We start from the raw sequence: 40741 nt of genomic DNA, 5'->3' as shown, positions 1-40741 counted from the left end.
CGCTTTTTTTATGGCGATTTTTAAAATATTTGGTCATTTGTAAATCTCCTGATTCATAATCTCTTCCAATCATTACTTAAAATAGTTACCAAACACCTTTCTTCAATTGCTGTTTAGTATCTTGCCTATTTCTACGATGTTGAGCACGAGGTTTTTCTGTTTCGTGCATACCACCTTTGTGAAGTAGAGGGGATAGGGCCACTTGATTACGGACCTTAATTTTCGGCATTTCTTTAATTTTCATGTCTTAACCTTTAATACATAAAACTTGTTTAAGAGTATGAACGACTTCAATGAGATCTGCCTGATTGGCTATAACCTCATCAATATCTTTATAGGCACTTGGAATTTCATCGACTACACCACTGTCTTTACGGCATTCAATCCCTTGTGTTTGTTCAATCAAGTCCTGCTGATTAAAAAGAACTTTTGCTTTGCTTCGGCTCATTTTGCGGCCAGCTCCATGAGAACAAGAACAAAAAGATTCAGGGTTTGCTTTACCTTTAACAATATACGAGCGTGCTCCCATAGAGCCTGGAATAATTCCTAACTCATCTAAACCTGCTCTAATTGCCCCTTTTCTTGTAACAAAAAGGTTCTCACCAAAGTGTGTTTCTTGACTCACATAGTTATGGTGACAATTGATTGCTTCTTTCGTCATTTGAAAAGAAGGTAGAAGAGGGCGAATTGCTTCTAATATTAATCGCATCATTTCTTTACGATTTTCAAAAGCATATTCTTGAGCCCACTCTACTGCTTCTACATAATCATTAAAGCTTTGCGAGCCTTCAGCAAAATAACTTAAATCTTTATCAGGCACGTGCCCAAAGCGATGTTGTGCCTCTTTCTTGGCTAACTCAATAAAATAAGTACCTATGACGTTACCAAGACCTCGGCTGCCCGAATGGAGCATCACCCATACATCTTGATTTTCATCAATACATAACTCTATAAAGTGATTACCGCCGCCTAAAGTGCCCAACTGTTTTTGCCATGTTGCCTCAAACTGACGAAGCATTCGGACAAGACCCGGATGCTTTTTAATAATAGGTTCTAAGCGTTTTTCAAGTGGAATAATGCTAGAAGCTTTCGCTTTGACTTGTTTATGCAAAGCAAATCCAACCGGCACTTTCCGTTCAATGGCGTCCCGCAAGCGACTTAAGTTATCTGGAAGTTGTGAAGCTTTCAGGCTCAAACGAATAGCATTCATTCCGCAGCCAATATCTACACCTACTGCAGCTGGAATAATGGCATGTTTGGTAGGAATGACGCTGCCTACGGTTGCACCTTTTCCAACATGCACATCAGGCATAATAGCAATATGAGAATATATAAATTGCAGTTGTGCCATTTTCTTGAGTTGCTCAATACTTTCACTATCTATGTCTTGAGTGAAAATTTTAACGGGGACACCATATTGTGCCTCTTCGTTTAATATCTTTTGTATGCCCATAATTATTCTCTTATTTATTGTCCGAATAGGCATAAAAAAACCTAGCGAATGCTAGGTCTTAAATTCGAGCATTCGGACAAGTGAATTAAATTTGTACACTTGTCCGTGAGCTGACATCGTGCCAAATCGTTACTGTGTTTTACCTTGTAGTGTTGGCATGATGTCCTCCTTTTTTAAAAAGTGCCGTTGAAAATCTGAACGGCATTTTACTTGTTTTTAACTAAAGATCAAGTTTTTGACCTTTGATAAGCGCTGATTAATTACTTGAACTCAGTATTAATCTTGCTCTGGTTTTACATCCATTTGATCGTAAGGGATTAATTTAGTTTTATTTTTCCATTTATATCCAAGCCAGATTACTAAGAATAAAGGCAAGCTGATATAAGTAGAAAGTAAGCCAATCCAGTCGATTTTGCCGCCTAAAACCGCTTGGTAGTTTTGTCCTAAAATAATGACAGAACAGAGGATAAAGGCAAACCAAGGTGCGAATGGGAAAAACTTAGCGCGGTATGCAAGATCTTCTAATTTATAACCTTGAGCAATATAGCCTTTACGGAAACGATAATGCGAAATTGCAATACCTAACCAGACAATGAAACCACACATTCCTGACATATTGAGGAGCCAGTTAAAGACTTGCTTTTCTCCGATAAAAGTCGTTAAGAAGCAGAATGCAGCAATGAATGTAGTTGCATATAACGCATTCATTGGAACACCACGATTATCGAGTTTTGCAAACCATTTTGGTGCACGGCCTTGTTGCGCCATATCAAATAACATACGGGTAGAAGAGTACATGCCCGAGTTACCTGCCGACAAAATAGCAGTCAAAATAACTGCATTCATTAAGCTTGCAGCAAAAGCAAAACCTACTTTTTCATAAAGTAAGGTGAAAGGAGAAAGAGCAATATTTTCTGTTGCTGCTGCTTGTAATAAGTTTGGATCATCATAGGCAATAAGGGTGCCGATAATGAAAATACACAAGATATAGAATAATAAAATTCGCCAGAAAATCTGTTTAATTGCAAGCGGAATCGTTTTCTTCGGATCTTTTGATTCACCCGCTGCAACACCTACCATCTCGGTTCCCTGAAATGAGAACCCAGCAATCATGGCTACCCCAATCATGGCTTGTAAACCACCTACGAATGGTGCCTCTTTATAAGTCCAGTTGCCAAAAGTTGCTACTCCTGGTGTCAACATAATCTTAATAATCATGGCGATACCAATAATAATAAAGGCAACAATGGCAATTACTTTAACCATGGAGAACCAGAATTCACTTTCACCAAATCCTTTTACGGTCATCGCATTAATCATAAAGATAATGACGAGAAAGAGGGCGCTCCAATAGAATCCGGGAACATCTGGGAACCAGAATTTCATAATAAACTGTACGGCAACGAGTTCAAACGCAACCGTAATTGCCCAGTTGTACCAGTAGTTCCAGCCTAGAGCGAAACCAAAACCCTCTTCGACATAGCGACTTCCATAGGTAAAGAAAGCACCGGATGTTGGTGTGTGTGTCGCAAGTTCACCTAAACTGGTCATTAAGAAGTAAATCATAATACCAATGAGGGAGTAGGCGAGTAACGCCCCACCTGGACCTGCATTTGCAATGGTTGACCCAGAAGCAAGGAAAAGACCTGTACCAATGGAACCACCAATGGCGATCATATTCAGATGACGAGCCCCAAGCTTACGCTGGAGTTTTTCAGGAGCATGTGTTTCGCTCATGGAGATTCCTTACATAGTTTGTTATGCACAGGCATATAACACCTTAAAGCCTTGAAGATCAGTTTTAATCTCACACTGACCAAAGTGCTTCTCAATTAAGATCGGATAGTTTAAAAAACGGTTCGCTACAATCCATAGCTCACCTGATGCCTTTAAATGTTTTTTAGCGTTCTGGCAGAGTCCTTCACTTGCATCATAGTTGGTATGAATACCCTGATGGAAGGGAGGATTACTGACAATGGCATCAAGTTCTGTTGGGGCGTCTGCAATTCCTGTAACAGGCTGCAATCTCAACTGGTCTGAACCTATTCCATTTCGACTAAAAGTCATTTCCGTTGACTGTAAAGCGAAGGCATCAATATCTAGGGCATGGATAATATTACTTGAATTTGCTTTTGCCAAATAGCAACTGATAATTCCAGCTCCACACCCGAAGTCGGCAATTCTACCTGATTTCACCTGATTTAGATAAGGGAGTAAAACAGCAGTTCCGACATCTAGATGAGTTTGGCTGAAAACGCCGGGTAAGGCACAAATGGTAAGTTCTTGCTCATTTACTTGAACAGTATAGGTTTTTAACCAGCTTTCAAGAGGTTTGATCTTTTCAGTTTTCTCAATTTTTAAATGCCATAACTGACAATGTCGTGCACTATCGAGTTTAAGTATCTGGCCAAAGCTTTGTAGTTGTTTTGCCGCTCTCTCAACACCACCTTTTTTTTCACCTACTAAAAAAACTGATTGGTCAATTTTCAGATGGCTCATCACTACATGCAATATATAGTTTAAAAGCTCTTTTGATTTTGGAACAAAAATTATAGCCTGATCAAATTCTTGTGATGGAAACTCAACCGAGAAATGAGCTGGTGTGCCTGCATTCACAAAACCCTGATATTCAGCATAATTCCAAGTCCACACTGATGCATCAATCTCAGTGGGTAATTGACTGACTAGGGCGTCATTCGGTGCATTAATTAACAAGACCCTACCTTTTAAATAGTTTTGTTGTCTTAATATCACTTCACTTCTAGGGTCCATGTACATCTCTCATGAAGAAGAATGCCCAGTGAAAACTGGGCAGTAATCAAAATTAAAATTGGTTATTTATGTGTTTCTGGGAGTACAACATTTAAAATTAATGCTGCAATACCGCCTGTTGCTACGCCGGAACTAAAAATATTTTTAAATAATTCTGGCAGATGCTCCAAAATTTGTGGCACTTGAGCAACACCCAAACCTAATGCAAGTGAAATTGCAATAATTAAAAGAGCGCGGCGATCTAAATGAATTGATGAAAGAATATTAATACCTGAGGCAGCAACAGCACCGAACATTACCATGACTGCTCCACCTAATACGGCTTGTGGAACAGCTTGTATTACACCAGCTACAGCAGGGAATAGACCTAATAAAATGAGTAAAGCAGCAATCCAGATTCCTACATAACGACTTGCTACGCCAGTTAATTGGATAACACCATTATTTTGGGCAAACACGGAGCTTGGGAAAGTATTGAATAGGCCAGCAAGTAGTGAATTTGCACCATTTACTAACACACCACCTTTAATACGTTGCATCCACTGAGGACCATCTACAGGTTGGTTTGATAGTTTACTGGTTGCCGTTACGTCACCAATTGCTTCTAAAGACGTAACCAAATAAATAAATGCCATTGGAATAAATAAGCCCCATGAGAAGCTTAAGCCAAAATGCATCGGTGTCGGAATTTGAATCACGGGCGCATCTTTTAGACCAGAGAAGTCTAGATATCCCATAAAGCCGGCAAGAATGTAGCCAATCACTAAAGCAATTAAAATAGCTGAACTTTTAATCCAGACAATACGAATACGGTTTAGGACAATAATAATAGCAAGAACCGTACACGACATTATAAGGTTATCAGCACTGGCAAAAGTATGGTCCTGCATGGCTTGATAACCACCGCCCATACTAATCAAACCTTCTTTAATGAGCGTTAGACCAATCAGGAGTACCACAATACCTGTCACAAGGGGAGTAATTAGCTTTTTTACCCATGGGAGAATTTGTGATACGCCCATTTCAATAAATGAACCTGCAATCACAACACCAAAAATAGCAGCCATAACTTGATTGACTGGTGTACCTGCAGCAACCATTGCACTGCCAATACCGATAATCGGGCCAATAAAGTTAAAACTTGTACCTTGAACAATAAGTAAGCCTGCACCAAACGGACCAACTTTTTTACATTGTAAGAAAGTCGCGATTCCTGAAATGACCAAAGACATTGATAAAATCATATTGGTTTCATTTCGTGGAACGCCTAATGCTAAGCAAATTAGAAGCCCGGGAGTAACAATCGGGACAATAATTGCAAGCAAATGTTGAAAAGCTGCCAAAAAAGCCACGAACGGTTTTGGTCGGTCATCTAGCCCATAAACGAGGTCAAGACGGTCTTGTGATGGTTGATTGGACATGGGAGTAAATACGCCGCAATTTCGCAAATTGGCGCTATTCTAATCGAGATACCTATCTTTACAAAACGAAATACAGACTATTGGAAAATTTTTTTGTCAATGTCAATAAACTGTCACTACTCAAGAGTAGTGTTTTTCTGTATAATTTGCCCTCAAATTTTAGGCGTTTCGAATTTTCATGTCAGATATCAAAAATCTCCGTAATATCGCAATTATTGCGCACGTCGACCACGGGAAAACCACACTTGTCGATAAACTACTTCAGCAATCAGGTGCTCTCGGTGACCGAGCAGGCGAGATTGAGCGTGTCATGGACTCGAATGCGCTTGAAAGTGAACGTGGTATTACCATCTTAGCGAAAAACACCGCTATTACTTGGTTAGACAAACGTACAGATACAACTTACCGTATCAACATCGTGGATACCCCGGGACACGCCGACTTCGGCGGTGAAGTAGAACGTGTAATGTCGATGGTTGACTGCGTACTACTTCTTGTTGACTCACAAGAAGGCCCAATGCCACAAACTCGCTTTGTGACTCAAAAAGCCTTTGCCCGTGGTTTAAAACCAATCGTGATTATCAACAAAGTTGACAAGCCAAGTGCGCGTCCAGACTGGGTAATCGATCAAGTATTTGATTTGTTTGATAACCTTGGCGCAACTGATGAGCAACTTGATTTCCCAATCGTTTATGCATCAGGTTTACGTGGTGTAGCGGGTCCTGCTCCTGAAGAGCTTGCAGAAGACATGACTCCGTTGTTCGAAACGATTGTAGACATCGTTGAGCCACCAGCTGTTGATGTTGATGGTCCATTCCAAATGCAGATTTCATCACTTGACTATAACAGCTTCGTAGGTGTTATCGGTGTTGGTCGTATTCAACGTGGTTCTGTAAAACTAAATACTCCTGTTACTGTAATTGACAAAGAAGGCAATACACGTAACGGTCGTATCTTAAAAATCATGGGTTACCATGGTTTAGAGCGTATTGATGTTGATTCTGCATCTGCGGGCGATATCGTATGTATTACTGGTATTGATGCACTTAACATTTCTGACACGATTTGTGATCCGAAAAATGTTGAAGCATTACCACCTTTATCTGTAGATGAACCTACAGTGTCTATGACTTTCCAAGTAAACAACTCTCCGTTTGCTGGTAAAGAAGGTAAATTCGTAACTTCACGTAATATTCGTGAGCGTCTTGACCGCGAATTAATTCACAACGTAGCTTTACGTGTTGAAGATACTGACAGTCCAGACCGTTTCAAAGTATCTGGCCGTGGTGAACTTCACCTTTCAGTTTTAATTGAAAACATGCGTCGTGAAGGCTTCGAATTAGGTGTATCACGTCCGCAAGTAATCATTAAAGAAATTGATGGTGAAAAACAAGAACCTTACGAAAACGTAACGTTTGACGTTGAAGAGCAGCACCAAGGCGCTGTAATGGAACAAATGGGTCACCGTAAAGGTGAAATGACCAATATGGAAGTTGACGGTAAAGGCCGTATCCGTATTGAAGCAACTGTTCCTTCACGTGGCTTAATTGGTTTCCGTTCTGAATTCTTAACCATGACCTCTGGTACTGGTATTATGACTTCAAGCTTCTCTCACTATGGTCCTCTTAAACAAGGTACTGTTGCGAAGCGTCAAAACGGTGTGTTGATTTCTATGGTTCAAGGTACATGCTTGGGCTATGCATTATTCAGCTTACAAGACCGCGGTCGTTTATTCGCTAAACCACAGTTAGAAGTTTACGAAGGTATGATCGTAGGTATTAACTCTCGTTCAGACGATATGGTTGTAAACCCAACTAAAGCGAAACAGTTAACTAACGTTCGTGCGTCTGGTACTGATGATGCCTTAACTTTAACACCTGCAATTGAATTCACGCTTGAACAAGCTCTTGAATTTATTGAAGATGACGAGTTAGTAGAAGTTACTCCAAAATCAATTCGTATCCGTAAGCGTTACTTGACTGAAAACGAACGTAAACGTAACCGTGATAAATAATTTTTCTTAAATGAAAAAGAAAAACCGCTAAATTCGTTTAGCGGTTTTTTATTGCTTACTGGTAAAGCTGAAAGTAAACTTAAAGTCATATTTTTCTTGTAAGCAAATATGTTGTTAAAGTGTGAAATAGCTTTCTTTTTTTGAAAAAAATATTAAATTATCAATATCATGGCGAGTACTATCTAGACGGATAAGAGGCCAGTGAAAAAAGAAAAATATGATGTGTTCCTCCCCCCTACATCTGGAGATGTTTAGATGAGTATTATTCAAGAATTTAAAGAATTTGCCATTAAAGGCAATATGATGGATTTAGCCATTGGTGTAATTATTGGTGGTGCTTTTGGCAAAATCGTAGACTCGTTAGTAAAAGATATCATCATGCCGCTTATCACTGTAATTACTGGTGGTGGTGTTGATTTCTCGCAGAAATTTATCGTGTTAGGTGCAAACCCTAATAACTTACAATCTCTAGATGCCTTACAAAAAGCAGGTATCAATGTATTAACTTATGGTAACTTCCTGACCATTTTAATTAACTTCCTGATTTTGGCTTGGGTTGTGTTCTTAATGGTGAAATTATTAAACAAACTTCGCCGTGATAAGAATGAGCCAGAAGCTCCAGCTGCAACTCCAGAAGATATCCAATTATTACGTGAAATTCGTGATGAGTTGAAAAAACAAGCTTAATAAAAAGAATTTGAGTATAAAAAACGGTACCTAGAGTACCGTTTTTTATTACATAGCATTTTATACTGGACCAGAGATATTGATAAACTTGCTAAATCACAGTTAAGTTTAGCTAAGCAGATAGAACAAGGAACATAAATTAATGAATCAGCTTTTTGTATATGGAACTTTATGCCCTAATAAAGCAAATGCTCATATTTTAGAGCAGATTGGTGGTAACTGGACAAAAGCGAGTGTACGAGGAGTGATTCATATTTTAGATTGGGGACCAGACAAAGGTTTAAAGGCTTTAGAGTTAGATCCAGAAGCAGATTGGGTAGAAGGCTATTTGTTTAGCACAGAAAAGTTAGCAGAAAACTGGCAAATGTTAGATGATTTTGAAGGTTTTCAATACCAACGTGTGACAGCAGATATAAAATTAGAATCGGGTGAGTATGTTAAAGCCTGGACATATCAAGTCAATATGCAGGCTAAAGCTTCTCACAATTACAAGTAAAATGCTGAAATCAACGTAAGCCAGTCATTCTGAATTTAACTTCTAAGAGATGATAGCCAAACTGGCTTTTGATTGGACCTTGTAACACACGTTCAGCAGCTGTAAAAACTACTTTGTCAATGACAGGCACCAATTGCCCTTTTTTGACTTCACCAAGTTCACCACCACGTTTTGCCGAATTACAGGTGGAGTATTGCTTGGCAAGTTTGGCAAAGTCAGCACCACTTTGTAGCTTCTTTTTCAGCTGTTCGGCTAAGTCTTTATCTTTGACTAAAATATGTCGGACAATTGCTGTTTGCATGTTGTCTTCCTCCAAAAAATTAAGGCTTTCTCAGCTTTTTAAGTGGTTGGCACTGTGGGCAAAATACGCTGGCACGCTGACCGAGTTTTAAGTTTTCTAATGTGGTTTCACAGTTAACACACATTTCTCCGGCACGACCATAAGCGAGTAAAGTCTGTTGAAAATAACCATTTTCACCCATGGCATTGCTGTAGTCTCGTAAAGTCGAGCCGCCTAAATCAATTGCTGACTTCAAAATTCGCTTAATCTCAACAACCAGTTTCTCAATCTGTTGCATGGTTAAATCACCAGCGGGCTGTGCTGGATGAATGCCAACATTAAACAAGCTTTCAGTTGCATAGATATTGCCAACACCAACCACTACATGATTATCCATGAGTGCAATTTTTATGCCGACAGATTTATTCTTGAGTTTAGAAGCTAAATATTCTGCATGAAAGTCAGTACTTAAAGGCTCTGGTCCTAAAGTATCGATGAGTTTGCCTTGAGTTTCAGGGTTAAGCCAAAGAATACAGCCAAAACGACGTGGGTCATGGTAACGTAACTGCTGATCTTCAAATTGAATAATGAGATGATCGTGTTTTCTCAATTCATCGTTTGGTTGACACAGGCGAAAGCTACCCGACATTCCTAAATGCCAGAGCATTTGATCTTGTTCAAACTCTGCCAAAATATATTTTGAACGTCGATTTAACCCAATGAGACGTTGTCCAACAAGTTTCTGAACATTATCTGGTATAGGCCAGCGTAAGCTAGGATTGCGTACTTCAACACTTAGAACTTTTTGATTCAATAATGGAAATAAACTGGTTTTGGTGGTTTCGACTTCGGGTAACTCAGGCATGCCAACTCGCGAAATTAACAGATATACTGGATTAATCAAGTATAACGTGTGGTATGTAATATTTCAGAGAATACTATGTCAGATATTTTACCATTAAGCTGGTTTCAACGAGAAACTTCGGAAGTAGCATATGATTTAATCGGCTGCGTATTATGTAAGCGACAGCCGGATGGACAAGTTATCCGCTGTACAATTAGTGAAACAGAAGCTTATTTGGGCGTTCGCGATAAAGCCTGCCATAGCTACAATGACAAACGTACCGCACGGACAGAGGTGATGTATCGCCATGGTGGTACCATTTATGTCTATTTAATTTATGGCATGTATGAAATGCTCAACATTATTACTCAAACAGAAGGTGTACCTGAAGGAGTGATGATTCGATCAGCATTTTTAAATAGTGCTTCAACTAAAAAAGAATATAAGCTTTTGGCTGGACCCGGCAAACTGACACGTTATTTGGGCATTGATCGGACCTTAAAGGGCCAGACTTTAGGTGAAGAATCTGGACTATGGATTGAAGCAGCCACTACACAGCCAGAAGTGGTTTTAACGCCACGTATTGGAATTGATTATGCCGAGGAAGCAAAAGACTGGCCTGAACGGTATTGCTGGAAAGATCATCCATCATTAAGTCGATAATTCTCATTTGGCAAACAAACTTATATGGCAAAACGAGCGTTCCAGATTTACAACAATGTAGACCGAATTCTATATCCAGACAAGACACTGCTTTTTGTTATCATAACTACAATATAAATAAAGGAAATAAGCATGTCCTTATTACGCTTAGACCGACTTCATTACTGTATTTTGATGAGTATGGGCTGTATTTCTAGCCCACTTGTTTGGGCAGAAGACTTAAATTCAGACGTTGCCAAATTACCAACTTTACATGTGGAAGCGACACGTACTGACACTGGTTATTTACAAACACCAGCTTCGGTTTTCCGAATCGAGGCACCTCAAGTGGATAGTTCTTCACAAGTAAATTTAACTGAAGTTGTGAAGGGCATACCGAGTTTACAGATTCGTAACCGTGAAAATTATGCGCAAGATCTACAGCTATCTATGCGTGGTTTTGGTGCACGTTCTACGTTTGGTGTCCGTGGTATTCGTCTTTATGTGGATGGTATCCCTGCAACAATGCCAGATGGGCAGGGCCAAACATCTAATATCGACTTAAGCAGTCTTGATCATGTTGAAGTTCTAACAGGACCTTTTTCTTCACTTTATGGAAATTCATCGGGCGGCACTATTTTAACTTCTACTAAAGAAGGGCAAGGGAAGGACTCAATTGAGCTCAGTTATTCGGGGGGTAGCCATGATAAAAGCCGAGCAGGACTTGTGCTGCAAGGTGGGGCAAAAGGGGCGAATGAACCAAGTTATATTATTAGCTCATCATACTTTGATACCGACGGTTACCGCGAACATAGCGGTGCAGAAAAAGTGTTAAATAATGCAAAGCTCAGCTGGAATCTTGATGATGGTAGTAAAATCAACTGGGTAACCAATTATGTAAAAATCCATGCCGATGATCCAATGGGGTTAGAGCGTAAGGATTGGCAAGCAAACCCAAAACAGATTGCTCCTTATGTAAAAAAATGGGGGTTTAACGCGCGCAAAGATATTGAACAAACTCAAACAGGTATAACTTGGTTTAAACCAATCAATGATCAGCACGAACTGTACGCCATGGCATATTTAGGCAATCGCCAAGTTACTCAATATCAATCTATCCCACAAGGTCAGGTAGTAGTGGAAAATGGTAAGCCAGTTTATACAGGTCAAAAGAGCCCTAAGCATGCTGGCGGAGTCATTGATTTTGAACGTAATTATTATGGTGCTGATTTCCGTTGGACAGGTAAAGAACTACTACCAAATACCACTGTAAGCATCGGGGTTGCATTCGATGCAATGGATGAGGAACGTAAAGGCTTTGAAAATTTTAATGCGGATGGTATTTATGGCGTCAAAGGTAATTTACGCCGTGATGAAGACAATACTTTATGGAATATCGATCCATATTTACAAGCTTCATGGCAGTTCTTACCTACGTGGCGTTTAGACACGGGTGTGCGTTATAGCAATGTCCATTACAAGTCAAAAGATCATTTTACTTCAGGGCCTGATGAGTATGGGACTGTTAACGGTGATGATAGTGGCAAAACGGATTACGAGAAAGTTTTACCTTCTGCTGCTTTAAGTTGGCAAATTTTACCTGAACTCATGGCCTATGTAAGTTATGCCAAAGGTTTTGAAACACCAACTTTTACTGAAATGGCTTATCACACTGATATTTCAAAGTCAGGTTTTAACTTTGGTTTAAAACCATCTACAAGCGATACCTATGAAACAGGCTTAAAGTCACAAAATCTTTTAGGTGATTTTACTTTGGCAGTTTTCCAAACAAAGACTAAGAATGATATTGTTTCAGCGGGAAACTTAGGGGGGCGTTCAACCTTTCGTAATGCAGATAAAACCTTACGTGAAGGTGTAGAGTTTGCATGGAATAAAAAGTTGTGGCGAGATTTAACTGCGACTGCAAGTTATACATATTTAGATGCGACTTTTGATGCGAACGTTCCTGAAAAACTTGATCAAGACAACAAAGTTCTCGCTTCAGCAATTCCAACAGGAAATGCCATACCAGGTATTGCCAAAAACCAAGCTTATGCCTCTTTGGCATGGCAGCCATCGCACGGTCTATATGGTGGTGTAGATGTACAGTATATGGACAAAGTATACGTGAATGATACCAACAGTGACGCAGCACCGAGCTACAGTGTAACCTCAGCAAATGTTGGTTATGCATGGGTAATGGGCGATTGGAAAGTCAATAGCTTTGCTCGTGTAGATAACCTCTTTGATAAAAAATATGCAGGTTCAGTTATTGTAAATGACGGTAATAGCCGCTATTTCGAACCTGCTGATGGACGTAACTGGAGTGCAGGTTTACGTGTAATTAAACAATTCTAGGAATTAAAAATGGCAAAATTATTTGAAACGGTTAATTTCGATTCACTACAACTGGTCAATAGAATTGTAATTGCCCCAATGTGCCAATATTCGGCAACAGATGAAGGCGAAATTACCTATTGGCATGAACAGCAATGGGCAAATTACGCGTTGTCTGGAGCTGGGCTATGTATTGTGGAAGCTACAGCTGTACAGGCGGAAGGTCGAATTAGTTATGCAGACCTTGGCCTTTGGAATGATCAGCAACGTGACCAGATCAAAACTTTATTGGGAAAAGTTAAAACACTTTCTCCTATGCCATTTGGAATTCAATTAGCTCATGCTGGACGTAAGGCATCTACTGAAAAGCCTTGGTTAGGTAAAGGCCAAATTGCAAAAGATCAGCCACATGGTTGGCAAACAGTTGCTCCAAGTACAAGTACTTTTTCGGTTCACGATGCAGCGCCACATGCTTTAACCATTGCCGAGATTAAACAAATTCAACAAGACTTTGCAGCTGCGGCAAAACGTGCAGTTGAAGCGGGCTTTGAGCTAATTGAGGTACATGCTGCTCATGGTTACTTGCTACACCAATTCTTATCGCCAATTGCCAATCAACGTACTGACGAATATGGTGGCTCTTTAGAAAACCGTATGCGTATGACGCTTGAGGTTCTTCAGGCAATTAAACTTGCTGTTCCCGAAGGTTATCCGGTAGGGGTACGTTTATCTGCAACAGATTGGATGGATGGCAATGAGCAGTGGGATATTGAGTCTACGGTTGGTTTATCAAAAGCCTTAGAGCAGTTAGGCGCGGCCTATATTCATGTCTCTAGTGGCGGTTTACATGAGCGTCAAAATATTACTATTGGAGCAGGTTACCAAGTTCCTTTCGCGGAACAGGTTAAAAAACATGTAGCTATTCCTGTGATTGCGGTAGGGCTTATTACTGACCCACAGCATGCTGAACAAATTTTAGAAAACCAGCAAGCTGATGCCATTGGTCTTGCGCGTGCAATGTTATATGACCCACGTTGGCCATGGCATGCTGCTGCTACATTGGGTGCAAAAGTCAAAATTGCTCCTCAATATTTGCGTTGCCAACCACATGGCTTAAAACAGCTTTTTGATTCTTTTTAGTTTTTAATATTCGGGCAAATTAAGATTTGCCCGTTTTTCTTTTGAAATGAGTGAGGAAGTAGTCTGTGGTTTTTCAGGTAATTTTACCAATTTTGATTTTATTATTGATGGGGTACTGTAGTGTCCTCATTAAACTGGTAACACCTGAACAAATTAAGGCTCTGAGTGCATTTGTTATTAAAATTTCTTTACCTGCTTTTTTAATCCAATCTTTAGCCAATAAAAACTTACAAGATATTTGGCACCCAGCTTATTTTATTGCTTATGGTGGCGGCTCTTTAATCTTGTTTTTTTTGGCTTTTATCCTTTACCGCAAGTATTTTAAAAATAGCCTAACACATAGTGCAGTCATATCGATGGGCGCTTCTATGTCAAATACAGGTTTTATGGGTACAGCGATTCTAACCATGCTAATGGGGAGTCATGCTGCAATCTATATATCTTTAACCTTAATTATCGAAAATTTATTAATAGTTGCTTTAATGCTTATTTTGGCAGAAGCGGGTTTGCATCAACAGCAACGGCTTTTGCCTTTACTGAAAAAAACATTCATTAATTTACTTAAAAACCCTGTAATTATTGCAATTTTAGTTGGGATGAGCTGCATTTTGCTAGATATTCATCTGCCTTCAAAACTTGGACAAGCCTTAGAACTTTTAGGAAGAACAGCTTCGCCTCTAGCATTATTTGCTATTGGTGGCAGCTTGGTTGGTATTGGTATTACCGCCGTGAATTTCCAAAGTATATTGTTGGCTGGATTTAATGTCATCCTTATGCCTGTTGTGATTTTTGGGCTGTTCCTTTTACTGCCAAACGTGAGCCAAGAGATGTTATATGCTGGCACTTTACTTGCTGCGCTGCCAATGCCGATCGCTTTTGGTATTTTTGGTCAAGCCTACGGTTTAAATGAAAGAGCATTAACCCCCTTAATGATTAGTACCATTATTGGCTTTATGGGTGTGAGTGGGCTTATTGCCTTGTGGTGGTAAAAGAAAAGCCCCATGTGGGGCTATTGTCTCTTTACTATTTTTTAGGAGCTGGCTGCGTAGGAGCGGCGGCAGCTTGTTTATTCTTCTCAGCAATAATTTTTTCGACCGAAGCTAAAGATTCTCTAGCATTAGGAACATTTTGTTTAGCAAGCTCAGTAAAGATCTGTTTTGCTTGAGGCAAGTTCTGAGGAATGATATTGCCATTCGCCATCATGGTTGCTAAAGCCATAGATGCAGGCGCATAACCCTTTTGGGCAATTGTTTGTAAAGCTTCAATGCCTTGGCGTTTCATTAAAGGATTTTTATTTTCAACCCCCTGGCTAATATCATAAAGCGCTTTGACCTGTATAGCAGGGTAGTTTCCTTTTCTAATCAAAGGCGCCAGCTTTTGTAAAGCAATTTGATGAGATTGAGGTTTTTTCTGTGCAAATAAAATGGTTGCTATTTTGACAGTTGCATCATCAGAACCTTGAGCTGCTGCCTTTTGAATATATTGACTGAATTTGTTGCTATCTTTGGCAACACCTAATTCACCAGTCTCATAAATTTGTGCAAGCGTGTAACTCGCTTGAGCATAACCTTTATTTGAGGCATCTTCATAATATTTTAGAGCTTTGGCATTATCTTTGGCAGTGCCTTGGCCCATTTGTGTCATATAGCCTAAGTTATAGATGGCTTGAGCATTTCCTGTTTGTGCAAGACGTTGGACTTCTTGAAAAGCAGCAGGATAATTTTTTGCTGCGTATAGCTGCTCAGCCTGTTTAAATACATCGTTTTTAGCTGCAGATGTCGTAGTGTCTGCTGCAAAGATTGATGAACTTGAAATGGCAATTAGACTGGCGATAAGTAATTTCTTCATTTCTTTTTAACCTTTTACTTTGTAGCTACATCATTCCATCGATGTATTAGCTCAATTCAATTTCTCATCATAAATATTGATGGGCGAAAGTAAACAGCCGATTTGTATATAAAACGATGTCTATAAAGCAAACTGTGGAGAAAAATAATACGCCACTCTACTTAAGAGAATGGCGTATTGGATTATTTTACTGACTGTAATAATGCTTCAATCTGTTTTGCATCACTTGGTACGCCAGAGATTCTTTGACCATCTTGTAAGAACAGAGTTGGTGTGCCATCTATATTTAATTTCTGGCCTAAAGCAATATTTTTCTGAATTGGACTTGTACAGCTTTTGCCAGCTGCTGGCAATTTACGGTTAAGCATATAATTTGTCCAAGCTTCTGAAGGGTTTTTAGAGCACCAGATTTGATTAGAAACCTTTTCAGCATTTGGATGTAAGCTGGTCAGCGGATATAAGAATACATATACCGTTACGTTATCTACCCCAACCATATTTTGTTCTAGACGCTGACAGTAAGGGCAATCAGGGTCACTGAAAATATAAAGAGTACGTTCTCCTTTACCTTTGACGTATTTAATTGCCTGATTTAATGGGAGACTTTTAACATCAATTTTACCCAATTCGGCAATTCGCTCTTCTGTCATATTTTTTTGTTGTTTGATATCAACTAAATTGCCTACAAAAAAGTATTTTGCATCTTGATTGGTATAAACAATACGGCCACTTGTATAGACTTCATAAATCCCAGCGACAGGTGACTGATAGACACCTTTTACAGGGAGGTCTGGATAATTTGTCTTCAGATTTTGTTCAAGTGTTTTAACATCAGCATGAGCAGAACCGAAAAAAGCCAAACTCAACATGAGTGTAGCAAGTTTAGTTTTCATATTTTTTCTCTTAGATTACAACATGGATTATGATGGCATAGAAAACTTAAAAAATTGATGCCCTAATTTAATGAATTCATTAGAATTTTGTATCTATAGAAAAGCCCGCAGATTTATCCACGGGCTTTTAATTTATTAAATATAATTATTGTGGTCTAGCAACATCACCACTTAAAGCTTCTGGTAAATCTAAAACTTGAAGCCCTAACTCTTGAAGGGCGGCAGGTTTCGCAACAACTAAGGCAATATAACCGTCAGTAGTTTGGGTACTATTAACCACTTCTACGTCATTGTGCAGTTGAGTTGCTGGAGCAGGTGCATCACCCGTACCTTGAACTAAATGCAACCAGTGTTTTGGTTTTGCCTTAAACCAAAGGCGCGCCACAATTTCTTGACCTAAGTAACAGCCTTTATCGTAATTGACGCCTTCGCGTTGATGTAAACGTAATTCTTGTGGCTGAAACTCATGTTCAGTCGCTTGAGCAATCCATGCTTGACCTGTCATGATGGCTTGTTTTTGCCATTCGGAAATATCAGTTTCTGTAGAGCTGAACTCAGTATGGCCATTCACAACTTTTGGGAATACAGCACCTTGTTCACTTAAGGTCATTTTTGAAAAAGCACCATATTTTTTAATGTGCTTCGCGAATTCTTCAGCTTGATCTTGAGTGACAATAATGTCAAAACTTTCTGCATTATTCTTTTTTAGCCACAAGCCAAAATGGATGCGGCCTTTAAGATCACAAATGGCTGTATAGCGTGTTTCATTTTCAGCTAAACGTTCAGTATCTACAGTCACTTGGCCTTGTAAAAACTTTTGTGCATCTACACCGTTTAATGCATATGAGGAGAAAGCGAGCAGACTCATGATTAATCTCAAATTCAATATGTTTCTTTATGATTGCTGACTATTTTGCTCCATTTTTACTAAAAAATCAGCCATAGTTTTCGTAATTTACTTTTGTATAAAACAATAGGTTTAGGTCAAAAAAACACCAAAAATATACGTTAAAAGAAATTCTACGGTTTAAGCTATTCAACATAATTTTTATAACTTAAATGGACTTGAAATAAGGAGAAGACAATGGCAACAGGTACAGTAAAATTACATCGAGTGTTTAAGGCACCAGCTGAACGAGTTTATCGTGCTTTTCTTGACCCAGATGCTTTAGTTAAATGGATGGCACCTCACGGTTTTACCGCGAAGGTTCATAGTTTTGATGCAAAAGTAGGGGGCTCATACAAAATGAGCTTTACCAATTTCTCAACCGGGTCAACACATTCATTTGGAGGTACTTATGTTGAGCTCGTTCCCAATGAATTAATTCGTTATAACGACCAATTTGACGACGCAAATTTACCTGGCACGATGCAGGTCACCATTACATTAAAAACAGTATTGGTCGGCACAGAAATACACATTACCCAAGAAGGAATACCTGAAGTTATTCCTGTGGAAGCATGCTATTTAGGCTGGCAAGAGTCTTTATCTTTATTGAAGTTGTTAGTAGAAGCCGACATTCCAGATCAATAATTGTCTTTTTAAATTGAGATTTAAATAAAAAGTGAGTAGAAAAACTACTCATTTTTTATTTTTAAACACTATCAAAAATGAACAAAATATTGAATGATCATATGAAGCTCAATGAGTTAAGCCTTCTTGTGAGATAAAGATATGAACATACAAATTAAAAGAATTTATGAGGATGTAAGCGGTGATGATGGAAAGCGAATTTTGGTTGACCGACTATGGAGTCGAGGGATTAGCAAAGAAAATGCTCATTTAGATTTATGGTTAAAAGAAATAGCTCCTTCAACCGAACTTCGTAAGTGGTTTCATGCAGAGTCCGCAGAACATTGGGATGAGTTCAAACAACGTTATTTAAAAGAACTAGAAACCAACCCCGCAGTAAAAGAGTTATTAGAAATTGTTTCACATCATAAAGTCACACTTTTGTATTCGGCTAAAGATGTGGAACATAACCATGCGATTATTTTAAAAGAATACTTATTAGAAAAGAGCAAAAGTTAAATATATAAATTTTTTTTTGGTAAAAGTCTTTTATTTAAAACTTTAAAAAATGAGTCGTATCTTGCATAATATACTTTTTGAGATTTTTTTATGTCTTTGCCAAACTGTCCAAAATGCCAATCAGAATATACATATCAAGACGGCGATTTATTAATTTGTCCAGAATGCTCACATGAGTGGAAAGAAGGGGAAGCTTTAGTAACTGAAGAGCAAGAAGTTATTAAAGATGCTAATGGAAACGTTTTGGCGGATGGCGATAGCGTTACTGTAATTAAAGATTTAAAAATTAAAGGTTCTTCTTCAGTTGTTAAAGTCGGAACAAAAGTAAAAAGTATTCGTTTAGTTCCTGATGCAAGTGATGGTCACAATATTGACTGTAAAATTGATGGTATTGGTCAGATGAAGTTAAAATCTGAATTTGTAAAAAAAGCTTAATTTGTTAATTTTAATTACATTTTGGTAGAGATCGCAGGCGTGATCTCTACCTTTTTACATTTCAACATCCTTATAATTTTATTACGATAATGTATAAAAAGTAGACTATCCAAAGCTTAGTAGCTCATTTATATTGTCATTAAGAAGAATTAACTTTCGTCCAGAATAATAACGAAAGTCATACCCACACCAACAAAAAAACGAGGTTCATATGGCAGGATGGTACGAAATTACACAAGCGAATGATGGACAATATCGCTTTGTACTTAAGGCTGGTAATGGCGAAATTATTTTAAATAGTGAGCTATATAAAGCAAAAGCATCAGCAGTCAATGGTATTGAGTCAGTTCAAAAAAATAGTAGTGACGATGCGCGATATGATCGTTTAACTGCAAAAAATGGGAAACCTTACTTCAATTTAAAAGCTGCAAATCATCAAATTATTGGTTCGAGCCAGTTCTATGCCAGTGAAGCTTCACGAGATAAAGGTATTGAATCGGTTAAAAACAATGGATCTTCCACAACCATTAAAGACTTAACAGTTCAGGCGTAAAATTAAATTTAAAAAAAAGCAGCTTCTAAAAGCTGCTTTTTTATTTATGTATTTATTAACGCGCTAATTTAGCTAAAAGTTCTTCTTTAGTTAAATTACTCGCTTCAGCATCACGGCGACCTTTATATTCAAAAGTACCCGCATCAAGACCTTTTTCACCAATCACAATACGGTGTGGAATACCCATTAATTCAAGGTCAGAGAATTTAACACCCGGACGTTCGTTACGGTCATCAAGTAATACATCAAAGCCTTGGGCTTGAAGTTCTGCATAAAGCGCTTCTGCTGCTTCAAGAGTACGTGGTGATTTGTGTGCATTCATTGGAACAATTGCGATTTCAAAAGGAGCAATCGCTTGTGGCCAAATAATCCCTTTGTCATCGTAGTTTTGTTCAATTGCAGCTGCAACTACGCGTGTCACACCAATACCATAACAGCCCATTGTTACTGTAAATGGTTTGCCATCTTCACCGAGAACTTTACATCCTAAAGCTTCAGAGTATTTAGTACCAAGTTGGAAAATATGGCCTACTTCAATACCGCGTTTAATTTGTAGTGTACCTTTACCATCTGGAGATGGGTCACCTTCAACCACATTACGCAAATCGAAAACTTCAGTAATCTGTGCATCACGTTCCCAGTTTACGCCTACAGCATGTTTGTCTGCCTCATTTGCACCAGCAACGAAGTCAGAAAGAACAGATGCAGCACGGTCAACAATTACAGTGATGCCTTTTTCAACTAAACCTTGTGGACCAGTGAAGCCAGCAGTTAAGCCAAATGCTTGAAGTTGTTCTTCTGTGGCAAACGCGAGAGGAGCGGCCACTAGAGGATGTTTCTCGGCTTTAATTTCATTCAGTTCGTGGTCACCACGTAAGAATAGAGCAACGACAGGTACATTGCCTTTCTCATCAGCAACGCCTTGAACCAATAATGCTTTTACAGATTGTTTAGGATCAGCATTTAAGAACTGGCAAACATCAGCAATTGTTTTTTGATTTGGTGTGTCAACCAATTTAAATTCTTGTGTAGGCGCTGCACGCTCACCCACTAAAACAGCTTCAGCCATTTCAACGTTTGCTGCATAATCAGACTCAGTTGAAAATGCAATGTCATCTTCACCGCTTGCAGCTAATACGTGGAATTCATGTGAAGCTGAACCACCAATTGAACCTGTATCTGCTTGTACTGGGCGGAAATCTAAACCTAAACGAGTGAAAATACGGCTATAAGTGTCGTACATCACATCATAAGTTTCTTGTAATGATTCTTGAGTTGCATGGAAAGAATAAGCATCTTTCATGATGAACTCGCGTGAACGCATTACACCAAAACGTGGGCGGATCTCATCACGGAATTTGGTTTGAATTTGATAGAAATTTACAGGAAGCTGTTTATAACTTTTTAGCTCGTTACGTGCTAAATCGGTAATCACTTCTTCATGTGTAGGACCAAGCACAAACGGATTGTCGTGACGATCTTTGAAACGTAATAATTCAGGACCATATTGTTCATAACGACCCGATTCTTCCCACAAGCTTGCGGGTTGAGTTACGGGCATGAACACTTCCATAGCACCTGAACGGTTCATTTCTTCACGAACAATGGCATCAACTTTTTTAAGCACACGTGTTCCCATCGGCAGCCATGTATATAAACCAGATGCCAATTTACGAATCATCCCCGCACGTAACATGAGCTGATGTGAAATCACTTCAGCATCGTTTGGGGTTTCTCTCAACGTTGCAAATAAAAAGCGGCTTGCGCGCATGGAAAAAGTCCTAAAAGTTAAGCGTTATAAAAACGCGGATTATACGATAGTCGCTGCATTATGACATGAATCGTCGGGTTTGACGCAGCATAAAGTTTTTCAAGTCATCCAGATAAGTGAAAATGACGGGGACAACCACAAGAGTCAATAAGGTAGAGGTAATGACACCCCCAATTACAGCATGAGCCATGGGTGCACTTTGTTCACCACCTTCACCTAGACCTAGAGCTAATGGAACCATACCCATTACCATCGCACTTGTTGTCATCAAGATTGGGCGTAAACGGGTTTTGCCTGCTTGTAAAATAGCATCATAACGACTTATCCCATCTTCCATCGCTTTTTTAATAAAGTCGATAAGCAAAATCGCGTTTTTGGTTACCAGCCCCATCAGCATAATAATGCCAATAATTGAAAATAGATTTAGGGTACTCCTAAATAAGAATAAGGCCAGGAAGACACCAATCAGGGACAATGGTAAAGATGCCATAATCGCAGCAGGGTGAATAAAACTATTAAACTGAGAACCCAACACAATATAAATAAATACAATCGAAAGGGTAATTGCCGTTAACGCATAACCCGCAGATTCAGCCATATCGGCATTTGCCCCTTGAGTATCAAAGGTATAACCAGCTGGCAATTTGAATGCTTTTTGCATTTTATCGATATCTTGACCGATATCCCCGCTTGGACGTCCTGAAGTGTTTGCTTCAATTAAAACTTCACGTTCAAGGTCACGTCGGTTAATTTGCGAAGCTCCAAGTTTTTCTTGGGTTGTGGCTACGGCGCTTAATGGAACTAAAATATTTTGCCCATTTGCATTGGTTTTATTCGAGTTGAGATATAGGTTCTGTACATCTTGGGGAAGCACACGTTTATTTTCATTTAAACGGATATTCACATCATAAGTTTCGCCGTCACGATCTTCCCATGTTGTGACATTGTCACCTGCAATGAGTGGTCGAATCGCATTCGCAATTTGAGAAACAGATAAACCTAAATCACTGGCCAGTACACGGTTAATATGTACACCTAAAGTCGGTTTTGGTTCTTTTAAAGAGCTTTCTAAATCGACCACACCATCAATTTTTTCCATTTCAGTCATGAAACGATCCGAGATTTTTTGTAGTTCATTTAGGTCAGATCCTTTAATAGAAATCATGATTGGCTTTTGACCACCAGACACTGAGTCTTGAGCAGCAGCGACTGAAGTCACTCGGATGCCAGCTACACTTTGTAAACGATCACGGAATTCATTGTTGAGTGTTGTCAGGTCTGCACTACGTTCTTGTTTTGGTTTTAGGGTGACTCCTAAACCTGCATGGTTTTTACCGGAGTCGACTTCACTGTTAACCACTCCATAAGTCGAAACGACATCAGGGAATTGCCTAATAATCTGATCAACCTGATGTAATTTTGCTTGGGTATATTCTAAAGAAGAATCAACAGGGGTTTCAAACTGAATACGAATTTCACCTTTATCTGGTGTAGGTACAAATTCGGTTCCGATCATTTTTGATAAGCCTAATGCCACAACCAATGAAACAATTGCAATAATGACCGTGATGAAACGAAAGCGTAAGGCAAGCTTTAAAAGCTTTTCATAGATGTGCGTTAGGCCATTTAATAGATTAGAAATATAGTTAAAGAAACGTTGCAGTCGACTTTCTTTTTTCTTTACAGGATCTTTCCAGTGTGCGGAAAGCATTGGGTCGAGTGTAAAGCTGATGAACATGGAAATAAGAACAGCCGTACTTACAGTTACCCCAAATTGATAGAAGAAACGCCCAATTAAGCCTCCCATAAAGGCAACTGGTAAAAATACCGCCACAATGGTGAGTGTGGTTGCAAGTACTGCTAACCCAATTTCTTTAGTACCATCTAAAGCCGCGGTGACATGGTCTTTGCCGAGCTCTGTATGTCTGACAATGTTTTCCCGAACCACAATCGCATCATCAATTAACAGACCAATACTCAGTGACAGGGCCAACAGTGTCATCATGTTAATGCTAAACCCAAATGCCCAGATGAATGTTAATGTGCCAAGTAGGGTAATCGGTAAGGTTAAACCTGTAATAACTGTAGAGCGGAAAGAACCTAAAAATAGTAAAACAATTAAAACTGCTAAGACTGCTCCTTCAATAATGGTACGAACAACGTCTTTAATTGAAGCACGAATACCTTTAGAGCTGTCAGCGACAACTTTATAATTCAAACCCGCAGGCATTTGAGCTTTTAGCTTCTCTAAGGTCTGATAGGTCTTGTCAACAACCTGAATTACATTAGCATCGGAACTTTTTAAAATATCGACAGAAACCGCTGTTCTTCCATTATAAAAAGCACTTGATTGCAGTTCTGCTTGAGTATCTTCAACGGTTGCTACTTGTTTTAGAAAAATAGGGGAACCATTTTTATTAGCAATAACTAAATCACCAAATCCAAGAGGATGGATGACTTTTGATTGAATCTGAACAACCAGTTCAGAATTCTTTTGTTGTAAGGTTCCTGCAGGTACTTCTATATTTTCATTTTTTAGGGTGTTAATGACCTGATCAATACCAATACCATAGCTTTGTAATTGTTCAGGATGAACCTTAATCCGAATTTGACGTTTAGCATCACCTAGTAAATTGACATTACCCACACCGGAAACAGTTTTAAGCTGAGGTACAATTTTTTTGTCTACATAGGAGCTTAATTGAGCCAAGCTCATGCTGTTCGATTCAAACACGACTGACATAATTGGGCTAGATGATGGATCGTAGCGTTGTACAATCGGTGTATCAATTTCATCGCGGAATTGGGCAATAACTGGAGCAATTTTGTCGCGAACATCCTGTGCTGCAATAGCCGAAGACGTATCAAGATTAAACTCTGCAATCACCATCGAAAGCCCTTCACTTGAGCGTGAAGTAATTTGTTTAATACCCGAAATGGTATTGATTTGATCTTCGAGTTTTTTGGTAATGTCCGATTCAACTGCTTCAGGTGAAGCACCCGCATATTGCGTAGTGACGACTACGAATGGGAAATCAATATTTGGAAACTCTTCAACGGTCATACGTTTCCAAGATGCTAACCCGAGTACCATTAGACTGAGCATCATCATGATGGTAAAAACGGGGTACTTCACACTAATTCGGGTAAACCACATAAGCTATTTGCTACCTTATTTATTTTTTTCGGTTGTAAGCGTCACTTTTTTATTGATATCAGAATCTTCAAACTGGATACGACTTACCTGATCTGTACTTTGTAAACCCTGAACTAAAGCGATATTTTCGTTGTATCGTTGCTCAACCACTCGAATTTTGACTTTCTGAATTGTTTGATTACGTATTACCCATACAAAAGGATCATGTTGCAGATTTTGAATGCTATCTAAAGGAATGGTTTGTCCCTGATTGCTATCATTATGCAAAATAATACCGTTAATGAACGCACCAATACTTAATGAATCAATCGCTTCTTTAGGGCTCGCAAAGAATTCAATTTGTCGGCTATCTTGATCTGCTACAGGTGAGATACGAGTCAGTATGGCATGTAGTTGTTTCGAGTTACCCTGAATCTGATACTGAATAGAGCTACCTACTTTTAAGGCAGATTGTTGCTCAATAGGTAGTTTCGCTTGTATTTCTAATTGATCCGGATTAACGATTTCAAATAATGTTTGTCCAACCGAAACGGTTTGTCCCGGTTCAACTTGTCGTTTCGTAATAACACCTGAAATGGGGCTGGTAATAATACCGTCTCGATCAGCTTTTTTAGCAATATCCACATTGGCTTGTTGAGCTCTAACACTTTCAAGTTGACCTTTATAATCCACCTGACTTTGCTCAAACTCTACACGGGCAATAAAGCCTTGATTGAGCAATCTTTGTTTTCGATTCATCAAATTACGTGCAAGTTCTGCTTGTGCCTGAGCAGAAGCAAGATTAGCCTGTGCCTGAGCTAAGCGTGCAGCGTTGTCTTGATTATTTAATCTAACTAAAACTTGGCCTTTTTGTACCTTTTGGCCTACATTGGCTGTAACGGCAGTCGCTGTTGCACTAACTTGGGCTTGAATAGAACTTTGTTGTACTGCACGAATAGTTCCTGTAAAAGCGGTTTGAGCGGCGAGTGAGCCTTCTTTTACAGGAATTAAATCTTGAGGAATGAGTTCAATTTTTTTAAGTTCAGATGCTGTTGTTTTTGGTACTTCTTGCTGGTTACATGCAGCTAAGATTAAACTCAGACTGATCAAGCTTAATTTAAAAAAAGTAGAAGGGGTAAGATGCGTTGTGCGCATACAGCATCATCCTGTAATTCAAATTTTATTTTGCCCCTATTCTTGATAAAGCTGTAACCTTATTCAAGCTTTTTTAAACGTTCGATAATATTTTCATAATCTTTATTGGTGCGATTATAGGTTTTCGAAAGTATTTCAAGTGTTTGTTTAACCTTATTAATATTCATAAGATTGTTTTCAATCAAGGTTTTATGTCTTTCGGGAACTTGTTCACCCTTACGAAAATATTCCATTTCTTGCCGCTTAAATAAAATTTTGTCTTGTTGTAATTGGCTCAGTTGGTCTTGCTGATAATTTATTTGTTTTTTAATTGCCAATAATGCTTGGTCTCTTTTAATCGTCGCAGTTTTACTATTGCTATATGCTCTTTTTAATTTGTTATCTTCTTCTCTATATCGAGCTGATAATGCACGCTGTGAGGACTGATTTAAATCGGCTTCAGAATTATAAGGATGATTTCTTTTAATGACTTGCATATTCTGGTCGAGTGCTTCATATCCATAGCGAATATGAGCCGGCGTTACGGATGTACTAATATTCGCAATACCATGCTGATCATAATAACGATACCAGACAGCTTTAGGAGCTGCATTGGCAGCCAACGTTGGGGAAGAGAAAAACAGTGCTCCGCAAGAGGCAATGCCTATAGATACAGACAAGCAGTTCCTATAAAAGGCATATTTCATCCGCTTATTCATAAAATTCCCCAAAAAAGAAAGGTAAGTCACTTATTTTTAAATAATTAATCTTAAATATATTAGTTATTATTTAACTGAATAAAAATATCGATATTATAAAAAAAATGATAATTTTTTTGAAAGTGTGATGAGGTTAAAAGTTATTGTTTATAAATGAGAAAGTAGACAAAAAGCTTTCATTGAAAATAGAAGTATAGATATGTTAAAAATGCGTATAAATCTGTAAAAACAAATTTAAGTTAAATTGCATTTATATTTTATGTTATGGGGATGGAAGATTAAATGGAAGATGCATTCCAAAATCTGAAAGTAATGGTTATTGATGACTCAAAAACTATACGCCGTACCGCAGAAACTCTATTGCAACGCGAAGGTTGCGAAGTGATTACTGCTGTCGATGGATTTGAAGCTTTATCTAAAATTGCTGAAGCGAATCCGGATATTGTTTTTGTAGATATCATGATGCCTCGTTTAGACGGTTATCAAACTTGTGCTCTGATTAAGAACTCTCAAAATTATCAGAACATTCCCGTTATCATGCTCTCTAGTAAAGATGGTTTATTTGATCAGGCAAAAGGGCGTGTGGTAGGTTCAGATGAATACTTGACGAAACCTTTTAGCAAAGATGAATTGCTAAATGCGATTCGTAATCATGTAAGTTCATAATAAGTAATTTGAGGGCAAAAGAAATGGCACGTATTCTCATTGTTGATGACTCACCAACAGAAACTTTTCGTTTTAAAGAAATCCTAACTAAGCATGGCTATGACGTACTTGAAGCATCTAACGGTGCAGATGGTGTGACTTTGGCAAAAGCTGAGCAGCCTGACTTGGTATTAATGGATGTGGTCATGCCAGGTGTAAATGGTTTTCAGGCAACGCGCCAGATTACCCGTGATGAAGACACGAAGCATATTCCGGTGGTGATTGTGAGTACTAAAGATCAGGCAACTGACCGAGTATGGGGTAAACGTCAAGGCGCAATCGATTACTTAATCAAGCCAATCGAAGAAAAGCAATTAATTGATGTAATTAAACAATTTCTAAATTAACTCATCCATCCATAAAAACATAAATAACGGGATAAATACGCCCGTTTTATAGGATCGAGTATGGCAGCGAATGGATTTATCGAGTTACTTCGTTTGTCTAAACGGGGTAATAAGAATTACGCTTCAGTTCAAAATGAAGCACAGCGATGGTCAGGAATTGCTTTTGAAATGAGAGGGCAATACTTCGTCGCACCACTTGGGGAAGTGTCAGAAGTTATCTATCCACCGAAATATACACCAGTTCCAAATACTCAAAGTTGGGTCAAGGGATTGGCAAACATTCGTGGAAGATTACTTTCGGTATCTGATTTGGCTCATTTTATTTCAGGGCAGCGGAGTTCATTTTCGTCTACCCAAAAAGTGCTGTGTATTAGCCATCATGACCAGTATGTGGGGTTGGTTGTGGATCAGGTTTTGGGGATTCAGCACTTTAATAAAAAAAGTTTTTTTTCTGAGAGTTTAGACTTAGAGGAAAACCTAAAAGAATATTGCCAAGGGTATTTTCACCAACACAATCAACATTGGCATGTCTTTTTATTTAGTCGGTTATTGCAAAACCCACACTACATGAACGCATCGACAAAATTTATAAACTAATTTTTATGCTGTGAATGAACAGCGTATTTTTCTGGGGAGAAGCTGTATGGGCTTTAAACTTAAAAAGAAAAGTGGCAATCGCGGTGCTACCGGAAAATCGAGTGTCAATTTTATTGCAAAAATCCAGTCAAAAATTGAGCAGTTTGCCAGTTTATTTGGGGAAAGTGAAAAGTCCAAGCCTATCCTTTATGCAGCGCTGTTATGTTTAGTATGTGCGTTAATTTCATTAGCTTATCTATTTTATAATGTACCTCGTCATAACCAGCTAATTCGAAGTCTTGGTGAGTTACGTCTGTTATCTCAAACCATTTCTAAACAAGCAACTGAAGCAACAGAGTCGGGTTCTCAAGAGGCAATCACAAAGCTACAGCAATCTAAAAAAGACTTTGATGAGAACTTACTTGAAATTGAAAATATTCACGGTAAGTCGACCGATGAATATCAAAAAGTTGAGAAAATATGGGGTGAGGTTTCAAAAAATATTGATTTGATTTCATCACATCAACGAGTACTTAACCAGTTATATGATACCAACATCTCGATTAGTGAAACGGTTCCAGAGATTCAGGCAGAATATAACTTGATGGTCGACCAAATGGCTCGCCAAGGTTTGCCAAGTAGTCAGGTAATCATTGCTAAAAACCAGGTATTTATTGCAGAGCGTATTTTACGTTCGATTAACTCGGTGTTAAGTGGTACGGACGGAAATGTATCAACTAGTGACTTTAGTGTCGATATTGAGACTTTTGGTACCTATTTAAATGCTGAACTGAATGGTAATGCCGAGTTAGGTGTTGATCGTATTGCTGATCCGGCTTTACGTGAATCTTTAGAAAGTATTAAGTCTGAATATGACAAAGTCTTAAAATCTGCTGCTGCAACGGTATTAAAAAATGGTAGCCAGATTGTCAATGTTCGTCAGGCTTCTTCTCAGATTTTCTCTAAATCGGATGTAATGTTGGAAAGTCTAGGACATTTATCTGATGTTGCAAGAAAGAACTGGCTCACCTTATTTTTAGGTGCTGTTCTTATTCTTTCATTAGGCGGACTAATTTTCTCTGTATTCAAGTTAATTACACTACGTAGTGTAATGGATAAGCAACGTGTTGCTCGATTACAGGAAGAATATGACCGTAACCAGAATGCGATTTTACGTTTACTTGATGAAATTGCCGACTTGGCGGATGGTGACTTACGTTCATATGCAACTGTATCTGAAGACTTTACGGGTGCCATTGCCGACTCGATTAACTTCGCAATTGACCAACTTCGAGATTTGGTTTCACGAATTCATGAAACCTCTCAGGAAGTTGCACGCTACACACAAGATACGCAAAGTATTACTAACCAGTTAGCAGAGGCATCAGAACATCAGGCGCAAGAAATTGCAGGTGCTTCTACTGCCATGAATGAAATGGCACAGTCAATTGACCAAGTATCTGCCAACGCTTCTGAATCTGCGGAAGTAGCACAGCGTTCAGTACAAATTGCATCAAATGGTGCACAAGTGGTAAATCGTTCAATTGAAGGTATGGATACTATTCGTGAACAGATTCAGGAAACTTCTAAACGTATTAAGCGCTTAGGTGAGTCTTCTCAAGAAATTGGTAATATCGTATCGCTCATTAACGATATTGCAGACCAAACGAACATCCTTGCATTAAATGCAGCAATTCAAGCATCTATGGCAGGTGAGGCTGGTCGTGGTTTCGCCGTGGTTGCCGACGAAGTACAACGTCTTGCTGAGCGTTCAGCATCTGCAACCAAACAGATCGAAACACTGGTTAAAACAATTCAGACCGATACCAACGAAGCCGTTATTTCAATGGAACAAACAACGACGGAAGTTGTACGTGGTGCGAATTTGGCAAAAGATGCGGGTATTGCACTGGATGAAATCCAAAAAGTATCGGGTGACTTGGCAAAATTGATTGCGAGCATTTCCGACGCAGCAAAACTTCAGTCAGCATCTGCGAGTCACATTGCAACCACCATGACGGTTGTACAAGAAATTACTTCGCAAACAACAACGGCAACGTTTGATACTGCTCGCTCCGTATCAGAGTTGGCGAATATGGCAGAGTCATTACGTGAGTCAGTAACGGACTTTAAATTACCTGACTAAATTGGGGGATAAGAATAGCTATTCTGATATCGCTATTCTTTTAAAAGTATGAGCAGCGCCAGACAAATATTGGGGAGATAGTTATTTTTCTGGTGTTGACTCTGTAGTTTTCCCCACTCAGGGGGTAAGCAAAAGAAGCCTTTGCTATGAAAGAAATATTAAAAACTTTAACTGAAGCAATGACGCTACCTGAAGATAGCTATTCTGAACAAGATGCTGAGTTTCTTGAGATCTTCATTGAAGAAATTGAAGAGATTTTTGTTGATTTGCAACCTTTGATAAATAAATGGATGCAGTCTGAGAATATTGCTACGCTCACTGAAATTCGTCGGCATTTCCATACCTTAAAAGGTTCCGGAAGAATGATTGGCGCTAAATCTTCAGCTGAGCTTGCGTGGACAGTTGAAGATACACTCAACCGGGTAATCAACCAAAGCTTACAATTAACGCCAACTATTCAGAGCTATGTGCAGTTAGTATTTAAGTTCTATTTCCTTAAATTAGTAGATAATTTTAAGCAAAAACGAGCACATACCTTAGATTTCAGACCTCTTATTTTATTAGGCCAACAACTACAACAACAGCAAAGTTTAGAGCCAGCTTTAGAAGAGCTTTTACAACTTTCAAATACGCTTATGGCCGAAACAGTGACTGGTCTTGAGCTAGATTATATTGAACAAGATTCGTTAGCCGAGCCAATCATTCAAGCTACACATACTGAAATTGAAATAAATCTAGATGAAACTTTGACCTTATTTATGGAAGAGGCGGAAGAACATTTAGCCACGATTCATCAATTCTTAGATCAAGAGTTACATCAGTACGACAGTTACAATGCTTTAATACGTGCTTTACATACTTTGCGTGGTAGCTCTGCAATGGCACAGGTCGAAACAATTTTCGAGGCCAGTACCAAAGTTGAGCATTTATTTAAAATACTGCTACAAGAAGAGTTATCTTCTCACTCTGAAGAAATTTTATTATTACAAGAATATCGTGAGTTTGTTCGAGATAGCTTGGAACTACTATCTAGATATAGTTCAAGTGAACAGCTCGAAGCGAGATTGCAGCAATTTAATCAATTTTGGGATGCATATGTTGAGCAACATGGTGACCGAACAGATCCGTTAATGCCTTCTCATGGCTTGGTATCGCAATTATTACAATTAGATGTTTCTGAATTATTGGATGCAGAATTAGATTTTGAGAAGGGAATTCGTAATGAGTTTCCTGATTATCTTGAACGCCTAAGTGAACAGGCTGATTTATTACTGCAACATACACATTCTCAAGCAATGCTGGGTTTACATGAATATACCAGCCAACTTAAAGAAAGTTATGAAGTACTGCTTGATAAACCTGCGTTATTACAATCAGACTATATATTTGAAATTTATCAAAAAGCACATCAACAGCTCATTCAATTATTTGATGCTTTAGCTGCTGGTCAGCGAGTCGGTGTTGTTAAGCAACATCAAAGTATTTTAGAAGAATTAAAACTTTATACGCAATACATTCCAGACCTATCAAATGACCTGCCTCAGCAGGATTCGACATCTTTTGAACCAATATCCAATATTGAACCAGAGCCAGAAGTAGTAGCTACTGTAGAGAATTTCTCAGACTCTGCAGACTGGGCGGTATTAGGTCAAAGTGTGCAGCAAGATCGACAATATATTTCATCTACACAAGTGAAACGAAATTTTGATGCTGATCTTTTAGATATCTTTCTTGAGGAAGCTGAAGAATTACTTGAGGGAATTGATACCGATCTTAATATTTGGGTAGGTGAGCAAGAAAACTTTGCAGCTCTGAACAACCTAATGCGTTATTTGCATACCTTGAAAGGGGGAGCAAATATGGTTCAGGCAACGTATCTTGGTTTGATTGCCCATGAATTAGAAAGCATTTATGAGCGTTTAATTCAAAAGCAATTAGTAGCAACTTCAGATTTAATTGATTTTATTCGTTTGGTTCAAGATGACTTGGCTGATCGTTTACAAATCATGCGTGAACAACAACTAGATTATGCAGCTCCTTACACAATTAACGCATTAAAACGAGCGGGTCAAAACTCTAACTTCCAACCTGTATCAGTGGTTGAGGCATTTGATGCTGAAAGTGAGATATTCTCTGAGCAAGAGGTGATATCTGAAATAATAATAGATGAGATACCAGTAGAACTTGAACCTGCTCTTGCAAAGCTAGAAACTCATCACGATCAGGTATTCGATACAGCGGTTACCGAGTTAGCTACTCCAGTTGAGATGATTACCACGGTTACATCGCAAGAGAGTGAAATTGCAGCTGATGAACAGGACATTGAGGCTGTTGTTGAACAGACGTTCCTAGAAGAAGCTACTGAATTGTTAGAAATGGCTGAGTCGCTATTAAAACAATGGTTTGAACAACGTACAAACCGTAGTATTTTGCTTCAGCTCCAAAGAGCCGTGCACAGTTTGAAAGGTGGTGCACGAATGGTGGGTTTAGAAGCCGTACAAGCAATTGCCTACCAACTAGAAAATGCTTTTGAACAATTTGCGTTGCATCACTTCAATTCAAATATTTATGATCATTTATTAGAAAGTGCAATTGCATGGTTAAAAGATGCAATTTTCAACCACAACTATCAGCATTTCGATGGATTACAGCAAAGTTTAGAAAATATTCAATTCTTTGAAACTACAATCCAGATTCCGACTAAGTTAACTAGAGCGGACTTGTTTAGCTCAGAACCAGTGATGACCTTTATACAAGGTGATGGTACAGAGCCTCCACCAATGATGGGAGCGTGGGAGCAAACAGAGCGTCTGGATCAGAATAATGAAATGATCCGTGTTTCAGCCGACTTAATCGAGAAAATGATTGATTTGTCTGGTGAAAACTCCATTAACCGTTCACGAATTGAAATGGACCTAAGCCAATTTAACCATACATTGGTTGAAATGGAGTTGGCGATTCAACGGCTTGCCGATCAGTTACGTCGAATGGAAGGTGAGTTAGAAACACAGATTATTGCTAAACATGGAATTGAACATTCTCGTTATACCGACTTTGATCCGTTAGAGATGGACCAGTATTCATCTTTAAATCAATTGTCGAAATCGCTTGCTGAATCTGCATCGGACTTGGTCGACTTTAAAAATACGTTATCTGACAAAATCAGAGATACCGAAAGTTTGCTTTTACAACAATCACGAATTCAAGCGGAAATTCAAGAAGGTTTAATGCGGACACGTTTGGTCCCATTTTCGCGTTTATTGCCGCGTTTACAACGAATTGTTCGTCAGACGTCTACAGCATTGAATAGACCTGCTGAGCTTTCCGTAAATAATACGGAAGGTGAGTTGGACCGCAACATTTTAGAACGGTTAGTGACTCCGCTTGAGCATATGCTCAGAAACGCAATTGACCATGGTTTAGAGGACAGAGCGCAGCGGCAACAAGCAAATAAACCGGAAACAGGGCGTATTGAACTTAATATTCAGCGTCAAGGTACGGATGTTGTGGTTGTCTTTAGTGATGATGGTCAAGGTATTGATGTTGAAAAAGTACGTCAGAAAGCACTCCTTGCCGGATTGATCAAGCCAGAACAAGACTTAGAACAGCAAGACATACTGCAACTCATTTTCCATCCAGGTTTAAGTACAGCCGAGCAAGTCACTCAGATTTCCGGGCGTGGTGTAGGTCTTGATGTCGTGCAGAGTGATATTAAGTCTTTGGGGGGACATGTCAGCGTTGAATCCGTCTATGGGCAGGGAACAACATTTACGATTCGCGTACCGACTACAGTAGCGGTAAGTGATGCCTTAATGGTGAAAGTGGCAGATCAACAATTTGCGATTCCACTCGCTCAAATCGATCGAATTATTCGAGTGTCACCAGCCTCTTTAGAGCAGTATTTTGAAAGTCCTCAAGAACTATTTGAGTATGAAAATAAACGTTATCCATTACGTTATCTTTCTGAATTTGTTGGTAACCAACCCATACCACGTTTAAATGGTGTGATGTATTCATTACCTGTGTTAATGATTAAAGCCAATAATGGCCAAACTGTGGCACTACTTGTTGACCAGTTAATTGGCTCTCGAGCACAAATTGTAGTGAAACCAATTGGTCAACAGTTCTCTAGCATTGGAGCAATTGCAGGCGCCACAATTTTAGGTGATGGACAGGTCTGCTTAATTTTAGACGGACAAAATATTGCGCGACAAATTCAGTCAACTCAGCGTCATAAACAACTTAGTGAAGCAGTATATAGACAACGAGAGTCTGATGAACGCCGTCTCATCATGATTGTAGATGACTCAGTAACTGTGCGTAAGGTCACCTCCCGATTACTTGAACGCCAAGGCTATGATGTGGTTACGGCTAAAGATGGTGTTGACGCCATAGAGCAGCTAGAAAATATTAAGCCAGATTTGATGCTACTTGATATTGAAATGCCACGTATGGATGGTTTTGAGGTTCTCAATCTTGTACGACATCATGATATGCATCAATACATGCCAATTATTATGATTACATCTAGAACAGGCGAAAAACATCGTGAACGAGCATTCTCGTTAGGTGTAAGTCAATATATGGGTAAACCTTTCCAGGAAGAAGAATTACTAGAGAATATCGATGCTTTACTTGTAGCGTTTGAAAGTGAGGTCAAATCATGAAAGGTAGTGTAAATACATCATTGATCGCTAATATGGACCAACAAGAGCTACAGCATCTTATTACAGTTTCAACTGGTTTTATTGACGCTTATATCATTGAATGTAACGATCAGGTACCTATGCTATTGCCACAAAACATTGTGTTGTCTGCCATGGATGTAAAAAATGGCGTAAAACATATTGAATGGCATGATGTGAAGCTACCGGTCTACTCAGTACATAACGCAATTGATCAACATGCAGTCGCATTAGTGATTGAAGGGGAAGATATTAGCCAACGTTTTGCATTAATGTGTAAAACTATGCCAGTTTCTACGCGTCTGCGTATTTCTGAAATTGTCGATGAAATGGATGAGCATGAGGCTGAACAACACCCAGCAGTATTTAAATATGTGCGTATGCAGCATCAACGCTACTATATACCTAACTTAGAATATATTGAAAAAACACTTGGTTTATAAAGGAAAAAGGAACTCATTTGAGTTCCTTTTTTGTATAAGCTAGGGAAATTTTAAAATAGAAAATAATTACTTTAAATTTAAGATGTTTATGGGTGTGGCTGAATATATTATAATCGTCGTTTTTCCTTTATAAAATTAGTAAAATAAATAATTTCATTTTTTTAGTTAGAAATATAAGATCTTTGTATAAAAAAGTATATTAAATTAATCTTTAACAACAGTAGAAAATAAATGTCAATTCATAAAGAGCTGCATATTTTAGAAACAGATGACCATGTTGAGTTTGCTTTATGGAAAGTTGCTAAAAGCGAGAACACTCTTATAAAAAAAGAAGCAATTTTCTTATCTCATGGTGCATTTTCAGACAAGACTGTTTGTATGGGTATTGCAGTATATTTGGCAAATCATGGATATATCTGTTTTATTTTAGAATGGCGAGGGCACGGCACAAGCCCAAAAACAGATATTCCATTTAATTTTGAAACTGTTGCGTTATATGAATATAAAACTGCATTTCACTATATTTATCATCATTTTAATATTGCCTCTTTACACTGTGTAACCCATAGTGGCGGAGGTTTATGCTTAACAATGTTCTTGATTAATTATCCAGAATATTTAAAGAATATCCAAAGTATTACTTTTATAGCTTGCCAAGCATTTGGAGCAGTAAATGACTCTTTTGACTTTATTAAACTCTTTTCTGCAAAACTTGTTGTTAAAGGTCTAGGCCAGATACCAGCTAATAAATTTAAATTAGGACGAGTAAATGAAAGCTATTACACCATGCAGCCATGGTTTAACTGGAATTTAAAGCAAAATTTTATTAGTGAATTTAAAAATATTGATTATAAAAAACATATGAGCTCTATTAGAGTCCCAATATATTCTATTAGCGGAACTGGCGATAAATTTATTGCACCAGTTAAAGGATGTTATAAATATTTAAAAGCTTTTGAAAATCAAGATAACGTATTTCGTGAATTTGGTTGCTCTAATAATAACTTGGAAAATTATTCCCATAGCCGAATTGTTTTAAGCCAAAATGCTGCTAAGGAAGTCTGGCCCACTATATTGCAATGGATAGATAAGAACTCAAAAGAAGTTCTATAAAGATTATGAAAATAAATTATCTGGATTAATAAATAAGAATCTTATTTTAAGATTTTTAACAAATATTCTCACAGTTAAAAATAATAAAAAGCACCCTAAAGAGGATGCTTTTTATCTAATTCCTGATCTTTAATATTTTAAGCAAGTAGGTTCTCTAAAATTTGCTCATAAATATCAGTTAATGGATCAAGATCATGTACATCAACATGTTCATTAATTTGATGGATAGTTGCGTTTAGAACACCGAGTTCTAAAACTTGTGCACCTGTTGGCGCAATGAAGCGCCCATCAGATGTACCACCACTTGTTGAAAGCTCAGTCTCAGTACCAGTCACATTTAAAATAGCAGTTTGAGCTGCGTTAACTAATTCACCTACTGGAGTTAAGAATGGTAAGCCAGACAAATTCCAGACAATTTCATATTGCAAGCCATGCTTGTCTAAAATTTCATGAACACGTTGTTTAAGCTGTTCTGCTGTAACCTCGGTTGAATAACGGAAATTAAAAGTAACTTCTAAAGCACCAGGGATTACATTGGTTGCGCCAGTACCTGCATGGATATTTGAAATCTGGAATGAAGTTGCAGGGAAATACTCATTGCCATTGTCCCAAACTGTTTGGCACAACTCAGCTAACGCTGGCGATGCTTCATGAATTGGATTACGTGCCAAGTGTGGGTAAGCTACATGACCTTGTTTGCCTTGAACCTTCAATACAGCATTAAGAGAACCACGACGGCCATTCTTAACAATATCACCTAATTTATGAGTACTTGATGGTTCACCAACCAAACACCAAGTAATTTTTTCATTACGCTTTTCCAGTGTCTCTATGACTTTAACTGTACCGTTAACAGCAGGACCTTCTTCATCTGAAGTAATTAAAAAAGCAATTGAACCTTTATGGTTTGGGTGTTTTGCTACAAAACGTTCAGATGCAACTACCATTGCAGCTAATGCAGTTTTCATATCTGCTGAACCACGACCATATAATTTGCCATCGCGAATTTCTGGTGCAAATGGGTCTGAATTCCAAGCGTCTAAACGTCCTGTTGGTACTACGTCGGTATGACCAGCAAAACAAAATACAGGGCCTTCGGTTCCACGTCGAGCCCATAAATTATCGACATCTCCAAAGCGCATAGGTTCAATATGGAAGCCAACCTTAGCTAAGCGCTCAGCCATAATAGTTTGGCAAGTATGATCAATAGGAGTAACAGAAGGCTGTTGTAGAAGTTCTAAGCTAAGCGAGAGAGTGTCTGAGTGGTTCATACCGGAAATTGCGTACTGATGAGGTGAAATATAGTCCGATATAATAGGCGAATCTCTAAGGGATGGGTATTTAAAAATAAAAAAACCTTATCGAAACGATAAGGTTTTTAAATGTTAAGCATAACTTACATTTTATTTTCAGTTTTTTGTGCGGTGTTAGTTACAGCATCACCAGCTTTAGAGACATCTTGACCAAAACCCTTGAACGTATTACAACCTGTTAAAACAAATGCCACCATTACAGATGCGACTAAAACTTTTTTCATCATTTTCTCCGTATAAATTTAATAATGAAGTAAATTTAGATTAAAAAACAAACGGAAAAAGAAACATGATTGTTTAATAGTAAAAACGTTATAAATTGTTTCTATAAGGAGGTGGTCTCTTGTAAAACACCGTTATTTTTGATGAGAGAAGGTTTTAAGCTTAGTAAAGCAGGGTGTCTGAACATATAAAATCGGGTTTCATTAATATTTTGACAATATAGGCCATCAGTCCACCAATAAGCAGTGTTTGAACTCGCTTTTTGATGAGGACAAAGCCATTCATGTCTTTCTAAGCGGTAAAAGTCAGATTTAGGGATTTCTGTACCCCAAGTACCTAAGCGACGTTTTAAATTTACCCATTCAGGAATAGGCTGTTCTTGAGGTAAATTTAGAGGAAGATAAAGTTGTCCTTTTAAGACAGCGAAACGTTGTTGAACTTTAAAACCCAAAGCTTCTGAAAATTGAAATTGTTTGTCAGTAAAGTGGTAAAGCTTTTTACTTAAAGTATCTTGTCTATTTAAACCAATCCATTGTTCTAAATTTAATTGACCTTCACCTAGGTAATATTTTAGAGCAACTTCCCAATGTTCAATTTCTTGAGTATTTTGATTTAAAACTAAAAAATCGAGTTCACCTAAAGTTTTTGCTCCATCAATTTTTTGAATACTATGGCCTAATAACTGATAAGGATGATATTGATCTTCTTGTAGCCAAAACCAAAGTAAATTTTCAAAACGTAAACCTAAGCGTGTGCTCTTAAGCCGAGACATAAATTGAAGTAAAGGTTCTGGTGCTTCATCAAGCTGCTTTAGGCGGGGTAAGTAATTTTGAAAATGTTGTTCCCAATTTTTATCTGTATGTAATTGAAAACTATGTCGAATAGTAAGGCTGCAGGGAAGTTGGCTAAGTAGGTTCGGGCTGGCAATTGTAAAGGCCAATTGTCTTACCATTGGGTGACTGAACTGTAACCATGGCTCAAAATAGGATGTTTTAATTGAGGCAATATTCATACGTTGAGTACTCGAAATAATTCATCCAAATTTCATGGTCAATCAACAAAACAATACCAGAAAAACACTTTATACTACGAGTAACAATAGCTTAAGGTTTATATATGCGAACATTGTTTTGGCGAACTCTGGTCGTGATTTTTATCACGCTTGGTATTATTGGAGCAATTTTACCAGGCATGCCGACAACAGTGTTTCTTATTCTGGCTGCTTGGGCGGCCTCAAAGGGATGGCCTCAGATGGATGCGTGGTTGTTAAACCACCCCAAGTATGGACCAACCCTGCAGGACTGGCGAGCAAATGGGACAGTACCGCGTAAGGCAAAGTGGATTGCAACCATTATGATGACCGCAAGTGGTATTCTGATGCTGTTTACTTCGGCGCCGTTTTGGGTCAAGATTTTTACCGATACTACCATGCTTGTTGTTGCAATTTGGTTATGGCTACGTCCTGAGCCCAAATTAAAAGATTGATAATCTTTTAATTTGGGCGCAAGACAAGCTTCCCATAATTTTTCATTAAAGCTCAAAATAGTTGAGTTGATATAAGAGAAGAAATTCGATGTCCCAATTTAAACTTGAAGATGCAGATATTCTTATCGATTTAGCAAATCAAACTTTAAGCTTACCTAAACATAATAAGTTTTACGTGGTCTCTACTGGCAAAAATGGAATTGGGGAACAAGAAAATACGGGTAAAACCCCACGTGGATGGCATCGGGTTGCTAAGAAATTTGGTATGCAATCTCCCAAAAATGCAGTTTTTATTGCACGGCAGCCCACAGGTGAAGTTTATAGCAGTGAATTAGCCGCACAATTTCCTGAGCGAGATTGGATATTGTCACGCATTCTTTGGTTAGATGGCCTAGAAGAGGGCTTTAACAAAGGCGAAGGCCATGACACTATGCAGCGTTATATCTATATTCATGGTACGCCTGATAAAGAACCGATGGGGGTTCCAATGTCACATGGGTGTATTCGAATGCGTAATGAAGAAATCATTGAATTGTTTGATTTAGTCTCTGAAGACGCATTAGTTTATTTGTCTGAACAATCTTTAACCTAAAATAGGATTTTAAAGATTATTGTTTAATTGGGCGAATGATCAAAATATTAAAATAAGTGCTTAAATAAAATACAAAAAATTGTTTTTTACTTAATAATGACTTATTTTTAATCATTCATTCGCATTTTTTTGAAAAGTTGTCGAAAAGCGTTTGACACCTGTTAAAGATTCTCTATAATGCACCTCACAAACGATGAAGACGTTAAGGGCGCTTAGCTCAGTTGGTAGAGCGTCTGCCTTACAAGCAGAATGTCGGCGGTTCGATCCCGTCAGCGCCCACCAAGCCTTTACGTTAAGATCTCAAGTGCAGCGGTAGTTCAGTTGGTTAGAATACCGGCCTGTCACGCCGGGGGTCGCGGGTTCGAGCCCCGTCCGCTGCGCCACTTAAGACTTAACATCGTTTACCCCACAATTGCGATATTGTGAAAGTGCAGCGGTAGTTCAGTTGGTTAGAATACCGGCCTGTCACGCCGGGGGTCGCGGGTTCGAGCCCCGTCCGCTGCGCCA

General features: G+C 38.5%; 37 protein-coding genes and 3 tRNA genes. 23 read left to right on the top strand and 17 right to left on the bottom strand.

The window, feature by feature from the left end; translation table 11 throughout:
• Positions 1-85: 85 nt before the first annotated feature.
• The 5 genes from MKL36_RS05680 to MKL36_RS05660 form a co-directional block, all read right to left on the bottom strand.
• Positions 86-229, bottom strand: a complete 144-nt coding sequence (locus tag MKL36_RS05680) for a hypothetical protein (protein WP_162138624.1) — start codon at positions 227-229, stop codon at positions 86-88.
• 18 nt (positions 230-247) lie between these two features.
• Entirely contained in the window at positions 248-1453 is a 1206-nt protein-coding gene (locus tag MKL36_RS05675; protein WP_009519721.1) for an RtcB family protein, read from the bottom strand.
• A 276-nt stretch (positions 1454-1729) separates the two neighbouring features.
• Entirely contained in the window at positions 1730-3190 is a 1461-nt protein-coding gene (locus MKL36_RS05670; protein ID WP_000004971.1) for an amino acid permease, read from the bottom strand.
• Between the two features lie 21 nt (positions 3191-3211).
• Positions 3212-4225 carry a methyltransferase gene (locus MKL36_RS05665; RefSeq protein WP_021511293.1) on the bottom strand — a complete coding sequence of 338 codons (1014 nt, stop codon included), beginning with the start codon at positions 4223-4225 and terminating at the stop codon, positions 3212-3214.
• A 62-nt stretch (positions 4226-4287) separates the two neighbouring features.
• Positions 4288-5646 (bottom strand): uracil-xanthine permease family protein, encoded by a 1359-nt coding sequence (locus MKL36_RS05660; RefSeq protein WP_000070856.1) that lies wholly within the window; start codon positions 5644-5646, stop codon positions 4288-4290.
• Positions 5647-5824: 178 nt separating this feature from the next.
• On the opposite strand from MKL36_RS05660, the gene typA reads away from it, so the two are divergent.
• From typA to MKL36_RS05645, 3 genes are all read left to right on the top strand, one after another.
• The gene (gene typA / locus MKL36_RS05655; RefSeq protein WP_001280092.1) at positions 5825-7660 is read left to right on the top strand and encodes a translational GTPase TypA; all 1836 of its coding nucleotides are present in this window, start codon (positions 5825-5827) and stop codon (positions 7658-7660) included.
• Between the two features lie 255 nt (positions 7661-7915).
• A complete protein-coding gene (mscL, locus tag MKL36_RS05650) occupies positions 7916-8347 on the top strand; it encodes a large conductance mechanosensitive channel protein MscL (RefSeq protein WP_000022555.1) in 432 nt (143 codons plus the stop codon).
• Between the two features lie 142 nt (positions 8348-8489).
• The gene (locus MKL36_RS05645) at positions 8490-8843 is read left to right on the top strand and encodes a gamma-glutamylcyclotransferase family protein (RefSeq protein ID WP_001072497.1); all 354 of its coding nucleotides are present in this window, start codon (positions 8490-8492) and stop codon (positions 8841-8843) included.
• Positions 8844-8853: 10 nt separating this feature from the next.
• Here MKL36_RS05645 and MKL36_RS05640 read toward each other — a convergent pair whose 3' ends face one another.
• The gene (locus tag MKL36_RS05640; protein ID WP_001192454.1) at positions 8854-9144 is read right to left on the bottom strand and encodes a peptidylprolyl isomerase; all 291 of its coding nucleotides are present in this window, start codon (positions 9142-9144) and stop codon (positions 8854-8856) included.
• Between the two features lie 19 nt (positions 9145-9163).
• A complete protein-coding gene (mutM, locus tag MKL36_RS05635) occupies positions 9164-9988 on the bottom strand; it encodes a bifunctional DNA-formamidopyrimidine glycosylase/DNA-(apurinic or apyrimidinic site) lyase (RefSeq protein ID WP_001114566.1) in 825 nt (274 codons plus the stop codon).
• A gap of 75 nt (positions 9989-10063) precedes the next feature.
• Between mutM and MKL36_RS05630 the strand changes: the two genes are divergently transcribed.
• From MKL36_RS05630 to MKL36_RS05615, 4 genes are all read left to right on the top strand, one after another.
• Complete coding sequence (locus MKL36_RS05630; protein WP_001280163.1) at positions 10064-10630, top strand: DNA-3-methyladenine glycosylase; 567 nt, start codon at positions 10064-10066, stop codon at positions 10628-10630.
• 132 nt (positions 10631-10762) lie between these two features.
• Positions 10763-12967, top strand: a complete 2205-nt coding sequence (locus MKL36_RS05625) for a TonB-dependent receptor family protein (protein WP_000055221.1) — start codon at positions 10763-10765, stop codon at positions 12965-12967.
• 9 nt (positions 12968-12976) lie between these two features.
• Positions 12977-14086 carry an NADH:flavin oxidoreductase/NADH oxidase gene (locus tag MKL36_RS05620; protein WP_021511294.1) on the top strand — a complete coding sequence of 370 codons (1110 nt, stop codon included), beginning with the start codon at positions 12977-12979 and terminating at the stop codon, positions 14084-14086.
• Between the two features lie 65 nt (positions 14087-14151).
• Positions 14152-15075 carry an AEC family transporter gene (locus tag MKL36_RS05615; protein ID WP_000231860.1) on the top strand — a complete coding sequence of 308 codons (924 nt, stop codon included), beginning with the start codon at positions 14152-14154 and terminating at the stop codon, positions 15073-15075.
• Positions 15076-15109: 34 nt separating this feature from the next.
• Here the strand turns inward: MKL36_RS05615 and MKL36_RS05610 are convergent, their stop codons facing one another.
• The 3 genes from MKL36_RS05610 to ygfZ form a co-directional block, all read right to left on the bottom strand.
• Positions 15110-15934 (bottom strand): tetratricopeptide repeat protein, encoded by an 825-nt coding sequence (locus MKL36_RS05610; RefSeq protein WP_000734697.1) that lies wholly within the window; start codon positions 15932-15934, stop codon positions 15110-15112.
• Positions 15935-16116: 182 nt separating this feature from the next.
• Positions 16117-16827, bottom strand: a complete 711-nt coding sequence (locus MKL36_RS05605) for a DsbC family protein (protein WP_000850476.1) — start codon at positions 16825-16827, stop codon at positions 16117-16119.
• Positions 16828-16972: 145 nt separating this feature from the next.
• Positions 16973-17695: a CAF17-like 4Fe-4S cluster assembly/insertion protein YgfZ gene (ygfZ, locus tag MKL36_RS05600; protein WP_000054208.1), complete on the bottom strand. Its 723-nt coding sequence runs from the start codon at positions 17693-17695 to the stop codon at positions 16973-16975.
• A gap of 216 nt (positions 17696-17911) precedes the next feature.
• Here ygfZ and MKL36_RS05595 point away from each other — a divergent pair, with 216 nt between their 5' ends.
• The 4 genes from MKL36_RS05595 (at position 17912) to MKL36_RS05580 (ending at position 19847) form a co-directional block, all read left to right on the top strand.
• A complete protein-coding gene (locus tag MKL36_RS05595; protein WP_000190594.1) occupies positions 17912-18361 on the top strand; it encodes an SRPBCC family protein in 450 nt (149 codons plus the stop codon).
• Between the two features lie 141 nt (positions 18362-18502).
• Complete coding sequence (locus tag MKL36_RS05590) at positions 18503-18859, top strand: DUF488 domain-containing protein (RefSeq protein WP_002124284.1); 357 nt, start codon at positions 18503-18505, stop codon at positions 18857-18859.
• Positions 18860-18949: 90 nt separating this feature from the next.
• Positions 18950-19294, top strand: a complete 345-nt coding sequence (locus MKL36_RS05585; RefSeq protein WP_000056785.1) for a zinc ribbon domain-containing protein YjdM — start codon at positions 18950-18952, stop codon at positions 19292-19294.
• A 211-nt stretch (positions 19295-19505) separates the two neighbouring features.
• Positions 19506-19847: a YegP family protein gene (locus MKL36_RS05580; protein ID WP_000929502.1), complete on the top strand. Its 342-nt coding sequence runs from the start codon at positions 19506-19508 to the stop codon at positions 19845-19847.
• Between the two features lie 55 nt (positions 19848-19902).
• Here MKL36_RS05580 and MKL36_RS05575 read toward each other — a convergent pair whose 3' ends face one another.
• Genes MKL36_RS05575 through MKL36_RS05560 form a run of 4 tightly spaced genes read right to left on the bottom strand, consistent with a single transcriptional unit; the run spans position 19903 to position 26607 of the window.
• Entirely contained in the window at positions 19903-21618 is a 1716-nt protein-coding gene (locus tag MKL36_RS05575) for a proline--tRNA ligase (RefSeq protein WP_001202754.1), read from the bottom strand.
• A 58-nt stretch (positions 21619-21676) separates the two neighbouring features.
• Complete coding sequence (locus MKL36_RS05570) at positions 21677-24775, bottom strand: efflux RND transporter permease subunit (RefSeq protein WP_021511298.1); 3099 nt, start codon at positions 24773-24775, stop codon at positions 21677-21679.
• A 15-nt stretch (positions 24776-24790) separates the two neighbouring features.
• The gene (locus tag MKL36_RS05565) at positions 24791-25909 is read right to left on the bottom strand and encodes an efflux RND transporter periplasmic adaptor subunit (RefSeq protein ID WP_021511299.1); all 1119 of its coding nucleotides are present in this window, start codon (positions 25907-25909) and stop codon (positions 24791-24793) included.
• Between the two features lie 59 nt (positions 25910-25968).
• Positions 25969-26607, bottom strand: coding sequence for a hypothetical protein (locus MKL36_RS05560; protein WP_002027721.1), 639 nt, complete (start codon positions 26605-26607; stop codon positions 25969-25971).
• 282 nt (positions 26608-26889) lie between these two features.
• Between MKL36_RS05560 and pilG the strand changes: the two genes are divergently transcribed.
• The 7 genes from pilG to MKL36_RS05525 all read left to right on the top strand — a co-directional run bounded on the left by pilG (position 26890) and on the right by MKL36_RS05525 (position 36622).
• Positions 26890-27273 (top strand): twitching motility response regulator PilG, encoded by a 384-nt coding sequence (pilG, locus tag MKL36_RS05555; protein ID WP_000389061.1) that lies wholly within the window; start codon positions 26890-26892, stop codon positions 27271-27273.
• Positions 27274-27296: 23 nt separating this feature from the next.
• Positions 27297-27659 (top strand): response regulator, encoded by a 363-nt coding sequence (locus MKL36_RS05550; RefSeq protein ID WP_000101096.1) that lies wholly within the window; start codon positions 27297-27299, stop codon positions 27657-27659.
• A 60-nt stretch (positions 27660-27719) separates the two neighbouring features.
• Entirely contained in the window at positions 27720-28256 is a 537-nt protein-coding gene (locus MKL36_RS05545; RefSeq protein WP_000729757.1) for a chemotaxis protein CheW, read from the top strand.
• Between the two features lie 46 nt (positions 28257-28302).
• On the top strand, positions 28303-30381 hold the full coding sequence (locus tag MKL36_RS05540; protein ID WP_000505931.1) for a methyl-accepting chemotaxis protein: 2079 nt from the start codon (positions 28303-28305) through the stop codon (positions 30379-30381).
• A gap of 146 nt (positions 30382-30527) precedes the next feature.
• Positions 30528-35048, top strand: a complete 4521-nt coding sequence (locus MKL36_RS05535; protein ID WP_021511300.1) for an Hpt domain-containing protein — start codon at positions 30528-30530, stop codon at positions 35046-35048.
• Positions 35045-35509: a hypothetical protein gene (locus MKL36_RS05530; protein WP_021511301.1), complete on the top strand. Its 465-nt coding sequence runs from the start codon at positions 35045-35047 to the stop codon at positions 35507-35509. Before MKL36_RS05535 ends, MKL36_RS05530 begins: the two co-directional genes overlap by 4 nt.
• Before the next feature lie 231 nt (positions 35510-35740).
• Positions 35741-36622 (top strand): alpha/beta fold hydrolase, encoded by an 882-nt coding sequence (locus tag MKL36_RS05525; protein ID WP_021511302.1) that lies wholly within the window; start codon positions 35741-35743, stop codon positions 36620-36622.
• A 137-nt stretch (positions 36623-36759) separates the two neighbouring features.
• Here the strand turns inward: MKL36_RS05525 and dapE are convergent, their stop codons facing one another.
• The 3 genes from dapE to MKL36_RS05510 form a co-directional block, all read right to left on the bottom strand.
• Positions 36760-37893, bottom strand: coding sequence for a succinyl-diaminopimelate desuccinylase (gene dapE / locus MKL36_RS05520; protein WP_001016580.1), 1134 nt, complete (start codon positions 37891-37893; stop codon positions 36760-36762).
• A gap of 125 nt (positions 37894-38018) precedes the next feature.
• On the bottom strand, positions 38019-38162 hold the full coding sequence (locus MKL36_RS05515; protein WP_001984826.1) for an entericidin A/B family lipoprotein: 144 nt from the start codon (positions 38160-38162) through the stop codon (positions 38019-38021).
• Between the two features lie 98 nt (positions 38163-38260).
• The gene (locus MKL36_RS05510; RefSeq protein ID WP_001017533.1) at positions 38261-39169 is read right to left on the bottom strand and encodes a DUF1853 family protein; all 909 of its coding nucleotides are present in this window, start codon (positions 39167-39169) and stop codon (positions 38261-38263) included.
• 104 nt (positions 39170-39273) lie between these two features.
• On the opposite strand from MKL36_RS05510, the gene MKL36_RS05505 reads away from it, so the two are divergent.
• The 5 genes from MKL36_RS05505 (at position 39274) to MKL36_RS05485 (ending at position 40741) form a co-directional block, all read left to right on the top strand.
• A complete protein-coding gene (locus tag MKL36_RS05505; RefSeq protein WP_086374072.1) occupies positions 39274-39642 on the top strand; it encodes a YbaN family protein in 369 nt (122 codons plus the stop codon).
• An 88-nt stretch (positions 39643-39730) separates the two neighbouring features.
• Entirely contained in the window at positions 39731-40234 is a 504-nt protein-coding gene (gene elsL, locus MKL36_RS05500; RefSeq protein WP_000077301.1) for a cell wall-recycling L,D-carboxypeptidase ElsL, read from the top strand.
• A 206-nt stretch (positions 40235-40440) separates the two neighbouring features.
• Positions 40441-40516 (top strand) — tRNA-Val (locus MKL36_RS05495).
• Between the two features lie 24 nt (positions 40517-40540).
• Positions 40541-40617 (top strand) — tRNA-Asp (locus MKL36_RS05490).
• Between the two features lie 47 nt (positions 40618-40664).
• Positions 40665-40741: transfer RNA gene (locus tag MKL36_RS05485), tRNA-Asp, on the top strand.

The sequence above is a fragment of the Acinetobacter sp. AOR12_HL genome (assembly GCF_027855275.1).
Lineage (GTDB): Bacteria > Pseudomonadota > Gammaproteobacteria > Pseudomonadales > Moraxellaceae > Acinetobacter > Acinetobacter baumannii.
The sequence above is the reverse complement of the archived record's forward strand: the minus strand, read 5'-3'. Positions and strand labels throughout refer to the sequence as shown.

Bases quoted from the DNA above. Each gene is read 5' to 3' on its own strand.
- MKL36_RS05680 (WP_162138624.1), bottom strand. From the start codon at position 229: ATGCCGAAAATTAAGGTCCGTAATCAAGTGGCCCTATCCCCTCTACTT.
- MKL36_RS05675 (WP_009519721.1), bottom strand. From the start codon at position 1,453: ATGGGCATACAAAAGATATTAAACGAAGAGGCACAATATGGTGTCCCC.
- MKL36_RS05670 (WP_000004971.1), bottom strand. From the start codon at position 3,190: ATGAGCGAAACACATGCTCCTGAAAAACTCCAGCGTAAGCTTGGGGCT.
- MKL36_RS05665 (WP_021511293.1), bottom strand. From the start codon at position 4,225: ATGGACCCTAGAAGTGAAGTGATATTAAGACAACAAAACTATTTAAAA.
- MKL36_RS05660 (WP_000070856.1), bottom strand. From the start codon at position 5,646: ATGTCCAATCAACCATCACAAGACCGTCTTGACCTCGTTTATGGGCTA.
- typA (WP_001280092.1), top strand. From the start codon at position 5,825: ATGTCAGATATCAAAAATCTCCGTAATATCGCAATTATTGCGCACGTC.
- mscL (WP_000022555.1), top strand. From the start codon at position 7,916: ATGAGTATTATTCAAGAATTTAAAGAATTTGCCATTAAAGGCAATATG.
- MKL36_RS05645 (WP_001072497.1), top strand. From the start codon at position 8,490: ATGAATCAGCTTTTTGTATATGGAACTTTATGCCCTAATAAAGCAAAT.
- MKL36_RS05640 (WP_001192454.1), bottom strand. From the start codon at position 9,144: ATGCAAACAGCAATTGTCCGACATATTTTAGTCAAAGATAAAGACTTA.
- mutM (WP_001114566.1), bottom strand. From the start codon at position 9,988: ATGCCTGAGTTACCCGAAGTCGAAACCACCAAAACCAGTTTATTTCCA.
- MKL36_RS05630 (WP_001280163.1), top strand. From the start codon at position 10,064: ATGTCAGATATTTTACCATTAAGCTGGTTTCAACGAGAAACTTCGGAA.
- MKL36_RS05625 (WP_000055221.1), top strand. From the start codon at position 10,763: ATGTCCTTATTACGCTTAGACCGACTTCATTACTGTATTTTGATGAGT.
- MKL36_RS05620 (WP_021511294.1), top strand. From the start codon at position 12,977: ATGGCAAAATTATTTGAAACGGTTAATTTCGATTCACTACAACTGGTC.
- MKL36_RS05610 (WP_000734697.1), bottom strand. From the start codon at position 15,934: ATGAAGAAATTACTTATCGCCAGTCTAATTGCCATTTCAAGTTCATCA.
- MKL36_RS05605 (WP_000850476.1), bottom strand. From the start codon at position 16,827: ATGAAAACTAAACTTGCTACACTCATGTTGAGTTTGGCTTTTTTCGGT.
- ygfZ (WP_000054208.1), bottom strand. From the start codon at position 17,695: ATGAGTCTGCTCGCTTTCTCCTCATATGCATTAAACGGTGTAGATGCA.
- MKL36_RS05595 (WP_000190594.1), top strand. From the start codon at position 17,912: ATGGCAACAGGTACAGTAAAATTACATCGAGTGTTTAAGGCACCAGCT.
- MKL36_RS05590 (WP_002124284.1), top strand. From the start codon at position 18,503: ATGAACATACAAATTAAAAGAATTTATGAGGATGTAAGCGGTGATGAT.
- MKL36_RS05585 (WP_000056785.1), top strand. From the start codon at position 18,950: ATGTCTTTGCCAAACTGTCCAAAATGCCAATCAGAATATACATATCAA.
- MKL36_RS05580 (WP_000929502.1), top strand. From the start codon at position 19,506: ATGGCAGGATGGTACGAAATTACACAAGCGAATGATGGACAATATCGC.
- MKL36_RS05575 (WP_001202754.1), bottom strand. From the start codon at position 21,618: ATGCGCGCAAGCCGCTTTTTATTTGCAACGTTGAGAGAAACCCCAAAC.
- MKL36_RS05570 (WP_021511298.1), bottom strand. From the start codon at position 24,775: ATGTGGTTTACCCGAATTAGTGTGAAGTACCCCGTTTTTACCATCATG.
- MKL36_RS05565 (WP_021511299.1), bottom strand. From the start codon at position 25,909: ATGCGCACAACGCATCTTACCCCTTCTACTTTTTTTAAATTAAGCTTG.
- MKL36_RS05560 (WP_002027721.1), bottom strand. From the start codon at position 26,607: ATGAATAAGCGGATGAAATATGCCTTTTATAGGAACTGCTTGTCTGTA.
- pilG (WP_000389061.1), top strand. From the start codon at position 26,890: ATGGAAGATGCATTCCAAAATCTGAAAGTAATGGTTATTGATGACTCA.
- MKL36_RS05550 (WP_000101096.1), top strand. From the start codon at position 27,297: ATGGCACGTATTCTCATTGTTGATGACTCACCAACAGAAACTTTTCGT.
- MKL36_RS05545 (WP_000729757.1), top strand. From the start codon at position 27,720: ATGGCAGCGAATGGATTTATCGAGTTACTTCGTTTGTCTAAACGGGGT.
- MKL36_RS05540 (WP_000505931.1), top strand. From the start codon at position 28,303: ATGGGCTTTAAACTTAAAAAGAAAAGTGGCAATCGCGGTGCTACCGGA.
- MKL36_RS05535 (WP_021511300.1), top strand. From the start codon at position 30,528: ATGAAAGAAATATTAAAAACTTTAACTGAAGCAATGACGCTACCTGAA.
- MKL36_RS05530 (WP_021511301.1), top strand. From the start codon at position 35,045: ATGAAAGGTAGTGTAAATACATCATTGATCGCTAATATGGACCAACAA.
- MKL36_RS05525 (WP_021511302.1), top strand. From the start codon at position 35,741: ATGTCAATTCATAAAGAGCTGCATATTTTAGAAACAGATGACCATGTT.
- dapE (WP_001016580.1), bottom strand. From the start codon at position 37,893: ATGAACCACTCAGACACTCTCTCGCTTAGCTTAGAACTTCTACAACAG.
- MKL36_RS05515 (WP_001984826.1), bottom strand. From the start codon at position 38,162: ATGATGAAAAAAGTTTTAGTCGCATCTGTAATGGTGGCATTTGTTTTA.
- MKL36_RS05510 (WP_001017533.1), bottom strand. From the start codon at position 39,169: ATGAATATTGCCTCAATTAAAACATCCTATTTTGAGCCATGGTTACAG.
- MKL36_RS05505 (WP_086374072.1), top strand. From the start codon at position 39,274: ATGCGAACATTGTTTTGGCGAACTCTGGTCGTGATTTTTATCACGCTT.
- elsL (WP_000077301.1), top strand. From the start codon at position 39,731: ATGTCCCAATTTAAACTTGAAGATGCAGATATTCTTATCGATTTAGCA.